Raw genomic sequence first — 56,516 nt, 5'->3', positions numbered from 1 at the left:
GAGAAAGATTCGGGGCAGGTGACAATGGGTGCCGTCCACCGTCTGGCGACGCGCGCGGACGCAAACGGTCTCTACGAGGTTCGACGACGGTCGATCCTCGAGCTTGCGCCCCCAATAATGTCCGTTGCCGAAGCGCACGCGTGGGCTGCGCGGCTCACACGCGCCGGAATGGAGCGAAAGCTTCGCGAACTGGAGGTATGGGTCGCCGAATGCGATGGCATAACGGCCGGGTGGGGCGCCATTCGCGGCGACTATCTGGAGGGGCTCTATACTGCCCCGGAATTTGCCGGCCGCGGCGTGGGTGCTGGCTTACTTGAGATGTTCGAGCGGCTGATGCGCGAGCGAGGCATTCGGGCGGTGCGGGCCGAAGCCAGTTCGAACGCGCGGGAATTCTATCTTCGTCGCGGTTACCGGACGAGCGCTCCTCAAACGCCGAACGGCGCCTGGCCCATTGCGAGAGAGCTTGCGTCGTGTTCCTCCAACGAGGCCCGCGGCGGAAGCTCAGGCTGAAATTTCGGAGGGGCGTTTAAACCGTTTACGGCGCTTGATTTTCGCCGCGCGAGAGGCGACTTTGGCGCCCGCGCGGCGCGGCTGTCTGGAGCCCGGCCGGTTGGTTAGGAGGATATGCGTGGCGGACCATCAGGTGCACGATTTGACGCCGGAAGACGTTTCCAAGGGGATGGCGGAAGGGCGTTATCTTCTGGTCGATGTCCGCGAGCCCAACGAGGTGGCGGTGGAGGCCTATCCGGACGGGGTAGTCGTTCCGCTGCAGAGCTTCGATCCGGCGGCCATTCCGGACCCGCAAGGCAAGCAGGTGGTTTTCGCCTGCCGCTCGGGCAAGCGCTCGGTCACGGCATCGCTGGCGGCCCAGGCGGCGGGGCTGCCTTACGACAAGCATCTGGCAGGAGGCATCATCGGCTGGAAGGCCGCGGGGTTGCCGACCAAAAGCGGCGGCTGATCTGCCAATGACATCCATGAACAAGGTCTTTGCCGACCTTCCCGTCACCGTGTTCGAGGCGATGTCGCAGGCGGCGCGCGACAACAACGCCATCAATCTCGGCCAGGGATTTCCCGACGATCCCGGGCCGGAGGATATCCGCCGCGCGGCGGCCGACGCCACGGTGAACGGCTACAACCAGTACCCGTCGATGATGGGCATTCCGGAGCTGCGGCAGGCGATCGCCGCCCATTACGGCCGCTGGCACAAGCTCTCCCTCGATCCGATGACGGAAGTGATGGTGACCTCCGGCGGTACCGAGGCGCTGACTGCTTCCATCCTCGCCGTGGTCGAACCCGGCGACGAGGTGGTCGTGTTCCAGCCGGTCTATGACAGCTATTTGCCGATCATCCGTCAGGCCGGCGGCATTCCGCGCCTGTTGCGGCTGGAGCCGCCGGGCTGGCGGCTGACGGAGGAGATGCTGGCGAGCGTCTTCAATCCGAAGACCAAAGCGGTGCTGTTCAACAACCCGCTCAATCCGGCGGCCGTTGTCTATCCCCGCGAAGACCTCGAACTGCTGGCGCGGTTCTGCCAGAAGTTCGACACCATCGCGATTTGCGACGAGGTCTGGGAGCACGTGATCTTCGACGGCCGCGAGCATATTCCGCTGATCACGATCCCGGGCATGCGCGACCGCACCATCAAGGTCGGCAGCGCCGGCAAAATTTTTTCGCTGACGGGATGGAAGGTCGGCTTCGTCTGCGCCGCGCCGCCGCTGTTGCGGGTGGCTGCCAAAGTGCACCAGTTCCTGACCTTCACCACCGCGCCGAACCTGCAAGCTGCCGTCGCCTACGGGCTCGGCAAGCCCGATCAATATTTTCACGACATGCGCCAGGAGCTGGCGCGGAGCCGGGACCGTCTGACGAAGGGACTGGAGAGAATCGGTTTTCCCGTGCTGAAATCGCAGGGAACTTATTTTCTCACCGTCGACCTCTCGCCGCTCGGGCTGAACGAAACCGATGTCGAGTTCTGCAAGCGCATTGTGAGCGACTACAAGGTCGCCGCGATCCCGGTGTCGGCTTTCTATGAACAGGATGCGGTGACGTCCGTGGTGCGGTTCTGTTTTTCCAAGAAGGACGAAACGCTGGATACCGCGCTGGAACGCCTGTCGGACGCGGTGCATGGCCGCCGCAAGAGGTAGAGAATGCGCGCTCCAATCCGAAGCCCGCTTCGTCTGATCGGTATGATGACGGTCGCGCTGTCGCTCTCGCCCGCTTGGGCGCAGGAGCGCACCGTGAACTTCTACAACTGGTCGAACTATATGGCGCCGGGGGTACTGGAAGACTTCACCAAGGAAACCGGCATCAAGGTGGTCTACGACACGTTCGACGCCAACGAGACGCTGGAGACGCGGCTGCTCGCGGGAAAGTCCGGCTACGACGTCGTGGTGCCGACCGGCTATTTCCTGCAGCGCCAGATCACCGCAAAAGTCTTTCTCAAGCTCGACAGGTCGAAGCTGCCCAATCTCGCCAATGCCTGGCCGGTCGTGACCAACCAGCTCGCGACCTATGATCCCGGCAACAATTACGCCGCCAATTACATGTGGGGCACCACAGGGATCGGCTACAACATCAAGATGGCGCAGAAAATCCTTGGGCCCGACGCGAAGATCGACAGCTGGGAAATCGTCTTCAAGCCGGAGAACCTCGCCAAGTTTAGGGATTGCGGCATCCACATGCTGGATTCCGCCGATGATATTCTTCCCGCCGCGTTGAGCTATCTCGGCATCGATCCGAACTCGACCAAGCCGGCCGATCTGGAAAAGGCCGCCGATCTCGTCAGCAAGATCAGGCCCAACGTTCGCAAATTTCACTCTTCCGAATATCTGGGCGCCTTGGCGTCGGGCGAAATCTGCTTCGTGGTGGGCTGGTCCGGTGACATCATGCAGGCGCGCAGCCGCGCGGCCGAAGCCAAGAACGGCGTCGAGATCGGCTACTCGATTCCGAAGGAGGGCGCGCAGATGTTCTTCGACAATCTCGCCATCCCGGCGGATGCCAAGAACGTCGCGGAGGCCTATGAGCTGATCAACTATCTCTACCGCCCGGACGTCGCGGCGAAGAATTCCGACTTTTTGTCTTATGCCAACGGCAATCTGGCGAGCCAGAAGCTGATCGATCCGAAGATTCTCAACGACAAGAACATCTATCCGGATGAAGCGACGCAGAAGAAGCTGTTCGTGATCCAGGCCCGCGATCCAGCGACGCAACGCGTGATCAACCGGCTGTGGACGCGGGTGAAGACGGGGAAGTGACGCTCTGAGTCATTCCGGGCTACGCTTCCAACAAACTCCTATTGCCGAAACCCGGGACGGAATCTATAGCTCCCCTCGGGAGCATCACATGACCAATATCCTCACGTTCTTTTCAACGCGCACACTGCTGCAGATTATCTTCGTTCTGGGGGCGACCGTCGCGATGAAGGCGTGGAGCCTCGGTTTGCTGTTCGGCGGGTAAGCCTTCCTGTAGTCCGGATGGAGCGAAGCGCAATCCGGGACTTCAGCGAGAGTGCCCGGGTTGCGCTGCGCTTCACCCGTGCTACGGCCCTACCGCCATCGTCGGTGCAGCCACAGCCACTGGTCCGGATATTCGCGCACCCAGCCTTCGATCACGGATGTCACCGCCTGCATCGTGCCCTGGATGTCGATTTGCCCTGCGGCGTCGCGCACCGGCTTGACCTCTTCGGAAAGCTCGGCGCGGAAGCGGTGGTTGGGCAGGCGGATGATGCGCACGCCATGCACGGGGCATTCGACCTGCCGCAGCAGCCGCGCCAGCGTCGGGTTGGCCTTGGTCTTGCGGCCGAAGAACGTCACCTCGACGCCGTTGCCCATGTACTGATCGACCAGCATCGCGACGTGCTGGCCCCGCTGCAGCGCTTCGGCCAGCTTGAGCGGCGCCTCGCGGCCGGCCGGCACCAGCGTGCCCATCTTAACGGCGCGGATTTTCTGAATGGCGCGGTCGGCGGCTTCGATGTTCGGCCGGCGGAACAGGATCGCGCAATCGAGCCCGTGGGCGACGGCGCCGAGCGCCGGGATCTCCCAATTGCCGAGATGGCTCGCAAAGATGATGGCGGGTTTGCCGTCGTCGCGCAGCGAATCGAAAATCTGCTTGGTCCGCGCGCCGAACTCGATGCGGCTCGGTTTTTCCGGATGATCGAGATCGTAGTCCCAGATGTGATCGAGATGGGCGAACTCGGCGCCGATGCGGCCGAGATTGTCCCACACGCCGGTCAGGATGGTTTCGATCTCTTCCGGCGACTTTTCCGGGAAGGCGGCCGTGAGATTTTCGCGCCCGATCCGGTCCTCGCGCAGCCGTCGCCCGATGAAACGGGTGACGCGGCCAAAAAAATTGGCTGTCTTGTCCGGATCGAAATAGCGGGTGGTGCGCAACAGCGCGATCGTCAGCGCGCCGACGGCTATTTCCGCCACCGGCTTGGCGGCGTCGCGCAGGCGCGCCCTGGTGCGTAGGAGCAGGCGGTTCATTTTCTAGGAAACAGCCAGTTCGCTACACCGGTTCGCGCGTCAGGATCAGCGAGGCATTTTGCCCGCCGAAACCGAACGAGTTCGACATCACGGCGGTAACCTTGGCATCGCGCGCCCTGTTGCCGACCACGTCGAACAGAATGGTCGGATCCGGAATCTCGTAATTGATGGTCGGCGGTATCCGCTGATGCTCCAGCGTCAGCAGCGAAAACACGGCCTCGACCGCGCCGGCCGCGGAAATCGTGTGCCCCACCATCGACTTGTTCGACGACACCGGAATCTTCGGCAGGTGCTCGCCGAACACGACCGCGGTCGTGTTGTACTCCATCTTGTCGTTTTCCGGCGTCGCGGTGCCGTGTGCGTTGATGTGGTCGATCTGTTCCGGCTCGAGACCGGCGTCGGCCAGCGTCTTGCGCATGCAGCCGATGATTGGCTTGCCGTCGGGGCTGGAGCGGGTGCGATGGAACGAGTCGGTCAGTTCACCGCAGCCGGCCACCACGCCGAGAATTTTTGCGCCGCGCGCGATCGCGGACTCATAGCTCTCCAGCACCATCGCGCCGGCGCCTTCCGCCATCACGAAACCGTCGCGGTTCTTTGAAAACGGCTTTGAAGCGGCCTGCGGCGGTTCGTTCTGCGTCGACAGCGCCGACAACAGCGAGAAGCGCACCAAAGCTTCCGGGTTGACCGAGCCATCGGTGCCGACGCACAGCGCGGCATCGGCTTCGCCGCGGCGGATCGCCTCGACGCCAAGCTGGATGGCGGTGGCGCCGGAGGCGCAGGCGGTCGACAGCGAGATCGGCGAGCCCTTGGTGCCGAAGTTTTCGGCCAGGTGGCTCGCGATCGAACCGAACATGAAGCGGTGATGATATTCGGTGAACCGGCCGCCACCGCTGACACGCAGCATGTGCTCATAGCCGAATTCGGTCTTGCCGACGGCGCGTCCAAGCTCGAGCCGCTGCGGCCATTCGACCTCGACCGGCGCAACCGCCAGAAACAGCGGCCCAGGAAAATCGGCCTTGGTGCCGATCGCGGCCTGTTCGAGCGCTTCCGCGGTCGCCATCTCGGCGAGACGTTCGGTGAGGCCGGTCGACGAGAACGGCTCGACGGTGACGAAATCGACGGTGCCGGCCATGGTCGTCTTCAGGCCGTCGATCGGAAAGCGCGTCACGGTGCGGATGCCGGACTCGCCCGCGGTCAGGCGGGCCCAATTGTCCTTCTTGCCGGCGCCGAGCGAGGTCACCACGCCCATGCCGGTGACGACGACGATCGGCCTGCCGAGTTTATCGCGTGGTGCTGACATGGTTCCCCCGTCGATGCTGCGCCGTAACTGAAAGCGCTGTCGCGCTCATTTCATGGTCTGGTCGTGATCCCAGCGGAAAAGCAATGATGCCGTCCCGGATCACGCGCTACTTGATGGCCTCGACCAGGGCCATGCCTTCGCCCTGCCAGTGTCCGGCCCCCACCACCACAATCTGGTCCGGGCTGCCTGCCTTTTCAACCTCGAGGCCGGTCGGGTCGTTGGGCGGGAACAGCGCGCCACGGGAGATCGAGAGCGCGGCCAGCGCCAGCCCCAGCGGAAACTGCGTCTCCAGCGTATGGCCAAACATCGTTCCGGTGGCGCGGATCGCAAAGCCGGGATGCTGGCGCAGGAAGACCTTTTCCTCAGACGTCACCGGCTCGGCGCCCGTTGCCCCCGTGATCAAGGTGCCGCTGTCGCCGACGCCGAGCTTCGGCCACAGCGCCTCCAGCGATTTGGTCACCGCGCCCGGCTGCTTGCGCTGCGCAAGATCGGCGACGACCTTGGTCAGCTTGGCGTAAGGCTTGGCGCCGCGGGCTTCGGCGTGCTCGCGCGCTTCCAGCACCAGGAAGCAGCCGGCGGAGCCGAGCGCGAACCCGCTTCTATCGTCGCGCTGCCACACCGGCGAAAATTTTTCGGTCAGGTTGAAGTCGCCGAATTCATAAAGGACCAGGAGGTCGGACCGTTCGCCATTGTGGGCCGCGCCGACCAGCGCGATATCGCTTTGGCCGGCTTCGATCCGCGCCAGCGCAATCCGCGCCGCATCGATGCTGGCGGCTTCCTCGCCCATGAAGGTGCGCGACGTGCCGCAGACGCCATGGACGATGGCGATGTTGCCGGCGAGCAGGTTGGAGAGCTGGGCCAGAAACAACGTCGGCCGCAGATCGTTCATCAGCCGTTCGTTGAGAAAGCCGGGGCTCGAATTGCCCTTGGCGTCGGCGCTCAGGATTGCCGCATCGACCGCGATGTCGCGCTCGCCGCCGCCGGCGGCGACAATCATGTCCATTCGGCCAAGGATTTCCTTGTTGCCTTTGACGCCCGCTGAATCCAGCGCCAGCCCCGCGGCATAGGTGCCGATGCGCTGCCAGGCTTCCATCTGGCGCTGGTCGCCCTTTTTCGGGATCTGCGCGTCGAAGGTAACAGGCGCCAGCGGATGCACGATGTAGGGCGCGAACCGCTTGTCGTCGACGTTGATCTTTTTGGCATTCAACGCATCCCAATGCGCGTCCAGTCCCTCGCCGAGCGAGGAGACGATGCCGATGCCGGTGATCCAGACTTCCTTGGCGCCTGCGGACTTCTGTTCAGTCATTCGTGATTGCCTGCAGTGGGAAGCCGATCTTGTTGGCCATAGCGTCCATATGCACGCGCAGGTCAGGATGCGGGAAGGGGATATGGCGGAAGGTCAGGTCGGCACTGCACTTCAGTTCCTTGCCGACGCGCACTTTCGCCGAGGTGACCGCAAACCCGGAACCTTCATGCTCGATTTTGGCATCGATCGTCAGCAGATCGCCCGGACTGACGAAGCCGCGCATCTTGGCTTCCTTCACCATGGCGAGGAACGGCATGCGCTCAAATTTCATCACACCGAGCAACAGCCAGCCAGAACTCTGTGCCATCGCTTCGGTCAAGAGCACGCCGGGCATGATGGGATAGCCCGGGAAATGCCCCTCGAAGATGGTATGCGCGGCCGGCACCTGCGCCTCGACCGTGATCTTCTTGTCGTCGAGGTTGAGGTCGACGATGCGGTCGATCAGCTGGAAGTAATCAAGTTGCATGGCGGGCGATTAGGCGCCCGGCGCTGCATTCTTGGCGGCGACCAACTCGTCGATCCGATCGGCGAGATTTTGCAGCACGAAATACTGCTCGGTCGTGGCCTTGCCGTCGTTGACTTCCTGGGTCCATTTTTCGAGCGGCATCTTGATCCCGAACGCCTTGTCGATGGCAAATGCAATGTCCAGGAAGTCCAGGCTGTCGATGCCCAGATCGTCGATGGCGTGGCTCTCCGGCTTGATCGTGTCGCGCGGAATGTCGCAGGTCTCCGCGATAATGTTGGCGATCTGATCGAATGTGGAAGACATCATTAAGCCTTTGATATACTGGAGAAAATCCGGAACGGCTTGGAGGAGGCGGGTGCACGGCCCCGGAAGGCCCATTCCCTCGGCCGGAGTCGAGTGCCCGTATATCGGAGCAGGGCGCTGAGTTCAATGGAGGGAGGCGGTCGGGGCGGAGAGGGATTTGGGGGCAAAGATGCCGGATTTTAGTTCCGGGGGAGTTGCCTAAGAAATCACCGTGTCTTGCTCAGAAGTGCAGGAGCGTACCCCGGGCGAGCGAAGCGACCCCGGGACAGTGTCCCCCAATATCCCTGCACTCATGCGGGCTACGCGCTCACGTTACCCGTCAGCATGAACCCGTCGAAATATGCCGCCAGCTCGTTATGCCCATCGAGCGGGAGCACATGTGCGACGTATTGATCCGGCCGCACTACGACCATGCAGCCCGCGTTCCGATCGATGCCGCGCATCGAAAAGAATTCGTGGCCGGCCTTGAGATCGGGGCAGAACATTTTTTCGTAGTCGATGAGCCCGTAGCGTCCTTTGCGCGGGAGCAGGAGCGGGGGCATTTTCTCGCTGGCGAGTTCGGTGTGGGCCTGCTGGAACGCGGCGCGGATATCGATTACGGAATCGATGTCGGCGCCCGCAGGCGTGTACCTCCTGACGGGAGATTTGGGGCTTTCGCTCAGGAAATCGCACAGCGAGCGAACAGGGGAGTTGGCGGCTGCGGAATCACCCGCGCCTGCAAAGATGAAAATCCGGAAGCGTCCGTCTGCCTTGGCGACGTGGCCGAGATGAACCGGCTTGGCGTCCGCGAGGCGAACGACCGGCGCGGAGTGAAAGCGTGTGCCGATCACAAATCCCCGGGCGAGATGCTGGTGATCGGGTTCGGCGGTGATGACGGACGGGCGGTAGCGCGTCGCCGTTCCCGCGGTATAGCGGCCGTGACGGACGAAATAGTCTTGGGTTTTCGCAGCGTCGGCGCCCTTGTTGTCGCCCTTGGCGGACGCGAGGATCGCGGCCCATTCGCGGTCGAAGTCGATCAACTCCTTCGCAACCGCCTGCCGTTCCGCCGAATAGCTGTGCAAGAGATGCGGCGCGCTGCGCCGGCGCAGCACGGAAGCAAGCTTCCATCCGAGATTGAAGGCGTCCTGCATGGAGACGTTCATGCCCTGGCCCGCTTTCGGGCTGTGGGTGTGACAGGCATCGCCGGCGATGAACACGCGGGGCAGGCGCGAGTTGACCTCTTCCGCCGGCACGTCGTCGAACTTGTCAGTCAGCCGCTGGCCGATCTCATAGACCGACCACCAGGCGATCTCCTTCACGTCCAGCGTATGCGGATTGAGAATCCGCCGCGCCTTCGCTATGAGATCGTCCGACGTGATCTTGCGGCTGGCGACCCGCTCGCCCGCGTCGAGCTGGGTGAGTTCGACATAGAGCCGGACGAGATAGCCGCCTTCGCGCGGGATCACGATAATGCTGCCGTCGCTGGCCGACTGGATCAGCGACTTGAAGCGGATGTCGGGGAAGTCGGTGACGGCAAGGACGTCCATAACGCCCCAGGCATGGTTGGCGGAATCGCCGCGCAGCTCCCGCCCGATCGATTGACGCACCGTGCTGCGCGCGCCGTCGCATCCCACGACATAGCGAGCTTTGACGGTCTCGGCTTCGCCCTCGTGCCCGGCGTTGAGCCGCTCAAGGCGCACGGTTACCGCGTGGTCTTCAAATCGTGCCGCCGGCGCAATCGAAAGATCCAGCAATCGCCGTGAATAGTAGGGCTCGAGCTTTGCTGGCGATTTGCGCATGACATCGAGATAGCAATCATGCACGCGCGCCTGGTTGAGAATGACATGCGGCATTTCCGACAGCCCGTCCTCGACGTCCTGAACCCGGCCGCTGCGGACGATGTTTTCAGGTTTGCCGTCATCCGGCTTCCAGAACGTGGTTTCAGTGATCCAGCACGCCTCCTTCAGCACGCGTTCGCTGAACCCAAAGGCGTGGAACATCTCCATGGTGCGGCAGGCGACGCCGTCGGCCTGGCCGCGCAGCAGCCGACTCGGCTTCTGCTCGACGATGCAGGTTTTGATGTCAGGAAACGCCGCAAGCTGCGCCGCCAGCGTCAATCCGGCCGGTCCGCAGCCGACGATCAGGACGTCGACTTCCGCCGGAACCGATCCAGACCTGCCGGACGGTAAAACCCGCCCGACGGGATCGGCAATTTCGGGGTCGCCCGGCTCGAATCCATTCAGGTGAAACTGCATGAGATTGCTCCTCCCGTCTTCGGCCGCCCCGGATGTTGACCGAAGACGCTGCCTTCATCGAGCCGCCGGGCCGCGGAAAGGGCCCAGGCAGGCGGCAACCGCACGGCCAGAACGCGTCGACGATATTGCTCAGCATGCTGATTATCAGTATGCATGTCAATTCCAGACCTGCTTCCAAATTCATTGGAGGAATCGGTGAGAGACAACAGTGAGATGCCCGGCCATCTGGCGCGCCGGTTCCAGCAGATTGCGGTGGCCGTCTTCCTCGCCGAGGTCGAGGAGGCGGGCTTTGACCTCACGCCGGTGCAATACGCCGCTCTCGCGGCCATCCGGACCAATCCCGGGGTGGATCAGGTGACGTTGGCCGGCCTGATCGCCTATGACCGAACCACGATCACCGGCGTGGTCGATCGTCTGGTGCAGAAAGGTTTGCTGGTGCGTCACGCCAGCAACCGCGACCGCCGCGCCCGCGACTTGCGGGTTACGGAGGCCGGAAAGCGAACGCTGCGGGGGATCACGCCCGCGGTCGAAGCGGCCCAGCGCATCATGCTGCGCGGCCTCACCGAAAAGGAGGGCGCGGAGCTGACGCGGCTGTTGCGCAAGGCGATCGCCGCCGGCAACGAACTGAGCCGCGCCCCGTTGCGGGAGACGGAATTGCGGTGAACGAGAAAAGTAGGCGGATTAGCAAAGCGTAATCCGCCGCGCGCCATCAAATGCGGCGCCAATATCTTGGATTTGCGCCTTCGTCGAGACGGCGGATTACGCTGTCGCTAATCCGTCCTACCCGCCGTAACTCAGCCCTCTTTCTGCGGTGACGAAAAAATTGTCAGCGATGTCGGGACGGGCGGTTTTACCGTGAGCGAACACAGCGCGCAGGACGTACGGCGCTTAAACGCCTCCGCCGGGCGCTTCGGCCGGCAGCACTTGGCTGGTTGAAGTCTTGGGCAGAGGAAGCTGCGTACGGCAAAACCGTGTGGTCCTGGCATCCGTGGCTGGTGTCAAGCCGGCGGAGGTTTGCGAAACCCGACCGGGTTTCGATGAACCGCCAATCCGTCGGTTACGGAGACAAGAGGAATTCGTCTCCGGGGAGAGCTCGAAATAAGCCGTCAACCATCGCGCAGGAAAGGCCGGGCTGCTCCGGCGGCCCCTGTATGCTCGTGTGCGCATCTATTAAGTGCATTTGCACACGAGACCGCGGGCGCTAGCCGGCACCCGGCATTCCCTGCGCCCTCTCGCTTCTGGGGACGATAAGAATATTGCAAAACTCGGGCGCGATGCGCCGCGGGAATGCGAACGTGTATCTCAATGACGGCGGAGCGAGGGAGCTTGAAGCCCCGATGGAGCGCAGCGAAATCCGGGGCGGTGTCAATGCGGGCGAAGAGTCCCGGATTGCGCTGCGCTCCATCCGGGCTACGTGGCTAAGAGCCGGGCCGCTACCCCTGCGGCGCCACCGTAATCCTCGCGCAGTCGCGGCGGCCCATCAGAACGCAGTCCTGGGTCTTGCGGAGATCGGCAATGCTTACCGCAAGCCAGATGCCGATCGCGGTCAAGGCCACGGTGAAGGCGAGCGCTGCGACATTGGCGAGCATGCGGTGGTGGAAGTCGTCGCCCTCGTCGCGCGATTGCTCGTAGCGGGACAGATCCTTCGCCGCTTGATGCAGCCTGGCTTGCTCAGTTTCATCCCGCCGGGCGGGCGGATGGGCCGAGGTGCGCGGCCGGAACTTGAGCACGACGTGCTCATCGTCCGTGATAATGGGCCGCTGGGTTTTCACTGCCGTCGATCCGCGAGAAATCAGGCCATCTTTCTAGCACGGTGGCCGCGCGTCCAACATGAAATCTTGGCGAGCGCGGGACAGCCATCCCGTCCCGCAATGCCTGGAACCAGGCGCAAGCCGGCCGGCTCAGCCCTGTTTCGGCAGCCGCCCCATCATGTAGAACTCGTCGTTCGGGCGCATTGCGGTGACGTTGGCCAGCCGGTTCGACAGCGCGAAGAAGGCCGAAATTGCCGCGATGTCCCAGATATCGTCCTCGGAAAAGCCGTGGCCGGCGACTTCGGCAAAATCGGCTTCCGAAATCTCGTTCGCCGCCCGGCTCACCTTCATGGCGAAGTCGAGCATGGCACGCTGGCGCGGCGTGATGTCGGCCTTGCGGTAGTTGACCGCGATCTGATCGGCGATCACGGGGTTTTTGGCCCGGACGCGCAGGATCGCACCGTGGGCGATCACGCAGTAATGGCACTGGTTGGCGGCTGACGTCGCCACCACGATCATCTCGCGCTCAGCCTTGGTCAGCCTGCTGTCCTTCTCCATCAACGCGTCGTGATAGGCAAAGAAGGCGCGAAATTCGTCCGGGCGGTAGGCCAGCGTCAGGAAGACATTCGGCACGAAACCGGACTTCTCCTGCACCGCGAGAATTCTCGTGCGGATATCCTCCGGCAGCTTGTCGATGGCGGGCGGCTGAAATCGTTTGGCAGCAGGCTTGGTCATGCAAGGGTTCCGGATCAAGGCCGCGGGATGCGGCATTGCCGGAACCATATCGCGTTTTGCGGCGACGTGGATACCGCCCCCCGCGGAGAAATCGCGCGAAGCTGTGGCGCCTCAGCGAAGCGGCTTTTTCAAGAGCGAGAAGCGGTCGGGATCGAGCCCCATCGAGGGCTGCAGCATCGGCGCTTCGACCGGCGTCATGATGCGGACGGCGGGTCGGTCGCTGATCGAGGGATCGTTCGGCACGTCGCGATGCGAGGTGGCGCCGCGCCAGCGATCCAGCACGGCCGAGACGAAATGCATATCGTGGCCGGCCGAAACCGAGGGCACGGTCGCGATGGTGGCTTCGCTGCGCGGCAACTGATGAACGGGAACCTCCTTGAAGCGCAGGCGCGTCGGCAGCGCCACGCCTTCGCCGAAGGCTAGCACCTCACGGGTGCCGAGCGACGGCACGAACGACAACAGGTTGGCGGCCGCGTCCGAGACCGCCGAGCGCAACAGCGCCTGGTCGCGGTCGTTGGCGAGGCGCATCGCAAACAGCGTGTTGCACTGGGAGATGATGGTGGCGTCGAGTTCGGCCGGACGCTGAGTGACGAGGCCGAGATAGACGCCGTATTTGCGGCCCTCCTTGGCGATGCGCGAGACCGCCTTGCGCGTCGGCCCGAAACCGATGTTGCGGTCGGCTGAGGCATAACGGTGCGCCTCTTCGCAGACGAACAAAAGCGGCGAGACGCCGTCGCTCCACAGGCCGAAATCGAACGCCATGCGGCACAAGACCGACACCACGGAATCGACGACTTCGGCGGGGAAGCCGGCGAGTTGCATGATGGTCATCGGCCGGCCATTGGCCGGCAGGCGGAACAGATGGCTGATCACTTCCGCCATGGTGTCGCCGCCGACATTGGCGTTGTCGAACATGAAGGCGTAGCGCGGATCGTTGCGCACGGTTTCGACGCGCGAGATCAGCTTATGATAGATGATGCGCGAGGAGCGGTTCTCCAGCTTGCCCATCCGTTCGTCGATCAGCGAGATCAGATCGACAAGCCGGTAGGGCACCGGCGTATCGACGGTGTAGCCGACCGACTTGGGGTCGATGCGCTTGAGCCCGAGTCGGTCGGAGTTCTGATACTGGGTATAGATGCCCTTCGCCATCGGAATGACTTCGGCGAGGACGTCGAGTTCTTCCGGCACGCCCGGGCGACCGCCGAACAGCACGTCGACGATCTCTTCGAAATTGAACAGCCAGAACGGCAGTTTCAAATTGCGCGGGTTCATTACCAGCGCACGGTCGCCGAAGCAGCGGCCATATTCGTTGTGCACGTCGAGCAGGAAAATCCGCAGGTTCGGCCGTGCCTTCAGAATCTCGTTGAGCAGCAGCGACACGCTGGTCGATTTGCCGACGCCGGTGGAGCCGAGGACCGCGAAATGCTTGGAGAGCATTTCCTCGACATCGACATAGGCGATCACCGAGCGGTCCTGCTGCAGGGTGCCGACATTGATCTGGTCCGAGCCGCTCGGCGCGTAGACGGTGCGAAGGTCCTGGGCGGTAACGAGCTCGACGGCGTCCCCGATGGTCGGATAGTTGGTGACGCCACGCTGGAATTTGGGGCGTTCGCCGCCGGAGATTTCACCGAGCAGGTCGACCGACGCACTCGCGATATAGTTGTCGGAGGTCGGCGTATCCTCGCAGGACACCTCGGTGATCATCGCGATGATGGTGGAGCCGGCACAACGGATGCTGATGAAGCGGCCGACGGTGGCGCGCACTTCGGAGACGGGCATCTGGCCCGTCGCCAGAAGTCCCACCCGGGCAAGCGAGCCGCGCACGGAAATCACACGTCCGAAGGATGTCACGGTGTTGAACCTGGATCTCATGAATTGGGGTCTGGCTTCCATTATGGGCGGTCCCGACTAGCGAAACGGTTAAACCGGCGTGGTTCCGCATCGGGCTAAATCTGCGGCATCTCGGTCAGAATTCGTTCTTGCAGCAGAGTCCGGTCCACTGCTCCGAGTGCGCGTTGGGCTTGGAAAATCAGGGCTTTCCAGCATTTGCTGGCGCGCGGGAGCCGGCTTGAAGCTTAATCTCTCGTTTACCATTCCGAAGGAGAGGACCAGCCGGCAGCCATCTCTCGCTAACTTGTTATGGACGATGGGTGATTGGAATCAGCCCGTGTGTGGCCGTAACCGATTGCTAACCGCAAGTTGTAGCGCGCCTTCCACTTGTCTTTCGTACCAATATCGCTGGGCGGGAAAACTGGATGCGTCTGCATGACCAATCGCCAACCGCCCGCAGATTGGCGATTTCGCGCGGAGAAGCATCTCGGGTGAGCGTCGATAGCGACCAGAAATTGCCTGGCGGTCCCGCCGATAAGGCCGGGCTGTTTACGCTGCTTGCTGTCTGCGTCGTCCTGCTCGCAGCGGCCGTGCTCGCGCAATTTGCGATCTGGACATGGAGCTGCGACGGACGGCGAACCTACCGCTCTTTCGAGGCCGGCATGGACCAGCGCGCCAAAACGCGGCGAAGCCTGGAGCTCGAGCTACGCCAGTCGATCAGCGACGGCAGCCTCGAGGCCCACTACCAGCCGGTGGTCAATATCGAGGACGACAAGATCTCATCCTGCGAGGCGCTGCTGCGGTGGCGGCACCAATCGCTGGCGCTGAACGTGGCGGCGATGCTTGCGGCTTGCGGCCTTCCCGCAAGCAGGCTGGAGTTCGAAATCACCGAGGCCGTGCTCATTCGCCACGACGAGGCTGCGCTCGACATGCTGCATCAGTTGCGCAAGGTCCGGATCGCGCTGGACGATTTCGGCACCGGCTATTCCTCGCTCAGCTACTTGCAGCGTTTCCCGTTCGACAAGATCAAGATCGATCGCTCCTTTATCCGGGATATCGCAGGCCCCGGCGCGTCCTCGTCGATCGTCCAGGCGGTGGTGAACATCGCGCCCGCCAGTGACATGACGACGACGGCGGAGGGTGTCGAAACCGAACAGCAGAGGAACCTGCTGTACATCCTCGGCTGCACCGAGATGCAGGGCCATCTGTTTAGCCCCGCGATATCGGCCGCCGAGGTGAGGCGGCTGTTGCTCTCGCACCACGCCAGGGCCATGTCGGCTGCTTAAGACGTCGGCTGCTTGAAACGCCGGGCCCGGCTTGCTATCCAGTTCTTCATAACAAGAAACAGGGCAGGGTGGACCGCGATGAATCGCGACAACGCATCTTGAGCGACCTCGCGCGGCCTTCCGCGCTCGCACCATTCCGCGTCAGGAACTACCGCTTTCAATGGCCGGCTGATCTGCTCACCTCGTGGGCGTTCGAGATGGAGACGCTGATTCTCGGCTGGTACGTGCTGGTCGAGACCGGATCGGTTCTGCTGCTCACGCTGTTCGCTTCGCTCGGCTATGTCGGGACGCTGGTTGCGCCGATGTTCGGCGTGGTCGGCGACCGCATCGGTCACCGCGATTTGCTGGCGATGATGCGGGCGATCTACGCGGTACTGGCGGCCGTGCTGATGACGCTGGCGCTGTCCGGCCATCTCGCGCCTATTTCTGTTTTCGTCATTGCGGCCGTGATGGGCATCGTCCGCCCATCGGATCTTGGTGTGCGCGGCGCCTTGGTGGCGACCATCATGCCGCATGGCCAATTGATTGGGGCAATCAGCATCTCGCGCACCACGATGGATACGGCGCGCATCGCCGGCGCGCTGAGCGGCGCCGGCTTGTTTGCCTCGCTCGGCATGGGCCCGGCCTATGTGGCGATCGTCAGCCTCTATCTTACCGCAACCGCGCTGACGCTGTGCATCGTGACGCCGGCAAAGCCGCACGCGGCGGACGAAGCTGCCAGCGAGGCGTTGCAGCGCTCGCCGCTGCGGGATCTCAAGGAGGGCGTAGCCTATGTCTGGACCACGCCGCGGATGCAGGCCGCGCTCTGGGTGGCATTCCTGGCCAATCTGACGGCCTATCCACTCTCCAATGGCTTGCTGCCCTACATCGCCAAGACGATCTACGGCACCAACCAGACCGGGCTTGGCTATCTGTCGGCAAGTTTTGCGATCGGCTCGCTGGCCGGCTCGATCGTGCTGAGCCTGATCCGCGACCTGCGGGTGGCGCGGCTGATGATCGGCGCCACCGTCGTCTGGTACGCGACCTTGCTGGTGTTTGCGCAGATGCAGACGGTGCCGACCGCGATCGTGTGCCTGGTGGTGGCAGGCTTTTCGCAAAGCCTCGCCATGATCTCGATCGCCGTCATCCTGATGCGGACCGCGAGCGAGAATTTCCGCGGCCGGGTGATGGGCGTGCGCATGATGGTGATCTATGGCCTGCCGATCGGTCTGTTGGCCGCCGGCAGCCTGATCGACGAGATCGGATTTGCGGCGACCGGCACACTCTATGCGGCGGCCGGCCTCGCGCTGATGCTCGCGATCGTGCTGCACTGGCGCGCCGATCTCTGGCACGTGCACGCGCCGGCGAATGCGCGGTGACATGACCGCGCTAACCGGCGCGACCGTCTCATTGCACCTTGATGTTCGCCTCCTTCAGCACCGGCTCCCACTTCGCGGCTTCGGCGCGCATGAAGGCGTCGAAATCCCTCGGCGAACTGCCAACCGGCGTGGCGCCCATCTTGTCCAGAGCGGTCACGACGACCGGATCTTTCAGCGCGGCGGCAAGGTCAGCATGGATTTTGGCGACCAGGTCAGGCGCCATTCCGGCGGGTCCGAGAAAACCCCACCAAACCGAGGCGTCGTAGCCGGGCAGGCCGGCTTCCGCGACCGTCGGAACATCGGGCAACGCCTTCGAGCGCTGCGCTGTCGTCACGGCAAGGACACGAACCGCGTTGCCTTCGAGCTGGCCGACCACCTCGGGCAGTGGATTGACGCTCATGGGAATCTCGCCGGCGATGACCGCCGTGAGGGCGGGCGCGCCGCCCTTGTAGGGGATCGCCTGGATCTTGACCTTGGCGATGTAGTTGAGAAGCTCGCCGGCCAGATGCGCCGAGGTGCCGTTGCCGGACATGCCGTACGACAATGACTCCGGCTTTGCGCGCGCTGTCGCCAGCAACTCCTGCAAATTCTTCACCGGGCTGGTCTTGGACACCACGATCGCGAGCGGCGAATAGGCGATCTCGCTGATGGCAGTGAAGTCCTTGAAGGTGTCATAGGGCAGTTTTGGATAGAAGAACTGGTTCAGCGGATGGCCGCTTGCGACCAGGATCAGCGTGTAGCCGTCGGGCGCCGATTGCGTGAGCGCCTGCGATGCGATGATCCCGCCGGCGCCAGGACGATTTTCGATGACGGGCTGCTGTCCCCAGGTCTTCGATAATGATTGCCCAAGCGTGCGCGCAAGCACGTCGACGGCGCCGCCGGCTGCGTACGGCACCAGAATGCGCACGGGCCTGGTCGGGAAGGAATCCGCATACACGTTCGTGCCGGTCAGCGAAAACAGGGCGGCGGCGACGATGGTGCGGATGATTGTTCTGCGTGGGATCATGAGAAAAAGTCCTTGTTGCTACGTGTCATTGAGAATTGATGCGCCGCTCCTAATTGGTGCGCGCAGTTGGTTACAAAGTCAGCGTGCATCGCTATTCCGCAGCCGATTCCGCGGCGCCGCGCAATCCTGCGCGCACGATCGCGGCGCGGACCACGCCTTCCGATTTGACCTCATTCGTGAACTGGCGGACGAAATCCATTGCCTGCTCTCGTCCTTTGGGAATGGCGATGGCGTGGCGCTCGATCCCCCAGCGGCCGTCGAGCACTTTCGAGCCGCGCAATTTCTCCGACATCTCGAACAGTGCGGCCTTGTTGGTCGCATAGGCGCTGATCGCGCCGGCCGACAGCATCTCGATCGCAACGTCGAAGGTAGCGGCGCGCACGATCTCGGCGTGTTTGAAGTCGCGCGAAAGCGTGGCATCCGAGGAACTGCCCGCGGTCACGCCGATGCGTCGTCCAGGACAGTCCATCTCCGCCGGCGTTGTCAGCGTGGACCCACGCGGAACGAGATAGCCGAGTTCGATTTCGAGAAAGGGCGGGCCGAAATCCATATCCCGCGCCCGCGCTGCCGTCGCGTTGGTGAAGGCGACATCAACCTCTCCGCTTTTCAGGGCGGCGAGGACTTCGGCGTTTTTGGCAAACACGACCGGCTCATAGGGCACGCCAAGCCGCCGCGCGAGCTCTTTGCCGAGATCGTGGCCGACGCCGCGCGGTTCGCCCGATCCGGTGTCCGGCAGGATCGAGGTCGGCGTGCCCGGATAGAGCCCGGCTCGCAATACGCCTGTTGGTGCCAGTATCAGCCGCGGTTCCGGCTCGGCCGCGATGGCAGGGCTGACGCCGTGCCAAGCCAATGCGCTGGCAACGATCAGAAACGCAACGATGATCCGGCGCATCCGGCGGCTCTCCCTTATTGTCCCGTCCGTCGCAGGGGGCTGCTCACCACCCATATGTTTGTTGACTAGACCTGATATTTTGTACAAACGTACAAAACTCGAGAACGGAAAGCAAATGCCCATGACGCGAAACCCCAACATGCGGGAAGCCATCCTGAGCGCGGCCGAGCTGTTGTTCTCGACGCGTGGCTTCAACGCCGTGTCGATCCGCGACATTGCGCTGGAGGCGGGCGCCAATCCCGGCAGCATCACCTATCACTTCAAGAGCAAGGACGGCTTGCTGCTGGAAATCTACAAGCGCCACTGCGGGCCGATGAACAAACGCCGCATCGAATTGCTGGTCGCGGCACGGCGGGTGCGCGACGTTCAGGACCGGCTGGAAGCGATCGTGCGGGCCTATGTGCAGCCGGCGTTTTCATCGAGCAGCGATCTCGCCGGCGGCGGGGCGCGGTTCACGCGGCTGCGCGCGGTGATGTCGGCCGAAGGCAACGCCGTGGTGGGACGCATCATCGCGGAGATCTTCGACGACACCACCAACGCGTTTATCGAAGCGATCGAGGAAAGCCTGCCGCATCTGCCGCGGACGACGATCGTCTGGCGGTCGCAGTTCCTGCTCGGCGCACTGTATTACACCCTCGTCAATCCGGAGCGGGTCACGCGGCTCTCCCGCGGCGAGGCTGATGGCGCTGACATGGCGGAAGCGATCGAGCAAATCGTATCGGCGACGGTTGCCTCGTTGCAGGCGCCAGACGTCAATCACATCGACGATGCATCACGCCGGATCAAGCCTGTTCAACCGCGCGCCGTGACCGTCGCCCGAAAGCGAAAAGAAAATCCGGCCGACTAGCTGTCGCCGACAATCAAGCGCGAACCAAACGTTACAGAAGCCATTATGAATAAGCCTACGATTCCCGGACCCGATCCCAATACGCGAACGCCGAAATTCAAGCTCCCTGAGCTGGCGTGCGACGCCCATACCCACATCTTCGGCCCCGGCGACAAATATCCTTACGCGCCCGGACGGCCCTACACGCCGCCCGACGCGCCGCTCGAGGATTTCCTGGCGTTGCACAAAAAGCTCGGGATCGGCCGCGCCGTTATCGTCAATGCCAGCGTGCACGGCACCGATAACCGCGTGGCGCTCGATGCCATCGCTGTCAGCAACGGGACCTTTCGCGCTGTCGCCAATATCGACGACACCATCACCGAGCGTGGGCTTCGCGACCTGCACGAGGGAGGCTTCCGCGGCTGCCGCTTCAACTTCGTACGCCATCTCGGCGGAGTGCCCGACATGGCGGCGTTTCACTATATCGTCGCGATGGTCGCGCCGCTCGGCTGGCATATCGACCTGCATTTCGATGCGATCGATCTGCCTGAGTATGCCGAGATGCTGGCGAAATTGCCGGTGCGCTACACCATCGATCATATGGGACGCGTCAAGGCATCTGACGGTCTCGACCAGCTTCCGTTCCGGACGCTGATCGACCTGATGCAGCGGGACGAGAAATGCTGGGTCAAGGTGTGCGGCTGCGAGCGGGTATCGTCCAGCGGGCCACCATTCCACGACGCGGTGCCGTTTGCGCGCCGCATTGTCGAGACGGCGCCGGCGCGCGTGATCTGGGGAACCGACTGGCCGCATCCCAATGTGAGGGTGATGCCCAACGACGGCGATCTGGTCGATCTCATTCCGCTGTTTGCACCGGAACCGGAACTGCAGCAGAAAATTTTGGTCGATAATCCGGCGCGGCTGTTCGAGTTCTGATGGAGTGCGTGCGATGGCTGACAAACGCGAGCGATATACCTCGAGCCGACGCGCTGCGTTGTGCGCCGGCATGGTCGCGCTGGCGGCAGCGCTGTTGCTGCCGCAAATCGCCCACGCGCAAAGCTATCCGAACCGGCCGGTGCGGCTGATCCTGCCGTTTGGCGCCGGCGGCGTCGCCGACGTCACGGCGCGGCTTGTTACCGAAAAACTCGGCGAAAAACTCGGCCAGCGCTTCGTCATCGAGAATATGCCGGGCGCCGGCGGTATCAACGCCGCCCGCGCCGTGCTGTCGTCCCCCGCGGACGGCTATACGCTGGCGCTGTTCAGTAACGGCACCGCGATTTCCGTGTCGCTGTTCAAGAACCAGACGTTCAATCCGGTGACGGACTTCGTCCCGGTCTCAAGCATGGGCTATTTCGACTTTATCTTCGTCACCAAAACCGGCTCGCCTTATGGAACGCTCGCTGACATCATCAAGACGGCCAAGGAAAAGCCCGGCGCGCTCAATATCGGCACCATCAACGTCGGGTCGACGCAGAACCTTGCGGCGCAATTGTTCAAATCGACTTCCGGCGTCGATGTGACTATCGTGCCGTTCCGCAGTTCGCCTGAGGTGCTGATCGCGCTGCTGCGTGGCGACGTCCAGATGGCGATCGAGAATTACAGCGCAGTGCAGTCGCACATTGCCGATAGAGCGGTGACGCCCGTGTCGTCCTCGGGCATCATGCGTACCACGTTCCTGCCTGAGGTGCCGACGGTGAAGGAAGCCGGCGGCGGCAATTTCGAGGCACGGTCCTGGAACGCGATTTTTGCACCGAAGGGTACGCCGCCGGAAGTGGTCGCGACGCTCAATGCCGCGCTGCGCGAGGTGCTCGACATGCCGGATTTGAAGAAGCGCGCGCTCGATCTCGGCATCGAGGCCAGGGCCAGCTCGCCCGAGGAAATTCTCGACCGGCTCAAGGCTGATGTCGATAAGTGGGCCCAGGTGATCGAACGGGCAGGAATTGCCAAACAGTAGGTACGCTGCCTGTGCGCCGGGCACGTGCAATAAGCGAAGGAGGAAATCCCGATCATGAGCAATGCTGGCAAAACGGGGCTGGTGGTTACAGCGCATCCCGGTGATTTCGTCTGGCGCGCAGGCGGCGCGATCGCGTTGCACGTCAAGAAGGGCTATCGCGTCAAGATAGCCTGTCTCTCGTTCGGCGAGCGCGGCGAAAGCCAGTTCGCCTGGAAGGAGGCGGGCGCGACGATGGAAAAGGTCAAGGCCGGAAGGCGCGACGAGGCGCAGCGCGCGGCGGAGATGCTGGGCGCGGAAATCGAATTCTTCGACGCCGGCGATTATCCGCTGCGGCTGACGGAAGCGCATTTCGACCGCATGGTCGATATCTACCGCGAGCTCAATCCGTCCTTCGTGCTGACTCATGCGCTGGAGGATCCCTATAATTTCGATCATCCGAACGCGGCGCACTTTGCTCAGGAAACCCGCGTGGTCGCGCAGGCGATGGGCCACAAGCCCGGCGCCAAATACACCTACGCCGCGCCGCCGGTGTTTTTGTTCGAGCCGCACCAGCCCGAGATGTGCAATTTCAAGCCGCAGGTGATCCTCAATATCGACGAGGTCTGGGATATCAAGCGCCAGACGTTTGAGATACTCGCGGCCCAGAAGCACCTGTGGGCTTATTACGAGCGGGTCGCGCTGCAGCGTGGCGTGCAGGGCGGCCGCAATACGGGCAAGCCGATGACCTATGGCGAGGCCTATCAGCGGCTGTTCCCGATGGCGTTGGAGGAATTGGCATGAAGACGGTCGTCGTTCGCAACATCAAGCGCACCGAGCCTGATATCGTGAAGCGGCTGGGCGCGCTCGGCGTCGCCACCGCGCACGAGGCCTATGGCCGCTTCGGGCTGATGAAGCCCTATCTGCGCCCGGTCTGGAGCGGAGCCGAGACGTCAGGCACTGCCGTGACCGTGCTGGCGCAGCCCGGCGACAACTGGATGATCCATGTGGCGGTCGAGCAGTGCCAGCCCGGCGACATCCTGGTGGTCGGCTGCACAACTGATAATACCGACGGAATGTTCGGCGATCTGCTGGCGACCTCGCTGATGGCGCGCGGAGTCAAGGGCCTGGTCATCGACGCCGGCGTTCGCGACGCCAAGTCGCTTCGCGAGATGGGCTTTCCGGTGTGGTCGAGGGCGATCTCGGCCAAGGGCACGGTCAAGGCGACGCTGGGCGCCGTCAACGTTCCCGTGGTCTGCGCCGGCATCAATGTGGTGCCTGGTGACACGGTCGTGGCTGACGATGACGGCGTCGTGGTGATTGGGCGCAAGGACGCCGCCGATGTCGTCGCCAAGGGCGAGAAGCGTGTCGCCGATGAAGACGGCAAGCGCAAGCAACTCGCCGCGGGCGTACTCGGCCTCGACATGTACAAGATGCGCGAGCCGCTGGCGAAGGCTGGCCTCGTCTATGTCGACGAGCTGGAGGAGGACTGAGGTGGCGATGCGCCTGCGCACCTTGCTCGGCGACCATCCCGGCACGACCGCGCTCAAGAACGGATCGATCAGATCGGATCTGGTCGAATTCGAATTCGCGCAGTATTCGCCAACCAATAAGGGCTTCAAGCCGATGGTCCGCGAAACGGCGTTCGACGTCTCGGAGATGGCGATCGTCACGTATCTGATGGCAAAATCTTTCGGCAAGCCGATGGTGCTGCTGCCCGATGTCGTGCTGGCGCGGTTTCAACACGCGCATGCGCTTTTCAGTGCGAAAGCAGGCAAGCTCACGCCGCGCGACCTCCGGGGCAAGCGCGTCGGTATTCGTTCCTTCACCACCACGACCGGCGCATGGTTACGCGGCATCCTTGCCAATGACTATGGTGTCGATCTCGATTCGATCGAATGGGTGACATTCGAGGACGCCCATGTCGCCGAATTCGTCGATACGACGAAGCGGGCGCCCAAAGGCAAGCAGATCGTGCAGATGCTGATCGACGGCGAACTCGACGCGGTGCTCGGCGAAAAGTCGGATCATCCGGATTTGAAGCCGCTGTTTGCCGATGTTGCTGCGGAAGAAAAGGCTTGGCTTGAAAAACATAAGGTGGTGCCAATCAATCACATCGTGGTGGTGAGCCGGAGATTGTCGGAAGAACATCCGGACGCTGTGCGGGAGGTCCATCGCCTGCTTGCCGAATCCGCTGCCGCCGCGCCGGCGGCGCCGCGTTTCAGCCGAGTCGAAATGCAGCGTTCGCTGCAACTGATTATCGATTATTCCGCGCAGCAGAAGCTCATTCCGCGTGCGTTCACGGTGGACGAGCTGTTCGACGATGTAACGCGGGCACTCTGCTAGCGCGCGCAAGATGTCATCATCCGCGAAAGCGGATGATCCAGTACGCCGCGGCGCTTCGGGTTTGTTCTCGATAGCGCGGCGTACTGGATCCCCGCCTTCGCGGCGGACGACGGACTGAGAGAAATCAACGGTCAGGAGAAGCCAACATGACCCCCGAGCCGATCTTCGATCTCGCGCACCTCGGCCATATGGAACTGCTGACGCCGAAGCCGGACGAGAGCCTGAAATTCTTCGTCGACATCATGGGCATGACCGTCAGCGGCCAGAAGGGCGACTCAGTCTATCTGCGCGGCTGGGACGATTACGAGCGCTATTCGCTGAAGCTGACGGCCTCGAAAACGTCAGGCATGGAGCACATGGCGTTGCGCGCGCGCAGTCCGCAGGCGCTGCAGCGTCGCGTCGCCGCGCTGAAGGGCTCCGGCTTCGACATCGGCTGGGTTGACGGCGACACGGGGCAGGGACCGGCGTTTCGCTGCCGCGACCCCGATGGCCATATCGTCGAGCTCTATTACGAGACCGAATGGTATCAGGCGCCGCCCGAACTCAAGCCCGCCCTGAAGAATCAGGCGCAACGGTTTCCCGCGCGCGGCATCAATGTTCGCCGGCTCGATCACCTCAACTGCCTTGCCATCGACATCAGGGCGAACCGTCTGTTCTTCGAAAATTATCTGGGCTTGCGGACCACCGAACAGATCGTCCTCAACGACGGCACGGAAGCCGCGATGTGGATGACGATGTCGAACAAGAGCTACGATTTCGCCTATACCCGGGACCATTACGGTAAGTCCGGCCGCTTCCACCACGTCACCTACGCCCTCGACAGCCGGGAAGAGATCTTGCGCGCTGCCGATATCTTTCTCGAAAACGGCGTGCACATCGAGACCGGCCCGCACAAGCACGCGATCCAGCAGACCTTCTTCCTCTACGTCTATGAGCCCGGCGGCAACCGCGTGGAAGTCGCCAACGCCGGCGCTCGTCTCATTCTCGCGCCCGACTGGAAGCCGATTGTCTGGACCGAAGAGGAGCGCAAGAAAGGCCAGGCCTGGGGGCTAAAGACGATCGAGTCATTCCACACCCACGGCACGCCGCCGGTGTGAAACCGGCGAGATCCACCTTGCACCCACGATGCCGCGCACCATCTTGATGCGACAGTGCGAACGACATCGTGGAGTTGTCGATGGCAGAGCTTGTTGATTTTGCCAGCGAGGCTTTTCTTCGTGATCCACAGAAGGGCGTGGCGTTGCTGCGTGCCGCCGGTCCCGTCGTCGCGACCAAATTTCCGATCATCGGCCGGGTCTGGGTCACCACGACCTACGAGGCGGCAGCACATGTGCTGAAGGACAGCGCGACGTTCACGCTTCGCAAGGAGGGCGGCTCGGTCGTCGGCTTGCCTTGGTGGATGCCGAAGTTCATCGGGGCACTCGCCAACAACATGCTGACAATGGACGAGCCGGATCACACGCGCCTGCGCGATATCGTCGATGAGGCGTTCCGTCGCCGAGCCGTGATGGACATGGAACCACACATCCGCGCCATCGCCGATCGCCTCGCCGATGATCTGTTTGCACAAGGCAGCCCGGCCGACCTGGTCCAGTGTTACGCGCGGATGCTGCCGCTTGCGGTGATTTGCGAACTGCTGGGCCTGCCGCCGGACGACCGTCCGAAATTCATCGCCTGGGCCAATTCGATGGCGCATCTCACCAATGCATTCGGCTTTCTGCGGCTGATCGGCGGAATGATGAAGATGCGGCGCTATCTCCAAGAGCGCTTGCGGTTGACCCGCAAACAGGGCGGCGAAGGATTGATCGCCGAACTCGTGCGCGTCGAGAAGGAAGGCGGGCGCATCACGCCGGATGAAATGGTCTCGATGGTGTTCCTGCTGCTGAGCGCGGGATCAGAGACCACCACCCATCTGATCAGCGGGTCGGTGTTCGAGTTGTTGAAAGATCCTGCGCGGCGCGATTGGCTGACGGCGGACTGGAGCCGCGCTAGCCTTGCGGTGGAAGAATTTTTGCGCTTCGTCTCGCCGGTGCAATTTTCAAAGCCGCGCTACGTGCGCCATGACGTCGATCTCGAGGGCGTGAAATTGAAGAAGGGCGACCGGGTGATGGCGATGCTGGTCGCCGCCAATCTGGACCCGCAGGCGAACGAGGGTCCCGAACGCCTCGATCTCGAGCGGCGGCCGAACCGGCATCTATCGTTCGGGACCGGAATTCATTTCTGCCTCGGCCACCAGCTCGCGCGGATAGAGGGAATCTGCGCGCTGCAGGCGCTGTTCACGCGCTGGCCCCGGCTTGAGCTCGCGGTCGAGTCGTCACAAATTCACTGGCGCAGAAGGCCCGGCATTCGCATGATCGCGGAGCTGCCGGTTGTATCGGGTTCTTGATGAGGCGCGTGCACGAAGCTCGTCGGCGTGTGTTAGCGCCGCGAGATCGACGTCCTTCGACATCTTGCATCTAGCGCACTGGATCTGCAATCAAGGGAAACCGCCGTTGATCGCCTGATCGATGGTGGGAAAGGATCGATCGGCTCGCCATCGCTGTACATCCGCTCGTTCCAACTTTCGAGAGCAGCCTGGCCGCCTGTTGAATCAAAGCTTCGCCCTTGGTCCGTATCTCGGCCGATTGCGCGGCAAGGATGCGGGCCATCGCGCGCGCCTTGCGTGCGCCAGGGCGTTGTGGTCGCCACCGTCTGTCGCTCGTCACCTGCCCAGTCGCGCTTTATCCGGCAACCTCCGAGAGCGAGAAGAATCTCGTTCGATCAGCTCAATCGGCCACCGCATTAAGTACCTGAAGGTCGACGCTGACACGATCACTCCGAAGGAGCGGCCCCCAGCGAGCAACGTCGTCGACTTGATGGAGGCACCGCGCCGAAGCGTTGGTCAGGAGCAGGCCTCGAAGCCCGCGAAGCAGCCGAAGAGGGCGACCTCCGGCCAGAAGGAAATGCTGAGGCCGATCGCTGGCAAGAAGCAGGCGAAGGAAACGGCGGCGAATAAGCCCTCTGCCAAGCAGCGCAAGTCGGCATAGAGCGGCTGCCGCAGCAATGACGCGATCCGCGCCGTCAGCCGAGAGGTCGGGTTTGTCTGAAATGAAACCCGCTGGGACTGAACCTCCTGGCCACGGCGCGCACCTCGCCCTCGGATGTTTCCAGCGCGATCTTCTGGGCGAGCATGACGTCTCCGATCGGCAAAGCCCCGATTGGCATGAAACACCACCCCTCCTGCAACCGACCTCTTTCGTCGATCTCGCACACGTTCACCGACGCTCCGGCATGGATCCTGTACCGCTTTCGGCTGTCGCTTCCGACGACTTCGAAATAGCCCTTCCTGGCGAACTGCTCCCGCTGCACCGGCGACAGCCATGCTCGCAAGAGCCGCAGCGATCGGCCCTCCGGCGTGCCCTCGGCGCCATGCATGACGAAGAGCGCCCGCGTCGCTCTCATCAGGGAGCGGCCGCCCGGCGGCAACGATCGAAAGCTAATCATGGCAGTAAGACGATTACCCGCCGACCAGCCTGGGGAAGAAGACGGTTTCTTCCGCAGTGGGGTCGAATGATCGGATCCGCGAGGTTTGACCGGGACCTGTCCGCACAGCGGCGGTGAAGCCGGCCTTCGTCAGCTCATAGAACCGCTGTTCCGCCTTCAACAGCTCTTGTACGTGATCTGGATTGAATGAGTGTCGGCTGTCGCCGGTGCGGTCCATCACGATCTGGATCGCCATGACCGTCCTCCTCTGATTGATGATAGCCAAGGACCCTAGTATCCGACCACCCTGATGGACTTTCAAGGGAAGAACATTCCAATCGCAAGACGCCGCTCGTTTGCCCGACCGGGGCCGTGGTTGGCAGGCACTCCGGGCAGGTGTCGACCGAACCCAGGACGTCTCGAACCTCGGCAACGGCCTCGTCCGAAGAGACGCCGACGGGCGGATCCTGACGCGCGATGACTAGGGCGCGCTCGCGGGCATGCAGGTCGGCACGATCCTGCATCCAGCCGCGCTCCTCGCACTCGCGAATCGCGCCGGCCTCCTGCAACACGCAGATGGCCCAGCCGCGGAGGGTGCGGATCGCGGGGCCTTTGTCCTTGAATGTCAGCATCGAAGGTCGGTCCTGCTCAAGACGAATCCGTGCGAGCCGTCCCCAGTTCCGTCGCCTACCACATGGTTGGGATTCCGAATTACCATGCCCGAGGCTTTCCACCGGGTTCCTCCGTCAACATCCCGCTGTCATTCATGAGCTAGGCGAATAAGATTGTATGCCGTGCTAATCTTTGGGGCTCGACAGGCGAGAGTCCTGCGGGAAGTAGCCTCGTGGTGGCAGGATCGCTATCGTGGTCTGGCATGGACCTCAATGACCGCGTCGTTTCGCCAACGGAGCGCTAGCATTCGGTAACGAGCTGGCATCGCATGGCCGGCAAATGCGCCCGGCAGGCGCGTCGCCCGCGAGATCAGACGATGAAAGAGGCTATCGGTACATTGCCTTCGCGTCGCCAAGTGTTGCGTCTGGCAGCCATGGTGACGGCATGTGCCCTGGCTGCGAAGGCCCCGGGCGCTGCGGAGCCTCTGAGGGGAGAGACCAGCAACTCCTACGTTCCCGGTGATGGCGTCTCGACGTTCGAGAGCGTTTGGCAGACTGTACGTGATCGCTTTTACGATCCGCGTCACAACGGGCTGGACTGGCTCGCAGTCCGGGAGCGATATCTTCCAAACGTTCAGCGGGCAACTTCCCAGAACTCGCTGGCGCGCATCATCAATGTCATGCTTTCTGAGTTGCACGCTTCGCACACGCGTTTCTATACGCCAGATGAGCCGGAATACTATCAGCTTGCAGACATCTTTGTCGGCGCACTGCGACGCCGGGGACTGCAGCGTGCGTTTCCAGACGGTCGCATTTCGTACCCTGGCATAGGTATTATTTCAGGTTTTGAGTCGACTGGTCGTAACACGATCACCGGTGTCATAGATGGATCGCCGGCTCAGCAGGTGGGCCTGCTTGCCGGTGATGAAATAATCGCGGCTGACGGGACCGCATTTGAGCCGATCGGGTCGTTCCGTGGGAAGATAGGCAAATCGGTTGTCTTGGAGATCCGTCGGGGCGCCTCGATGGTGCAAATCCCGGTCATACCGGTCGATCTCAGCCCACGAAAATGTTCCTTCGTGGGTTGGAGTCGAGTGCGCGCATCATTGAATCCAACGGACGACGCATCGGCTATGTCCATGTTTGGTGCTATGCCGGCTCCATCTACCAACGCGCTCTTGAATCCCTGTTGTCGCAAGGGGCGTTAAAGGACGCGGACGCGCTGATCTGGGATTTGCGGGACGGCTGGGGCGGCGCGCAACCCGAATATCTCGATCTCTTCAATGCACGCGCGCCCACAATGCAGGTTACCGACCGAAGCGGCACTAGCGAATTCGTGAACGTGAAGTGGCGCAAGCCCGTTGCGATGCTCGTAAACGGCCGTACGCGCAGCGGCAAGGAGGTCCTTGCCTATGGGTTCAAAAAGTACCGCTTGGGCGAGCTCATCGGCACCCGGACAGAGGGCGCGGTCCTTGCCGCGACCGCATTCCTCATGGCAAGCGGTTTGCTGCTGCTTGCAGTCGAAGATGTCCGGGTCGATGGCGAGCGCCTGGAGGGCGTGGGCGTGACGCCGACGATCGAGGTCCAGGCAGGCGCGGCCTACGCCGGGTCAGACGACCCCCAGCTGAGCCGTGCTGTCGCGGTTCTGTCCGGGAGCTGATCCGGGCCATACGCATTTGCAAAGCAGAGGCAACGCGAAAACGGCAATTAACGGCAATTAGAAGTGCGTCTTGGCTCGCAGGCGCAGGCTTTTGTCCTTCAGATCGCCCTTAGTTCGTGATCTCAGGACGATCCAGCCTCTTGATGCAGCTCGCCACCCCGCATCAAGCGGCGGGCGATGTCGGCTGTCTGCAGTGACGCGCGTTCGGTCGGTGAATGGGCCGCCAGATAGCGGGCAACCGCGATGAGGATGTGCCGGCCCTCGTCCGTGTCGCCCCACGCGCCGAACTGCCGGAGTCCCGCCTCCAGTATCTGATACGCATGGAAGCCTGCATCTTCGCGCAGCACCGCATGGGCGAGCGTAGCGATCAGCGCGTGCGGCGAATGGCCACGCGTGAGATGCCGCGCCACCAGGCTCGCGGCGAGATTGACCTGTCTCTGCCGGTCGAAGGCGTCGAGCAAGGCGCCGCCGATCGTCTCTAAATCCGCGGGCAGATGATCGAGCTGCTCGCCGCCGTCGCCCGGGATTTGCGCCGGCGGCACATTGAGATAGCGAGCAAGGTAGAGCGCCATCACTCCGTGCAATACGCCGCGGACGGCCGTGCCGTGGGTAGCGGCGTTGGCAGTCCCGATGCGCCTCAGCATCTGGTGGACTGCATTGGCATAGGTGAAGACGTGATGCGCCGTCTCCCAGTCGGCGTGCTCGTTGGCATTGCCGAAGCGCGCCATTCTAAGCGCTGCCGCGTACGCGAGCGATTGGCCAAGGTCAGCAGGTGCGGCACCGGCGCGGATCGCCTCCTTGAGCGCGTCAACGATCCCGGACGGATCGTCACCGAGCAGCCCTTGAGCAAGTGCGGCGTGGCCCGACCAGTCGCGCGAGCCGCGTCCGGCAGCGAACAGATCCGCGAGTTCGCTGGCTGATTGCTGACACAAGGCAACAAGGTCAACGGGCTGACGCCAAGCCGTCGATTCTTCGGCGCCACGGGCCGCTACCATCTGAGCGACGACAGTCGGCAGCAGAGCCGCCGCGTGTTGCCAGCCGATCAGGTCGAGGCACTCGAAGGCCTTGTTGATGAAGTCGAGCGAGTGCCCGGAGTCCGCGAAAGCCCGCTCGGTTTCGGCGGCGAACAGGGCATCAGCGAGTTCAGCCGGGGAGGCGCCGGCCGCAATCGCCGTGAGCAGGGTGCGCTCGGCCGCCTCGCGATGGCGTACGTTTGTCCAACGCCGCAGCCAGCGTTTTAGCGTGACCGGATCCGGCCGGCTTCCAAGCGGCGCGCGTTCCCGCCGCGGCGCCTCGCCGTCGCAGTCCGCCGCCACGCGGCGCGCGCCGTGGAATAGAGCGAGATAGGCTTCCTCCTCCGGCAGCACAGGCAGAATATTGGCGAGTGCCGTGAGGATCGTAAGACCCACGCCCCAGCCGTCGCGATTTTGCGCCCCGAATAGTGCGACCTCCCGCACGATTTCGGCCTGCGGTACGCCGGCCGCGAGCTGACCATACAAGGCCTTGGCAATGACGAGTCCGAGGTCATGGGCGAGGCCGTTGGCAAACCGCTGATGCCAGTGCGCGGCGAGATCGGGATAAGTGAACGTGGTTTTCACCCAGACCTCACCATTGCGCACCTCGACCGGGCAGATCGGCACGTCGTCCGCCCACAAGTCGAAGGTGCAGCCGCTCTCGAGATCGAAGCGAGCGTGGTGCCAATGACAGGTCAAGATGCCGTCGTCGAGGCTGCCGCGCTCGAGCGGAAAGCCCAAGTGCGGGCACCGATTGTCGAGAGCGAAGACACGCCCGCGGTCGTAGATGACGAGGATCGGACGATGGCCACCGTGCACAACGAGCCGCCCCTTGATCTTCAGCTCCTCAAGGCTGCCCGCCAGCGCAAATTCCTTGCTATGCGCATCCATGAGTATACCTCCCGCTCTCGCTTTGGGGGCGCTGCGGGTACTCCGCAACATAGGCATTCTCTCGCGCAAAGGCGAGAGGATACCGTGGGTCAGGGGCTGCGAGAAAGGAACCGTACTGGATCATCACGCGATACGGACTGAGGTGGAGTTCGATTTCGTTCGGCGGTTTCGACCAAGTGTGTGGATGACAAGCTGCAAACGCCGGGAATGAGTACTGCGTGGCAGGTCAAGCACCGCAGCGAGTTGCCGCCCATAGCGCCTGCGAGCCGCATTCGCCGATCCGCAGCAGTGCCGAATGTTTTCTTTGGAACGACCAACCGCAAGACGCGTTTCGCGGGAAGGTCGGTGCTGTTCCCATATAGACAACCTCCATCCCCATGTAGATGAAATCGGGGAGGAACTGCCGATGATACCATCGTCCCAAACCGACGCGGAGAGGTTTCGTAAGGAAGCTGAGGAGTGCCGTGAGCTGGCGGAGAAGGCCATGAGCCCTCTGGATAAGGAGGCTTGGCTGCGCCTTGCCGAGGATTGGCTGAAGCTTGCGCAAGAGGCGGAACGGGGCAAGGTTTGAGCGGGGATGATCCGGCTTCCCTCGCGGAAATTTACAAGCCAAACTTTGCACCCTAACATTTGATTTGATGGATGACGGTCTCTTCTCGATAAGATGGAGATCGAGGCGACGATTTCTTTCGACCGGCCTGCAAGGTCTGTCGTCAGGGGAAATCGCGATGACCGTCAAGGAGCTCATAGCTCGACTGCAGGCGCTTCCCAACCAGGATGCGCTTGTAATTGTTGCAAGCGGCAATGCAAACGAGTGGCTGATAGCCACTGGCATCGTTGAGCGCGGTATTTCACCGTCACCTGCAAACCCGGATTTTGTCGTATCAGGCAGCGATCCTGGCGTGGAAATCATCTAGCGCCTTCTGCTACCAAATGAAGTGGCGGAGGAAAACACCGTCGGGAATCGTGGTAGTTGCGGCCCTGGCGGCGAGCGCCGAGGCGCCATCGATCGTTGTGATTTTCGGCCCAGCGATCAATCGGGCTGTTACGGCCTCCTCAAGGCCCTCGCGAAACGCTGCCATTGATGAGCGGTCGCGCCGGGGGATAGTTGTTGAGGAATCCGATGACCGGGGTGGCTGGCTCGTGCGCATGCGTCGAGATGGGCGGCGACGAAGACCGCTCCCATGCCCTCTCCGTTCTGCAACATAGAGACCACCTGTCGGACCAGCCGACTGCGCGAGCAGTCTACAGTCGGCTCTGTGCCTCGAAGCGGACGTTTGGACGTCTCAAGCAATCATGTCGGCTTTGGGCCGATTGGGTTGAAGAAGTACGCGCCAGCGCCAAAGGCGCACAACGCGGATCACCGGCTCTTGCCCTGAATGCGGCATTGGTGCACACTTCCTAAATCCTGGTCATGTCGAGGCGCCCGCTGCGGTGCCGTCGCACCGAAGCGAATAGGCCAACCCTGGAAATGTCCAGCGGGACGGACGGGCCATGGTTCGATCTCTTGATCACGCGGTGGTATTCGACAGGTGGCCATACCGGCGTGCCCTGGTGGCGATCGCTGCGCTCAGCTTGATCGCTGCAGTCGGTAGCAGTTGCTTTTTTACCGTTGACAGCGCTGACTACGCGATCGTCACGGATTTCGGCAAGCCGACGCAGGTGATCACTGCGCCGGGGCTGGGGTTCAAGCATCCCTTGCAGAGCGTCCGGACGTTCGACCATCGCCTGTTCGTCTACGCTGCGCCGCCGAGCGAATTCCTGACCCTTGAGAAAACGCCAGTCGTGGCATCCGGCACGATCTTGTGGCGGGTGGCCGATCCGAAGCGGTATTTTGAAACAGTCGTCGACAGAAGGAGCGCCGAATCGAGACTCGGCGACATCCTGTCCGCAGAGTTGGGCGCCGCTATCGGGAGCAATCGCTTGGTCGCGTTTGTCTCGATGGATGCCGCAGCCTACCGAGCGGACACCATCGTCGCCGAGATTGCTCGTCGGTGTGACGCCGTGGCGTTGCGAGACTACGGCATCGGAGTCCTCGATGTTCAGTTGCGCGGCTTCGATTTTCCCAAGCAGAACCGGCCCCGCCTCTACGCGAGAATGAAATCCGAACGCGGTCGCATCAGCATGCTGTATCGCTCCGAGGGCGAGGAGGAGGGACTGAAGGTGCGAGCCGCGGCGGAGGAGGAGAAGGCGCGGATACTCGCGAAGGCGATCGAGTTTTCGCAACAGCGCCGCGGCGAGGGGGACGGGGAGGCGGCGCGCATCTATGCGAACGCGCTCAGCCGGGCGCCCGAATTCTACGCGTTCCTACGTGCCCTGGAGGCGTCGCGGAACTCCGCGCGGAAGAGCACGATCATGGTGCTGCCGGCGGATTCCCCGCTGTTCGGCGTGCTTTTGCACAGCAACTATTTCAACGGCGGCGCTTCGGGGAGCGATGGCATCCGCGGGGATTTGCCGAGAAAGTAGATGGCGTTCCAAGAGGAGGCAACCAAGCATGAGATAGCCGGACAGGATGCAAAGGATCGAGCGAGAATGCACACGATATATGCTGCCAAATGATCCGAGGGAGGTAACGAACATGCCTGCCAATTATGGAGCACCGAGAGAGACGTTGCGGCTGCTGCCCGCCGCGTTGCTGTTGTCGATCGCCGGACTTTCGCTCGCCCGGCCGGCCGTGGCGGCCGAAGTGAGGTACGATCCAGGCGACAAGGTTTATTTCACCTACTGCCATTCCCACCCGCCGGCCATGCGCATCAGGTCCGGGGACTCGGTTATCACCAGCACGCGTGACGCTTCCAACGATGCGTTCTCCGTCTCCGACAAGACGGTGATGCCAAAGTTGGACCTCACCAAGGTCAATCCGCAGACCGGTCCGTTTTACGTCGAAGGCGCCGAGCCCGGTGACACGCTGGAGGTCCATATCGACAGCATCGAGCCCAACCGCGATTGGGGATGGGGTGCTTCAATTCCGTTCTTCGGGCTGCTCGCGCCGGAATACAAGACTGCGATGGTGACGCCGGCTGCCCCCGACCGTCTGTTCATCTGGCGTCTCGACAAAAGCCGCAAGGTCGCCATTCTGGATATGCCGAACAGCAAGATCGGCAAAGCCGAGGTACCGCTCAGGCCGTTCTTCGGCACTATCGGCACGGCTCCGGCAGGGAAGGAGTGCATCAGCTCGCTGATTCCCGGGCCGCATGGCGCGAATATGGACTTCAACGAGGTCGTCGCAGGAGTCACCATGCAATTCCCGGTTTTCGAACCGGGCGCGCTGTTCATGCTGGGCGATGGGCACTCCGCCCAGGGCGATGGGGAGATCCACGGTGCTGCGATCGAGACACCGTTCAATGTCAGGTTCACGGTCAACCTGATCAAGGGCAAGAAAATCAACTGGCCGCGCCTGATCAATGACAATGAGATCATGTCGATCGGCAGCACGCGGCCTCTGATCGACGCCCTGCGGCTCGCCTGCGTGGACATGGTCGACTGGCTTATGAGCGACTACGGCTTTGAGCGGTACGATGCCGTTCAAATGCTTGGTCAGGCGGCTCATCTTTATATCGCGAACGTCGTCGACCCGCAGTACTCCGTGGCCTGCGCATTGAACAAGAAGTATCTGCCGCGCTAACGCGACGCGCGTCGCCGGCGGCATCTGCCAAGGCGTCGCGGCGGCGCTAGAGGGTTTTAGAGCGGAGTGTGTACCGGTTCGCGTCTCTACGCGGTCGGGACCCGAGCATTGGCTCCAGGCAGCCCCGAACGGGGGACCACGATGATCGACTTTCTATTCGGCGTCCTTCGGCAGACCTGGGAAATCCTTGAGGAGGCTTCGGTCTTTCTCCTCTTCGGCTTCCTGCTTGCCGGGACGCTCGGGATCCTCGTGCCGGGTCGGCTGCTGACCCGGCTGGTCGGGACTGGGAAGATCACGTCCGTGCTCTGGGGATCGGTGGTCGGCGCGCCGATTCCCTTGTGCTCCTGCGGCGTCCTGCCAACAGCGCTCGGGCTGCACAAGCAGGGAGCGACTCCCGGCGCCACCGTCGCGTTCCTCGTCGCGACGCCCGAAACCGGGGTCGACAGCATCAGCCTGACCTACGCGCTGACCGACCCGGTCATGACCGTGTTCCGCCCCATCGCCGGCGTGGCAACAGCGATTGCCGCCGGGCTCGCCACGAATCTGTTCGGCGCCCCGCGCGTGACCGAGCCGCCGCTGGAGGTAGCAAAGACTCCGGCCGCAGGCGACGAGCGATGTCGGCACGCATGCGACTCCGCAGAACATGATCACGCGCATAGGCACGATCACTACGACCATCATGTCCAGCAGGCGAATTCGTTGCCGGACCGCGGCGCCGGCAGGACCATCTTTGACACGACAAGGCGGATCATCCGTTACGGTTTCGTCGAGCTGCTCGATGACGTGAGCTGGTGGCTCGCTCTGGGTATCGTTCTGTCCGCCGTCGTCGTCTTTGCAATTCCAGCGCAGCTGTTTGAGGGAATGTGGGGCGGCGGAATCGCCTCGATGGTGCTGATGCTCGTCCTGAGCATTCCTCTTTACACTTGCGCTTCCTGCTCGACGCCTATGGCGGCGGCGCTGGCTCTCAAAGGCTTGAGTTCTGGCGCCGTTCTCGTTTTCCTTCTAGCCGGGCCGGCCACGAATATCGGCAGCCTCGTCGTGCTGTTGAAGGTCCTGGGCCGCTATGCGGTGGCTGCCTATCTGGTCGCGGTCGCGATCATGACGCTCGCTGCGGGTTTCGCCCTCAATGCGATTTACCACGCCTGGGGACTCGATCCACGCCTGACATTCGGGACGGCCGCCGGATTCGTGCCGGACCTCGTCAAGGAAGCTGGCGCCGTGCTGCTCACCGGCTTGGTGGTCCTCAGCATGTTCCGGACGCACGTTCCAAACGAATGGATCTGGCTCCGCGATCGAGCCGCGCAGCTGACTGGAATCGCTGTTACCGCACGCGGTCTGGGGTTCGCAGCCGCAGCCGGTGCGGCGGTCCTCTGGCTCGGGAGCGGCCTCTTCACAGTCGGGCCCGGCGAGGTTGGCATGAGACTGCGGTTCGGCCGGATCCTGGCATCTGATCTTGAACCTGGACTGCACTTCAGATTGCCCTGGCCGTTCGAGAAGCACCAGCTGATTGCGCAGAACCTGGCGCGGCGACTCGAGTTCGGACTTCCACGGGAGCTATCCCGGGAGGAGGCGACGCGCGCGCAGATTCGCAGCCGGCCTGCTTTTGGATCGTTCACATTGCCGCAGCAGGCGGCGAGCGGGGTCTGGTTCCAGAAGGAGACGGCGCCCGGCGACTCCTTCCTGCTCACCGGTGATGCCAACCTCATAGACCTGAGGTCCACGGCCCAGTACAGGATCAAGGATACGCTGGCGTTCGCCTACAATCTCGCCGAGCCGGAGGCACTCGTGCGCAGCACGGTCCTGGCAACGCTGCGAAGCGCGATCGCGACCCGCCCCATCGATGCGGTCTACACCACAGCGCGCGCGGAGATCGAACGCGAGACACGCGAGGCCGCCCAGTCGATGCTGGACCGCTACCAGGCTGGAATCGAGGTGATTGCCGTCAGTCTGCTCTATGACCACCCGCCGGAGGAGGTCCACAACGCCTTCAGGGACGTCGCCAGTGCCCTGGAAGACAAGCTGCGCACGATCAACCTGGCGAACGTCTTCGCAGTGGAGAAGATCAACCAGGCAAAGGGCGAAGCCGCGGCGATGACCGAGGGGGCACTGGCCTTCAAGGAGCAGCGGATCGCTGGCGCGCAGGCCGGCGCGGACGCCTTCGCGCTCCGGCTCGAAGCTTACAACCGCGCCCCTGCGCTTACTAAATTCCGGTTGCAGCTTGAAACGCTCGAAGACGTTCTGCCGGGTATGCGGAAGTTTGTGCGGCCCGGTGCCGGCGACGTGAAAGACATGGACATCTGGCTTCTGCAGCCCATCGGTCCGAGCCAAAGCAAGTAGCGAGGCGAGCTTGGCGAGGATCAAGAAAATTAGCAAATAGCCGGGGATCAAGTGGGGGCGAGATGACGAAGCCCATTAAACGGATTGGATCTGAACGCGTGGACAGGTGAGAATGGCGGAACAATCCATCACGGCGAATAAACGATCGAACGTCGTGCTCCGGCGCACCCTGCCGGCGCTGGCGGCGGTGCTCACGGTCTGGGCTCTTGTTGCTTCGTTCATCGCCCTGGACGTCACCGAATATGGACTTGTCACCCGCTTTGGACGTGTGGTCCGTGTTCTTGCCGACCCCGGCCTCCACGTCGTTGCGCCATTTGACCGTGTCGTGCGGCTGGACAAACGGACCCTGTTCTTTCGCCCGGCGCCTTCCGAATTTCTGACGATTGACAAGAAGAATCTCGGCGTCGACAGCCTCGTGACCTGGCGGATCGCCGACCCGGAACGCTTTCTCGCCGCGCTCGCGACCCCGGCTGCGGCCGAGCAGCGTCTCTCCGACGTCATCCTGGCGGAGATCGGCGCCGTCATGGGCCAGTATCCGGCACCCGTTCTCATCTCCACCGACCGGGCAAAACGAAACTATCTGGCCGTGGCGTCGGAAGTCGTTCGCCGCGTCACCGATTTCGCGCGAACGACTTACGGCATCGACGTCGTCAGCGTCGATGTTCGCCGCCTCTACCCTCCAGAGCTAAACCGGGAGCACGTCTTCGAACGCATGAAGGCCGAGCGGGCCAAGATAGCCAAGGAGAACCGCTCGGCGGGCGAGGTGGAGGCGAAGAGGATCATCGCCGAGGCCGACCACGAGAAGAGCCGGATCGATTCCGACGCTGCCGGACAGGCCGAGCGCATCAAGGCCGATGCCGATGCCGAGGCTTCGCGGACCTACGCTGCAGTCTTCGAGCAGGATCTGAGATTCTACCAATTCCTCCGGACCTTGCGGGCCTACGACAAATTGCTGGATGACAAGACGACTATCTTCCTTCCCGCAGATACCGACGCTCTGCAGATGCTGCACTTCGACAAGCAAGCGGGCCAGGTCGGACCATCGCCTCCGGCGCCCAGAGAACTTTCAACCGGCGCCGATCTTCTCCAGAACAAAAAACACGAGGAGGAGGAGGTCCGATGACGCTCGCTTCCGATCACGCCCTAGGCGACACCCGGCGAGAAGCAGACCACGCAGCAGAAGATCTGACGCGCGGAGTCGAACCGCGGTCGCGTCGCCGACTATCGCGCCTCGTTTGGCGTCGCCATCGCTATTGGATCCTCGCCATCCTTGCCCTTTTTTTGGGAGCCCATCTGGTCTCGGGCTTCTATGCCGTCGGGGCAGATGAGCGCGCGGTGGTGCGTCGGTTCGGTGCCGTCGCGGCAGAGGTCGGCCCCGGCATGCACTACCGCTTCCCCTGGCCCGTTGATCGCCTGGACGTCGTCAAGACGACCAGCGTGAAGAAAGTCGGCGTGGGATTTGCGATACCCGCCGGTGAATCGGCCGCGCCGTCCGGCATGGAGTTGGTGACTGGGGACACCAATATCGTCAATGCTGCCCTCGTTCTGCAATACGTTATCCGCGATCCGGCGGAATTCCTTTTTCAGATCGAGGACATACCGGCCTACATTGAGGCCGTCGCCGAGGGGGTGCTGACGGAGACGGTCATCGGCATGCCCATCGACGAGGTACTGACCAAGGGGCGGATCGCCGTGCAGGAACGCGTCAAAGCCGAGACGCAGGAAGTCTTGGACCGTCGGCACAGCGGCATTCGCATCGTGTCTGCGAATATTATGACAATAACTCTCGACAGATCGGTTGTAGAGGCGTTCCAGGACGTCGCGAACGCCATGGCCGACCGTGAGAAAGTGATCAACGAAGCCCGCGTTTACGCGAGCAACCTCATTCCCAAAGCACGGGGCGAGGCTCGAATACGGCTGAGCGAGGCGGAGGCCTACAAGCAACAGCGCGTCGCCGACGCCGTCGGCGAGACAAGCCGTTTTTTGGCGTTGCAGAAGGAATATGAAAAGGCACCGGACGTCACCAGGACGCGACTGTACCTGGAAGCCATGGAGAAGATTTTGCCCAAGCTGCAGCTCTATATTGTCGACTCGGATAAGGGACGCGTGCCCCTGCGTCTGAGGGTGACCGGCCCGTAAATGCTGCCTCAGGAGATTTGCGCGCTGCTAAGCCGAGCGTTGTCCATGCGATCAGGTTAGCAGTTTGCAACAGGAGGCGAGGGAAGATCTTGCATCGAACCGGCCCTCATAGAGTGATCGGGCCCAATGTCGTCTTAGGGTCTTGGTTGTGTGGAAACGGATAGCTCGGAAGCGGCCGTGGTCGACAATCGTTGCAGGCCGCCGATGTTTTCGCGTCGGATCGTCCGATAGCCGGTTATAGCTACGCGATGTCGTGCATTTGGACGCATTTTCCAGCCTCAGGTGGCGCGGATGGCTGCAATCGGGCTCGGTTTGCCGACGATGTTCATCACCCCTGTGAGGTTATAGGCGAGGACATGCAACGCCATCTCGGCGGCGACGTTCGGTAGGCTCTTCATCAGGAAGTGGGTCGCACCCATTCGGGCCTTGATCGTGCCGAAGGGATGCTCGACCGTCTCGCGTCGCGTCCGCATGGCGTCGGGATTGGAATCGAGCCGTCTCTGGACCTCCTCGACTACATGCTCATGCTCCCAGCGCGTGATGCGGCGCTCTTTGGACGGCGTACATTGGCTCTTGATCGCGCAGCCTTGGCAAGCCGCCGTCGACCAGTACCGGCGCAGCGTCATCCCATGCTCCACGTTGGTGTAGTGATAGGGCAGCAGCTGGCCGGATGGGCAGCGGTAGGCGTCCTCATCAGGCAGGTAGGCGAAGTCCTGTTTGCCGAACCGGCCCTCCGCCTTCGCGCCCGACGTCATGGGCTTGGGCAAGGTGACTGCAACGCCAGCCTCTTCGCAGGCTAATATCTCTCCGTCGAAGTAGCCACGGTCGGCGACCGCCTCGAGTTTGTCCACTTCGAGCACTTCTTTGGCTTGCTTCGACATCCGAGCAAGCTGCCCACGGTCGTTGCCGACGTTTATGACCTCGTAGGTAACAATCAGGTGGTGTTCGGTGTCCACCGCGACCTGGACATTGTAGCCGACAACACCCGATCCGCGTCCGCTGGTGGCCATCGAACGGGCATCCGGATCGGTGAGCGATATCTGTTGATTCAGAATGCGCTCGATCTCGGCCTGTTGTTCTGGCGCGAACATGTCGGAGGCGAGGCGGAAGAGACCGTCCAGCTCGGCGGCCTCTTGGCGCCCCATCTGTTGGATCTCGTCGCGCTCGAAGAAATCCAGCCCGCCGGTGTCCGCGCGCCGGACCTCTCGGCGCCAGATGCAATCATCAATCCACGTACGGACCGCATTCTGCAGTTCGGCTCGGCCCGGGTTGCTCGTTGAAGTCATTAGCAGTTCGAGTTTGAGGACAAGCAGCATCGCCCGGCGGCGAGCGATGCGGACGTCGCTCGTCTTCAGGCTGCAAATAAGCTCACCTGGGAAACCGCAACCTGCAAGGCGCTTGGGCCATTTCCACCGGAAAAACCATGTATGACCTCGGCGGCGTAGGTAGGAAGGTACAATCCGGCTCCCGTGGACCAGGGCCTTGGACCATTGTCTGCCGGATTTCAGATCGGCCGACCTAACGCGTTAGAGCTGTTGGGCAATTTCGGAGTCTGGCTGGGGAACCTGGATACTACCCCGCACTTTGAAAACACTGGTGTATTTTGAAAAATGCAGCATAATCATGCCTGTGTTAGGGTACAAGCGTTGGGGGCACCGTTGGGGGCAGCATCCGCTAGAGGCGACTACCGATACCTGATCCAGCCGCGCGGCAATGGGACCACGTGGTACGCAGTCGCTGAGGTGCCCCGGACGCTGCGAGCCGTACTCGGCAAGAAGCGCTTGGTGCGTTCGCTTAAGACGGAAGACGTCCGCGTCGCGCGAATTGCTCGCTGGGCCGCACTCGAAGAGATCAAGAAAGAGATCGCCAACGCGGGAGGTCACGAGACTAGAGAGCATCAGGGGCTAGCGGCGGAAGCTCTCGCCTATCGGGAAGAACTCGCCAAGGCCAGCGCACAAAGGCGCGACGACATCATGTACGCTATCGTTGAGCGTGCCGAGCAAATCGACCGGCAGGAGGGTGTACCGAGTAGTCAGGCCGAAGAAGAGGCGGAAGAGGGGACAAGTAGCAGAGGTGCCGAGTTCGCCAAGATCGCTTCTGGCCGCGCAACTCCCGTGGACTTCTACGTTGAGCGGTGGCTCGCCGCGTCTGGATACAGTGAGCGCACAAAGGCAGACGCCCGCACGGCATTGGCGCAGTTCAAGGCTTGGTGTTCGGACACAGGCGGCACCTCGACCACCTTCATTGAAACAGTGACCGACCGCATTGCATCTGACTTCCGTGATGAGGCCTTTGTCTCCGCCGGCATGCATGCGCACACCGCCAACAAGAAGCTCTCAGCATTACGCCAGTATTGGCAGTGGCTGAACAAGAGCTTCAGCATACGACCGAACCCATGGGCCGGCAAGTCGCTCGCGAAGCCTAGGGCTCACCGGATAGCTCAGGATGGACCTCAAGGCAGCGAGAGGCCGTTTACCGATGATGAGGTGCTGACGCTCCTCAACAGCGACGCAGATGATGACCTCAAGGACTTCATGCGTATCGCTGCGTTGTCGGCGATGAGGCTGGAGGAGATTGGTCAACTGCGAGTACGCGACTGTATGGACGGCATGTTTTCGGTGACGCGCGGGAAGACACCGGCCGCCATCCGCACCATCCCCATCCATTCAGCCTTGAAGAAGCTTGTGAAGGGTCGCATCGGCAAGCGTGACCCGAATGAGTACCTGTTTGCGGACCTCCAAGACACCGGCTGGGACAACAACCGGACCATGGCCCTCTCAAAGCGCTTTGGTTACCTCCGCAAGCGCATCGGTGTGGATGACAAGAGAGAGGGAGCGAGGAGGTCCAAGGTCAACTTTCATAGCTTTAGGCGATGGTTTGCCACAAAGGCGGAGGAGGCTGGTCAGCGGGAGAACGTGGTGGCCGCCGTTATGGGACACAGCAAGAATGTCGGGCTCACCTTCGGCCATTACTCCAAGGCACAATTGACCGAGCTGAAGCGGGAATGCGTGGAGGCGGTCAAGTTGCCAAGGGCGAGGGCCGGCAAAGCCAATGGCGCTCCCTAGCGGAAACTGAGCGTGGAGCTGCACGGCATTGAAAAGGCTGAGATTTTTACCGCCCGATGGCTGCGCTGTGTAGCACGGAGGGGCAGTCTAGAAAAGTGGAACTAGTTGACAGCAGCATACCAGTTCGCGTCATCTGAGCCGCCGTATCCAAGCGTTTGTGGGTGAGGACGACGATGGCTAACGAATCAGAATACGAACTGAGCCCGGACCAGTTGAACACCGATTCCTCGACAGGCTACCTGATCTTCAACGGTCGTCCTGACAATGATACTGCCGCGCCTCTCACTTCGCCAGACTTTGAGACGGACCTCAAGGCCTCGACAGAGGCGGAGGCCGTTCAGGCGCTGAAATCAGCAGGATTCGATTATCCGTCCGCCGAGCTGGAGCGCTGGAAGTTTCGCATATCGGGGGTGAATGACGGTGCTTTTGTCCAAGTGTGGGTGCCACAAGTCGAGTAGCGTCTTCGGGCTGGTGCTTGCCTTCGTTGCTGCCATTGGTCCCGGTCGGGCCGACCCCATCACCTCTGCCGAGATACAGGTCGTTGATGGAGACACAATAAATGTACGCGGCGCCAAGTACCGGATGGTCGGCTATGACACGCCTGAGTTGGCAAGTAGAGGCCGGCGTGTGGTGGGGCCAGATGAAAGGGCGGTGGCGAACCTCGCTACCGAACGCTTTCAGGAACTGATCAATAGCGGGACACTTGACCTCAACGAGGTGCGCTGCGCGTGCCCGACCGGTACGCAAAGGCGTGCAACAACGCAAATGCGCCATCCTATTGCTCAATGGCAAGAACATAGGTGACACCCTTATTGCGGAAGAGCTTGCGGTGGTGTTCGTATGCGGCCCGACACGATGCCCGAGGATGCCGGACTGGCGGAGGATCATCGAGAGCCAGCCACAATCAATAGACTTTGCGGTGGACAACAACCGGACCATGGCCCTTTCGAACGTTCGTCTACCTCCGCAAGCGCATCGGCGTGGATGATACGAGGGACGGGGTGAGCCTGTCTAGGATCACTTCCACAGTTTAAGACGTTGGTTCGCGACGAAGGCTGAGGATGCAGGTCACCGGGAGAATGTCGTGGCGGACATCATGGGACATGAAAGCGAAGTCGGGATTACGTTTGGACTCTACTCGAAGGCTCAGTTGAAGCAATTGAAGAAGAGGTGCATCGAATCGGTCAAGCTTCCCGGCTAACAGAACCGGCACTCAGACGGCGCTGCTAGACCTTCAGTGACTTAGCTGTAGCAGTATACAGGGGGCCGACAGTGTGCGGCGATCCCTCCCAAACCGGATCAGGCATCGATGTGGTGAAGATTATCTGATGCTCGACCTCAGTATTCTCGCTCATATCAAGGATCAGGCGCTGGAATTTGTGACTGCGTGCAGGAGTCATGCCTTTATCCTCAATGTTGTCGATCAACAAAAACTTGGGATACTTCATTCTCACATCAGCACAGGAGGCAAAGAGCATCGCGAGATGAAAGGCGTTCTTAATAATCGTACGTGAACTCGCGGAGTATCCGCGTTTCTCGTTAACAACGATCTCGTTATCGCGAAAATCGAACCTAACTCCATCGGGTTGCACCGGCTCGATATCGCTAGAAATATCTCCTTCAAGAATTGCCGCCGTTATGCGGGATATCAAGCTATAGATGGAAGACTGCCGCTGCTCCTTGGCTTCGATCCAAGAAGCGATGTTACGCCTGAGTTCCGACAGCTCCTTGTTGAGGCGCTCTTTCTGAGCAGCGAGGTCAACTACCTCCGCAGCAAGCCTCCGATCCCTATCGAGATCAATCAATTCCCGATCAAAGTAACCGACGGAGCGAGTGAGGACTTCAATCCTCGCATCCGCCTCGGTCAGGTAATGCCTAGATCGGTCCAGCAGCTCATCCGATAACGCGCTTCTGATACGCTGCAGCCCGTCCAGTCTGCGTTGAAGAGCGTCTCGATCTGTCGCGCGCACTTTCTGAAGTTCACGCGATTCCTTCAGCTGCATCTCAAGTTCATTACGAAGTCGCGCATATCGAGAGAGGTCATGCGCCTCTTCGAGTTCGCTTTTGCATAGGTGGCAGTGGTGCCCGTCCGATGCTCTCGCAATTGGGGAGAAACAGCTCGGGCAGAATGAGAACGTAAGTGGCCCGAGCGCTTGCCCGGTTGCCTGCGACTGTCTGATCTGAATCAAGTTCCGTTCTAGATCGGAAATCAACAAATCGGCGTCTTCAATCGCAAGGACCAGGCGATCAACGTCTCGCTGTATAGCAACTATGTCCCGACTCACCTTGTCGAGATCTCGCCGCAATGCGTCTAGGGCCGCCGACCCGCCAGATTCCTTTTGGTCGGATAAGTATCTTGCCCCTCTCAGCTGCTCGATTTCGTCCAGTGCCTTCCGGCGCGACTCCTCCGTCTGAGTGGTTCTACTAAGAAGATCAGAGAAATCCAGACTTTCGTCAACGCGGCGCAAAACCCGCATCAAGCCAGAAAATTGGCCCGTGACCTCGCCATACTCTCTATCCAGCTGCCGCACTCTGATCTGGCTTGGGTAGATGCGCTCGTCTAACACACCGCAAAGCACATCGCCTACGGCCTGCCGTCGATACGGCGAATCCCGCTCTTCCATTCTGAAGATCGCGCTCACAGGAGTCATCTGATCGACATACATCAGCCGCAACAGCTGATGCATCGTGATGTTGGCTTCTTCCGCAGGGACTTCAGGAACTCCCATCGCTCTAAACAGAAGTTGGCTGAAGCTCTCCTTGTCGCCGGATCGTGCGTAAGGCAGCCTTAGCCACCCCTGGGCCGCGCTTTCGATCCCATCAACGAACGTGCCAAAGTAAACCCACATTGGGATTTGCCTTGACCCAACAGATATCTCGCGACGCAACGTCAGTACTGCACCATTCAGCGCAACCTCGGCGAACGTTTGATCACAGCTACCTGCCTCAGCCTTCCATTCTGTTAGATCGCCTCCCAACGCGAAGAATATCAGATCGGCAATTGTCGACTTGCCGCGGCTATTTCCTTCGCTTCTGATAACGTTTACCCCCGGATGAAACGCTTCGTCATATGCGCTCTTTCCGGATTTTGTGACGACTAAGCGCAGCAAACGTAGCGATGGATCACGTCGGATCATACCGAAACTCCATCAACCTAGAACGCGCTTTCAGCCCGTCTTTGCCTAGCAATGGTATCGTTGCAAGAGTCGAACCTAGGTATGCAGCCAAGACGGTGTCTTCGGAAGTCGCTTGACGGAGCAACTCTTCTGGAAACGCATTATCTGTTCTTTCCACATTCCCGTCCTTCAACGCGTCCGCCTGAATCAGGCCACGCCCCGCAAGCGCTGCAGAGATGAGCTTATGGAGCCCCTGCATTTGCGACACAAAGGTCTTTGGAGAAGGCAGAGTATTGAAGCGTGACCTAGTCCCTGCCAGCTGTCGGCCGCGTCGGCCAGCTCCTCTTGGAAACTCAAAATCAGCCAAGAGGTAGGGAAAAAGAAAATAGAGATCGACAATTCGCAACGCATCAAATGGCATCGACTTGTTCGGAGCATTCTCCAGTAACAAGAGCGCTCGGAAGACGCCGTGATAAACGTCGAATGCGGGGTGGTAAACTAGCATCTAATCCCACCTAATGTGACAATTGCCGGTGAGGAAGAATGCCATGCCTCGCACATAGTCGACGGCCACATCTTTGAACTGAGGGCAGTCATCGAGTTCTTGGGAAATTGGAATTGTAATCTGCTCGGAGAAGACTTTGTCTATATGAGACCTGTCCAAGCCAGCTTCGATAAGCGGACGTATCTGAGTTTCAAACCGCTCGTGGATCTTTGACATAAGTGTCGCGACGATGAGTTGATATGTCGAAGAGAACACGTTCATCTTAATGTCGGCGTAGACGTTCTCCTTCAGAGCCACAGCCATCGTAACCTGGCGCTCCCGACCTGCCATCTTTAGCTTCTGCTCCAGTCCAATGACCTTCTCGTCTTCGACACGCCGAGTGTAAATTTCCAACTGCCTTATGTATGTTGTCAGAGTCTTGTCCGTAGCCGCCTCGTTCTCCAATTTTTCGAACAACTTACGGAACACGCTCTGGGGATTAGCACTTGGCAACTGCTGCGTGATATGAAGGTCACCCCCGGGGGCGAATACGTTTACGTCCCGGCCGCCCATGTGACCATGAACGGTATTGCCATTTTGACTCGTGGTGAGCGCCGTGTTGGTTGGCTGGTGAATCGTAAGCGCGGTACCCGAAGCTGGCGGGGGCTCCGCAGTACCATTAGCGTTCCCGGTCAATCTCGCACATTCACGTCACGACCAGACATGTGCCCTCTAACGGTGTTGCCGCTTTGCTCGACCTTGCCTTGACTATCGCCGGAGACGGTGTTGGCAGACACGGAACGCCGACTTGCATCAAACCTAATTTTGACCACAACGCCCGCGGCAAGGCCGGCAATAAAAGTCAGTACGTGAGAAAGCACATCGCCCATTCTTTCCTCCCCCAAACACCTAACCGCTACCATCAGTTGCATTTGGCGGCAATAGCTGGAAGAAAGATTTCAATGTACAAATCAACATCTTAGTCCTTCGTAGGGATCCTGCCGCGCTCTTCCGGCAGCGCCAAACAGACTTACCGGCGCCTAAATCTCCTCGAAACGATCTGCGCGATACCCTATCTCCCAAGCGCCAGCACCGCCGACAGCAGGCGTGATTCGAAACCGCTCGGGTGCTTCGGCTGTTCGATCAGCACGCTTGACTTCGGTAACCGTAACGCCCGCAGGCATTCTCACTTGGAGAAGGTGCGCGACCAAATCTTCGACGAAGCACATCACGCGATCAGCGTAATCGTTTGTAAATCGCGTTGCGCCGAGCCCCAAGATTGTAGGTTCAGCTGCGGACACCGCCCCGCTGTTGTTTGTATAAGCGATCCGCGGGACGATCCATAAATGGTGTTCCAGATCGTTTCGGACGCCAATCAAAGGCTCCGTCCACTTCCGAACCTCTTCTAAATATCTCGCAAGAAGAGGATCTGAGTTCTGCAAACGCTCCAATCCGCTATCGAACGCCGCCTTCTTTTTGAACAGGAAACCGATATCTGCGCCGAGGAAGTTTCCGAGGTTCTGCAAGCCAGTCTTAATTGAGCGGACGGATGTATTTACAAACGTCTCGACCTCAGTCGCTATCTCCTTATCAATCGATTCAAGGATGTGAACCGTTCCGTGCTCTATCCTTACTATCTCTCCCGACGCAATCCTAGCGGAATGCGCCTGCCACTTTGCCTCGACGTTCTTTGCCGCGGTACGGGCGGCCATAACGGACGAAAGAACTGCCTGGAAGATCTTATCGAAAGCATCACGATCGTCCTTGTTCGGGTAGACATTCTCGCGCAATCGCAACAGCCCCAGCCAACAGCGAGCAACAAAGGGAGTGCCGACGCCCTCGTCCATAAGTTTCTGCACGACAAAACCGGGGCCATTTTTGTTGATCACGAAACTGGACCTCTGCTGCAAGTTGTTTAGCAATGCGTTGAATTGATTCTGTGAAACCGGAAGCACGTACGAGATTTGGAAGCCGCTTCGACGAACTATGCGAAGATGCGCGGGATTCACATTCGGCAAGAATATCAGCAATCCTTCAAGAGGAAGCTTTCCAATAAGGATAATTATCGCGCCATCTTGCCATTTCCGGTAAGCGATCGTCGCCAATACGTTCCCCGCCTGATCTTCAATGCCAATTGGCCGGGCCGGCAAGATACGATCGTTGTATTCGTCGCGCGGCACAGGAAGGATCTGCCCCTTCAAGTTTGGCTGAAAGCCAAGCAGAGTTACCGCGCTTGTAGGCACACCTTCCAATATGTCTATCCAGTTGGGCACTTTGCCTTTTGCGTCCGGCTGAAACACAGCAAGATACGCAACTAGGAAGGCGACCATCTTGTTGAACGAATAGTGTTGCGTCGACCGCATCACGATCACAACGTAGACCGGCGGCACCCCATTTCTAAACGCGAAGGGGTGCGGCGGCAGAAAGTCACCACTTACCGGCTCGCCCGGAAACTGCACTGCGTAATTTACAACACCGACCGACGCGACTACGACCATGTCCGGCCAGAACTGGTGATCGTTATTACAGTTGAGTCGATACAGCTCCTCAGCGATTTCTTCTAGTGAGGCACTCGAACTCCGGGCGTAGAGTATGCCAAGCGTAGCTGTCGATCGCTCGGTGCCACGGGGCGATGGCGACTTTTCTATTCGCTTAGCATTTGAGATGCGTGAATATCCTATACGAAAGGTGGCGAGATCAAGCTCGTCGATAACGTCGATAATAGCAGCTGCTTCATCCGCCTTGATTGCGTTGTTTTCATCACGAGAGCCGTGCACGATCGTGGCGAATTGAGCGCTGCAGGCGTTGTTTGCGTCGACTATGAATCCTGCGTTCGATTTGAAGGTTGAGTTCAGCAAACTGTTGAGAGCACCATTGAGCTTGTCGGTCGTTGTTTCTTTATTTGGCGCAACAACAGTCTGACCGAGCGCAAACACCCTCTGCGAAAGATTCACCGGCGCGGCTCCAATCCAGGCCGAAGGAAGCCGAACCGCGTCCCGGGCGACGCCGAGTCAATGATGACCTTGCTCGTGCTGAGGCAGCGAAAGGAGGAATTCTTGAATATCAGCAGCAGGTATCGCGGCGTTGGCTTTACTGGTACCACCATCGTATTGTCCTTCCAGAGCTTGAACGACTATGCCTATGCACAATCCAGATTCGTCTAAGACAGGGCCGCCACTATTGCCCGGGGCGACCGTATTCGAGATGAGCAAATACTTCTGTTTGTCCAAATATGAAGAGACTATGGCGTTGAGTTCGCCGTTGTGCGCTAGCAAGTAGGCTCGATCTGTTTGAGAGATCGTTGGATATCCGAGCGATATTGTTCGCGAGAGGACAGATGCTTGCCCCATCGCGTGAATTGGAACAGCACGCCCGGTTACGCGAACAGGCATTGCCGCGAGATCGCGCGTAGAATGACAAATCCAGTTGGATTGCCTCGCTTCGTAGGTAACACCGTCGGTATCGCCGAATTTGACGAAATCAATCCCGTCGGCGGGGTCGACGTTGTGTTTGGCGGTCACAATAATGCCTTCGCCCAGGAAGGGTGCGATGCGCCCACCTCGTACCGTAAGAAAGCCTGTCCCAATGCGCTCGTGACCATTCTTGCGAACGATTATCGCCGGGATGCTGCGCGAATATTTTTCAACAACATGCGAACGCCCGAGTAGGACATTATCTATGAGGTCGAGGCCTCCAAAGAGAGCTATCGCAGCCCTTGACCATTGGAAGCGATGCTCTTGATTGAATCCAAAATCACTGTCGATAACGAGTGACCATTCTATCAACCGCCGCAAGAGCTCGTTCGCGCTGCGAATGTTTGTTCCTTTGGCATCCCCTGCAGAATGAAGAAGCTGAATGAAGTCCATTCGTGAAAAATGGCCGTGCAGTAGGAGCACCTTGCGTCGCTCGTATTCAGGGGTCATGGAAAACGTCTTTGTTACCAGACTTTGGTAGTCGGTCTCGGACGCTGCGATCTGTAGCAGCTTGACTAAGTGCCCGTACTCAACGGGCGGATCGGGCGCAAATTGCTCAGAAAGTCGTTTTAGCATGCGGGTTTCCAATGTTGGCAGGCGGGAGGTCCGCGCGGTCAGACTGGATGAAGGCATCGTTGGTAGTATCGGCGTGTTTCTACTACCATGAAGCATCAGCTGGTTCCTATTCAAGGGGTAAATCGGGGTGCAAGGATCTACACCGCGTGGCTGGGTCGGACTCCGGACGGAAACGAAAAGGGGTCCCAAATCTAAAGGGTCACCTGGTAGCGGCGGCATGATCGTGTCCCCCGTGCCCGTCCGCTAGAATTCGCCTCTTCTGAGGTGCCGCGGTGGCTGCACACTCCCTGCGGCTGGGCTCCTGATCCCTTCAACATGAGAGGCTCCGGTGAGTCGTTTTGACTCATGGCCAGTCGCCAAACGTTCGTTTGGTGATCCATCGCACCGGCCAGCATTGTTGAGCGTCCGTGATCGGCTCAGGCAGCGGCCGCTTGCCGAAGAAGTCGGCCAAGATTGCAGGGATATTTTTAGGGGTCACACACGAGAAGGGTAGGGCGTGGAGGCTTGCCGCGCGTTTTCCCCCGTATGCCATATCGGAATCATCCGCCCTCAATGCAGGAAACCACCAGGACCAACCCTTTGGGATTCCGGTGAGCCGGCTTCCGCGTTGCCTCAGCGTGCCAGCCTATCTCAGCACTGGCGGGCCGCTTTACGCGGCAACCGGGATCAGGGCTGCGAATGGAATCGAGGGGGCCTCGGGCTCGGCCAGCACTGGTCACGGTGTTTGCGGCTCAATCCCGACTTGCGGTAAGGATGTCGCCGGCTGAGTGTTCCGAAATCCCTCACATCATCACCATTGCTAGGTCATTGATTTCGTTTACTCGGGGTGAGTCGATTTGACTCGTCCAAAAGCAGTGCATTTCGGAACACGTTGAATCAGAATCGTCTCCATCGCCGTCCTCACTGGAGATGACTTTCCATGCCGACCACCGCCAAGCGAGTTGCCCTGTACATCCGCGTCAGCACCACCGAGCAGACCACTGACAACCAGCGTCGCGAGCTTGATGCCGTTGCCCAACGCCATGGATGGGAGGTGGCCGCTGTCTTTGAGGATGCGGGCATCTCGGGTGCCAAAGGTCGTGACCGCAGGCCCGGGCTTGATGCCCTCATGAAAGCGGTAGCCCGGCGTGAGGTGGACATGGTGGCTGCATGGTCAGTGGACAGGCTGGGAAGGTCACTGACGGACCTCTTGGATGTCTTGAGGGACCTCCATGCCAAGGGTGTTGACCTCTTCTTACACCAACAAGGGCTCGACACTTCTACACCCTCTGGGCGCGCCATGTATCAGATGCTTGGTGTATTCGCTGAGTTTGAACGCGCCATGATCCGCGAAAGGGTAATGGCTGGACTCGCGAGGGCCAAGGCTGAGGGGATCAAACTAGGACGTAGGACACTGGAGGACGCCGACGCTAAGAAGGTCCGCGTAATCCGCGCTATGTTGAGCGAGGGCACGGGCGTGAGACGAATTGCACGGGACCTCAGCGTGGGCGTTGGGACTGTGCTTCGCATTCGTGAGGCAGCACGTAGTGACGTGGCGTGAGGTGACTTGAGGCGGCGCGGGGTGAGTGATGCGGCGCCCGGCAGGATGGTTCATCGAAGGGCAAGCGCCCGTGGGGAATGCTGGCTTGCAGGCTAGAGCCAACGAGCTACGTCCAGTTGAGATGAAGCATCAGGGCGGTGGCGATGTGATGCAATTACTTGCGCCAAGTGGGTCATGGTCAGCATGAAGCGCGGACAACTGGCCAAATGCCAGAACGAATTGCCGGCTACCCCAACGATCTGCACTGTCATTCGCGTCCTAGGATCGATCCCTCACTCTGGTGAGCATGTCTGTTTGTGGGCGATTGCCCAGGGTCACCTATTTCCCACGCATTGAGCGATTTCCTGATGTGGCAATACCGCAACACGACGCACTTCTAGACCGGGCGCTTCTTGAAATCGAACGCGCGGCATGCAGCCTATTCAGTCAAAGCGTTTTGTCTAATAACGAGGAGACTTCGGTGAAAAGAGTTGGGTCAGAGATTGAGTTGGAGAAAGGGAAACTTCATATCGCGACCATTGCCGGTACTGATCAAAGAACGGTTCTACCGCGCACCAACGTCCCGGCCGGTTATGGCTGGATCATTCAGTGGGGGCGGGGCGGCGAGATCACCAGGCAAGGCTCAGGGCCGGTGGACTCGAAAAAAAGCGATCACAACGAGGCGCTGGTACATGCCGTCCGTGATCTCTGCTCGAAATTGCCGAAGCCAAGTACGATTTTGCTTCAAACAACGAGCATGTACATAGTCGATGCACTTAGAAAGGATCTATGGAATTGGAAAAGCGAGGGATGGAAGAATAGCTCCAAGAGGACTCCGGCCTACGTCGATGTCTGGATGGAGATAGCCGAGTCGATTGAAGTCAAAGATTTGAAGCTCGTCCCCGTGCATTTCACGACGGAAGAAGCGGAGTCGATGGCCGAATTCCAAGTCGCACGCCAGCTTGCAGAAACGGCGCGTGATCAACAGGGCCGAAATATTGGTGCCCCCCTTGCGGGATTTGGTCCAACATTGTGATGCCTACGCGGTCAGTAAGATCAAGGCCGAGCGAAGATCAGCGATGCGTTATTCCAGGTTGCCGTCAGCGAACCATGAGGTCCGCGGCACAAGGTTTTGCATCGTTTCACTGCAAGCGTCATGTCGAGCATCGGGCTCGGCACGGAAGTCATTGGCATGGCAGCTATCGAGGCGCGGAGCTGAAGCCATATCTTGCTGCAGCGACTTCGTACGTCAAACCCCGCCTAGAAACAGACCCGCAGATCAAGGATGCTGTTGCTCGGCTTGCGCTGCTCCTGGAGCAATCGCCATACGAGATCGCCACGCGACTCCGCGGACTGTCAGCGAAGACACGCGCCGCCATCGCGTTCGGACGTCTGCGCAAGAAAGCCATAAAGCCGGAGCGGCTTCTTGCCATCCACCTCGCCATCACCGTCCTTATCGAGGAAGACCCCGGCTCCCATCGCGTGAAGGAGTTTCGTCTGGTCCAAGTCGCAAAGGCTGCCCATCGGCTTGCTAGCGGCTATCATCGCGTTTGGCCCCAGCAGGATAAGAATGGCCGGGCATTCAGAATCGAGCTGCACACCTATGCCAGGAGCACGGGAAGGGTGTTGAGGCTGATCGGGCAGGCCATCGAGGAGCGGTGCGAATGGGCTACGGAGAAACATCTCGACGGCGTGTTGGCGCTTAAGGTCAAGCGGTACGGCGGGCATCCGTCGCTGTCAAAAGGAAGGTGATGACCATGACCAGTAGAGGCAAGCTGGAATACGAAGGGACTGAAACTGATCTTTTCCTCAAATTTAATGGTGTAGTGATCGCGAAGCGTGGTCAGCCGGGCAGTCAGCAGGCGGGAAAATGGATTGTGCTGGAGCCCGGCTACGAAGTGATTGATGGTGGCGACGGGAACAGCATTCTAATCCGGCAGCAGGGTGCCAGGGTACACTAAGCCGTCGTACGCGTCCAACGTACGAGCTGAATAGCCTGGGTCAACGCTCCCAACTTTCGCGAAAAGGTCGCTTACAGCAGAGATCGGGTGACGGGGATCACATCCGTCAATGTTGGTGATTTATCCCGCTCACTTCGCGCACGATAGCCATGTTAAAGCCGGTCACCTTGGAAAATCGTTGGCGTGCCTCGGATGATCGCCTGCGAGAGATCATTGACGCTTTAGCTGCGGAGCTTCGTGCGCTTGAGCAATCCCGTAAGCAGCGTGTCCGTGCTCGCAAAGCCGCGGACGCTCGGAAGTTCGAACTGGCCATCGAGGTCATCCTCTGCAACTTCGTGGCAATCTCGTTCGTCGATCGCGACAGATGGTTGATGGTGCGGCTAGCCAATCATGCCTCATCCGTGTCGCCTATCTACGGCAACCTCGCATGATATGCTATTCTATCATCAGTGATATTCGTTATAAGATGTAGGAGGTTTATATGAGCACCGATTTGAACGAGGCTATCAAGCTCGCACACGCAGCGCTTTCGCGCAGATACGGCAAGTTGGAGATCATTTCATCCAAGGGAGTTCCTCGAGGCCAGCGCGTTCGGTTCGTTTACGAAGGCAAACCGGTCCGCTGCGTTATCAAATACAGCTCAGCCAAATCCGAGGGTCGTATTTCGTTTGCCTATTCTCCATCCAATGACACGTTTAGTGGGCTGTCCGACAGTGATGTGGTTGCTGTTGTGGGCCCGAGCAGCTCTGACGGCCAGGACCTTTTGCTCAGTTTTTATAAGCAACCTTCCATTTTGAAAGCATTCAAAGCCAACCGCGAAGCACTCAAGCAATCGGGAAACTCTGAGGGTGGACAGAGTTGGCTCACTCCATTCCATGTAGAAGGTCGTGGGTTCAGAGGCACAGGTGACGGTTTTCTAAAGGAGGCACTCTGGACCGAAATCTTGGACCCAACCACGGCACAATTCGAAAATGCGAGCGCGCAGCTCGCCCCTCCCACTCCCGGCCAACTAGTCCTTACCATCAAGGAAGCCAAAGAAGCATTGGCCCGAAAATACGATGTGTCGCCGGACGCGATTGACATCACAATCCGCGGCTAAAAAAAGCGTTCGCCAGTGCATCTTCTCAATGAATTAGCCCTGTCGGGGTGAAGAATCGAAATAATGGAGCAAGTTGATGTTGAAAGCTCTCAAAGATTTCGTTTGGACATCAGAAAAGCTCTCCACGAAAAGCATCCAAGACTTAGAACTTATTCGCAAGCGGGCACTTGAAAAAAGTAAGGATGAACTCGTTGCGCTCTGCGACGCGGAAATCGCGCGGCAGAAACCACCTAAGAAAATTTCCTCAGCGTCTGATAATCGTGGCCGACCAATCAAGGGCATTCACCTTGTATGTCAATCCGCGGGCGGCGTTGTTCGAAACTCCGACGGTACTTTTTGGAGTGGCACTTGGGTAGTGGCGAAAGAGCACGCCGAGGCAGGTGTGGTAAACGGCATCTATGTCGCACTGCATGAGAAACACTCAGAGCCTTCCTACCTTCAAGGCCTTGTTAAGGCTTGGGAGCCCGCCGTCCGAGAGGCCATCGACCCCGATGAAGAGATACAAACAGAGTGGGGCATTAGGTTTCTATTAGAGCCAATCTTAACGCCATTACCCTGGCGCGGAGATGGCGTTATCGAAAGAAGCTATTGGTATGGGGACGATGAGCGAGGACACTTTAGCGTCGGAGAGGCGATAACCGGCCCTGAACTCTTCGCCAAAATTCAAGAGCTGGCTCCGAACTCCGCAGATGGCTTTGTTTCTTATGGCGATGTCTGGACTTCTCTCAGACCAGAAATTCCATGGGGGTTAATAGCCAAGAACGAGATGGGACATGCGATGGGCAGGTTAACTGATTACTGCGCTGTAAACAATTTCCCCATCATGTCTGTGCTTCTTGTCAATGCGAAGGATAGAGCGATCACCGATAAGGCGGCAGAAAATATTTTTCAGGCCTGCAAAGCCTTAGGGGTAGACGTAGGCTCTGATCCGAAGGAGTTCATCAAAGCTCAAATTGCTAACGCCAGATCATTTCTTGATCGCTTGCCTAAAGTGGCGGCTTAATGCTCGGATTGGGCGGCTCATCGGGAGGAGGTTGGCTTTGCGTACTCTGACGATCTTGCTCTTCGCCACGTTCGTTCATCTTTTCGCGCAGGAAAGCCACGGACAAGATCGCGTAGTGGCGGAATGCTGGGCAAGATGGGTCGAGTTTCGAATGAAGGAAGTGCCGAAGGGCTCTGACCTTGTAAGCCCGGCGACCGGCAGAGAGATGTCCCAGACCGACGGCGCTAAGCGAACGCGCGATCTGAAGTATCAGGCAAAACGAGATGAATTGGAGCTTCGGGGGAAGGATGATCCAATGTGGAAGACCTTCCTTGCCGGATGCGCAAAGGCTAAATAGTGGATTCTAGAGGGGCAGTTTCGGTCCCGCGGATCGCGGACGTCGATTACCAGCAGCTTTATCCGAGGCTAGCCTACGTGATCGCGCGAGCCGAACTGCCA

At 60.5% G+C, this 56,516-nt stretch carries 53 protein-coding genes and 6 pseudogenes (2 of these 59 cut by a window edge); 34 read left to right on the top strand and 25 right to left on the bottom strand.

Annotated elements, in window-relative coordinates:
* The 4 genes from HCN58_RS15320 to HCN58_RS15305 form a co-directional block, all read left to right on the top strand.
* Positions 1–510, top strand: partial view of a GNAT family N-acetyltransferase gene (locus HCN58_RS15320; RefSeq protein ID WP_210265998.1) — the 3' portion only. It extends 21 nt beyond the left edge of the window; only the last 510 of its 531 coding nucleotides appear in the window; the start codon falls outside the window, past its left edge; its stop codon occupies positions 508–510.
* Positions 511–628: 118 nt separating this feature from the next.
* On the top strand, positions 629–958 hold the full coding sequence (locus HCN58_RS15315; RefSeq protein WP_171580181.1) for a rhodanese-like domain-containing protein: 330 nt from the start codon (positions 629–631) through the stop codon (positions 956–958).
* 7 nt (positions 959–965) lie between these two features.
* Positions 966–2,138: an aminotransferase gene (locus HCN58_RS15310; RefSeq protein WP_171580180.1), complete on the top strand. Its 1,173-nt coding sequence runs from the start codon at positions 966–968 to the stop codon at positions 2,136–2,138.
* Positions 2,139–2,180: 42 nt separating this feature from the next.
* Positions 2,181–3,248, top strand: coding sequence for a polyamine ABC transporter substrate-binding protein (locus HCN58_RS15305; RefSeq protein WP_235983661.1), 1,068 nt, complete (start codon positions 2,181–2,183; stop codon positions 3,246–3,248).
* 291 nt (positions 3,249–3,539) lie between these two features.
* Here HCN58_RS15305 and HCN58_RS15300 read toward each other — a convergent pair whose 3' ends face one another.
* The 6 genes from HCN58_RS15300 to HCN58_RS15275 form a co-directional block, all read right to left on the bottom strand.
* Positions 3,540–4,475 carry a lipid A biosynthesis lauroyl acyltransferase gene (locus HCN58_RS15300; protein WP_171580178.1) on the bottom strand — a complete coding sequence of 312 codons (936 nt, stop codon included), beginning with the start codon at positions 4,473–4,475 and terminating at the stop codon, positions 3,540–3,542.
* A 22-nt stretch (positions 4,476–4,497) separates the two neighbouring features.
* On the bottom strand, positions 4,498–5,775 hold the full coding sequence (locus HCN58_RS15295; protein WP_171580177.1) for a beta-ketoacyl-ACP synthase: 1,278 nt from the start codon (positions 5,773–5,775) through the stop codon (positions 4,498–4,500).
* Between the two features lie 106 nt (positions 5,776–5,881).
* The gene (locus tag HCN58_RS15290) at positions 5,882–7,081 is read right to left on the bottom strand and encodes a beta-ketoacyl-ACP synthase (RefSeq protein WP_171580176.1); all 1,200 of its coding nucleotides are present in this window, start codon (positions 7,079–7,081) and stop codon (positions 5,882–5,884) included.
* On the bottom strand, positions 7,074–7,547 hold the full coding sequence (locus tag HCN58_RS15285) for a 3-hydroxyacyl-ACP dehydratase FabZ family protein (RefSeq protein ID WP_171580175.1): 474 nt from the start codon (positions 7,545–7,547) through the stop codon (positions 7,074–7,076). The genes HCN58_RS15290 and HCN58_RS15285 overlap by 8 nt, the downstream gene beginning before the upstream one ends.
* A gap of 9 nt (positions 7,548–7,556) precedes the next feature.
* A complete protein-coding gene (locus tag HCN58_RS15280; protein WP_028346689.1) occupies positions 7,557–7,850 on the bottom strand; it encodes an acyl carrier protein in 294 nt (97 codons plus the stop codon).
* A 299-nt stretch (positions 7,851–8,149) separates the two neighbouring features.
* Complete coding sequence (locus HCN58_RS15275; RefSeq protein ID WP_171580174.1) at positions 8,150–10,084, bottom strand: FAD-binding monooxygenase; 1,935 nt, start codon at positions 10,082–10,084, stop codon at positions 8,150–8,152.
* Between the two features lie 195 nt (positions 10,085–10,279).
* Here HCN58_RS15275 and HCN58_RS15270 point away from each other — a divergent pair, with 195 nt between their 5' ends.
* Positions 10,280–10,747, top strand: a complete 468-nt coding sequence (locus HCN58_RS15270; RefSeq protein ID WP_171580173.1) for a MarR family winged helix-turn-helix transcriptional regulator — start codon at positions 10,280–10,282, stop codon at positions 10,745–10,747.
* Between the two features lie 770 nt (positions 10,748–11,517).
* Here HCN58_RS15270 and HCN58_RS15265 read toward each other — a convergent pair.
* From HCN58_RS15265 to HCN58_RS15255, 3 genes are all read right to left on the bottom strand, one after another.
* Positions 11,518–11,856 carry a hypothetical protein gene (locus HCN58_RS15265; protein WP_171580172.1) on the bottom strand — a complete coding sequence of 113 codons (339 nt, stop codon included), beginning with the start codon at positions 11,854–11,856 and terminating at the stop codon, positions 11,518–11,520.
* Positions 11,857–11,985: 129 nt separating this feature from the next.
* Entirely contained in the window at positions 11,986–12,570 is a 585-nt protein-coding gene (locus HCN58_RS15260; RefSeq protein WP_171580171.1) for a peroxidase-related enzyme, read from the bottom strand.
* A 111-nt stretch (positions 12,571–12,681) separates the two neighbouring features.
* Complete coding sequence (locus HCN58_RS15255) at positions 12,682–14,442, bottom strand: ATP-binding protein (RefSeq protein WP_171580170.1); 1,761 nt, start codon at positions 14,440–14,442, stop codon at positions 12,682–12,684.
* A 554-nt stretch (positions 14,443–14,996) separates the two neighbouring features.
* Here HCN58_RS15255 and HCN58_RS15250 point away from each other — a divergent pair.
* Together HCN58_RS15250 and HCN58_RS15245 are read left to right on the top strand one after the other, a co-directional pair.
* Positions 14,997–15,686, top strand: a pseudogene (locus HCN58_RS15250) (EAL domain-containing protein); the annotation flags it as partial.
* A 98-nt stretch (positions 15,687–15,784) separates the two neighbouring features.
* Positions 15,785–17,044 (top strand): MFS transporter, encoded by a 1,260-nt coding sequence (locus HCN58_RS15245; protein WP_171580168.1) that lies wholly within the window; start codon positions 15,785–15,787, stop codon positions 17,042–17,044.
* Between the two features lie 28 nt (positions 17,045–17,072).
* Here HCN58_RS15245 and HCN58_RS15240 read toward each other — a convergent pair whose 3' ends face one another.
* Both HCN58_RS15240 and HCN58_RS15235 read right to left on the bottom strand, forming a co-directional pair.
* Positions 17,073–18,050 carry a tripartite tricarboxylate transporter substrate binding protein gene (locus HCN58_RS15240; RefSeq protein ID WP_171580167.1) on the bottom strand — a complete coding sequence of 326 codons (978 nt, stop codon included), beginning with the start codon at positions 18,048–18,050 and terminating at the stop codon, positions 17,073–17,075.
* Between the two features lie 91 nt (positions 18,051–18,141).
* On the bottom strand, positions 18,142–18,942 hold the full coding sequence (locus HCN58_RS15235; protein WP_171580166.1) for an ABC transporter substrate-binding protein: 801 nt from the start codon (positions 18,940–18,942) through the stop codon (positions 18,142–18,144).
* Positions 18,943–19,057: 115 nt separating this feature from the next.
* Between HCN58_RS15235 and HCN58_RS15230 the strand changes: the two genes are divergently transcribed.
* The 8 genes from HCN58_RS15230 to HCN58_RS15195 all read left to right on the top strand — a co-directional run bounded on the left by HCN58_RS15230 (position 19,058) and on the right by HCN58_RS15195 (position 26,430).
* Positions 19,058–19,789, top strand: a complete 732-nt coding sequence (locus tag HCN58_RS15230; protein ID WP_171580165.1) for a TetR/AcrR family transcriptional regulator — start codon at positions 19,058–19,060, stop codon at positions 19,787–19,789.
* Between the two features lie 45 nt (positions 19,790–19,834).
* Entirely contained in the window at positions 19,835–20,704 is an 870-nt protein-coding gene (locus HCN58_RS15225; RefSeq protein WP_171580164.1) for an amidohydrolase family protein, read from the top strand.
* 13 nt (positions 20,705–20,717) lie between these two features.
* Positions 20,718–21,722 (top strand): Bug family tripartite tricarboxylate transporter substrate binding protein, encoded by a 1,005-nt coding sequence (locus tag HCN58_RS15220; RefSeq protein ID WP_235983620.1) that lies wholly within the window; start codon positions 20,718–20,720, stop codon positions 21,720–21,722.
* 54 nt (positions 21,723–21,776) lie between these two features.
* A complete protein-coding gene (locus HCN58_RS15215; RefSeq protein ID WP_171580163.1) occupies positions 21,777–22,502 on the top strand; it encodes a PIG-L deacetylase family protein in 726 nt (241 codons plus the stop codon).
* Complete coding sequence (locus HCN58_RS15210) at positions 22,499–23,191, top strand: 4-carboxy-4-hydroxy-2-oxoadipate aldolase/oxaloacetate decarboxylase (protein ID WP_171580162.1); 693 nt, start codon at positions 22,499–22,501, stop codon at positions 23,189–23,191. The genes HCN58_RS15215 and HCN58_RS15210 overlap by 4 nt, the downstream gene beginning before the upstream one ends.
* A 7-nt stretch (positions 23,192–23,198) precedes the next feature.
* Positions 23,199–24,044: a substrate-binding domain-containing protein gene (locus HCN58_RS15205; protein ID WP_171580390.1), complete on the top strand. Its 846-nt coding sequence runs from the start codon at positions 23,199–23,201 to the stop codon at positions 24,042–24,044.
* A gap of 146 nt (positions 24,045–24,190) precedes the next feature.
* Positions 24,191–25,141, top strand: a complete 951-nt coding sequence (locus HCN58_RS15200) for a catechol 2,3-dioxygenase (RefSeq protein ID WP_171580161.1) — start codon at positions 24,191–24,193, stop codon at positions 25,139–25,141.
* Between the two features lie 80 nt (positions 25,142–25,221).
* Positions 25,222–26,430 (top strand): cytochrome P450, encoded by a 1,209-nt coding sequence (locus HCN58_RS15195; RefSeq protein ID WP_171580160.1) that lies wholly within the window; start codon positions 25,222–25,224, stop codon positions 26,428–26,430.
* A gap of 8 nt (positions 26,431–26,438) precedes the next feature.
* Here HCN58_RS15195 and HCN58_RS37075 read toward each other — a convergent pair.
* Positions 26,439–26,692, bottom strand: a pseudogene (locus tag HCN58_RS37075) (hypothetical protein); the annotation flags it as partial.
* Here HCN58_RS37075 and HCN58_RS37880 point away from each other — a divergent pair.
* Positions 26,682–26,854, top strand: a pseudogene (locus tag HCN58_RS37880) (Ku protein); the annotation flags it as partial. The pseudogenes HCN58_RS37075 and HCN58_RS37880 overlap by 11 nt on opposite strands.
* A gap of 250 nt (positions 26,855–27,104) precedes the next feature.
* Here the strand turns inward: HCN58_RS37880 and HCN58_RS15180 are convergent.
* The 3 genes and pseudogenes from HCN58_RS15180 to HCN58_RS35785 all read right to left on the bottom strand — a co-directional run.
* On the bottom strand, positions 27,105–27,458 hold the full coding sequence (locus HCN58_RS15180; RefSeq protein WP_376701176.1) for a hypothetical protein: 354 nt from the start codon (positions 27,456–27,458) through the stop codon (positions 27,105–27,107).
* An 82-nt stretch (positions 27,459–27,540) separates the two neighbouring features.
* On the bottom strand, positions 27,541–27,762 hold the full coding sequence (locus HCN58_RS15175) for a hypothetical protein (RefSeq protein WP_171580158.1): 222 nt from the start codon (positions 27,760–27,762) through the stop codon (positions 27,541–27,543).
* A 121-nt stretch (positions 27,763–27,883) separates the two neighbouring features.
* Positions 27,884–28,138, bottom strand: a pseudogene (locus HCN58_RS35785) (hypothetical protein); the annotation flags it as partial.
* A gap of 356 nt (positions 28,139–28,494) precedes the next feature.
* Between HCN58_RS35785 and HCN58_RS35780 the strand changes: the two are divergent.
* Both HCN58_RS35780 and HCN58_RS15165 read left to right on the top strand, forming a co-directional pair.
* A complete protein-coding gene (locus HCN58_RS35780) occupies positions 28,495–29,325 on the top strand; it encodes a PDZ domain-containing protein (RefSeq protein ID WP_171580157.1) in 831 nt (276 codons plus the stop codon).
* Positions 29,220–29,777 (top strand): S41 family peptidase, encoded by a 558-nt coding sequence (locus HCN58_RS15165; RefSeq protein WP_311966822.1) that lies wholly within the window; start codon positions 29,220–29,222, stop codon positions 29,775–29,777. The genes HCN58_RS35780 and HCN58_RS15165 overlap by 106 nt, the downstream gene beginning before the upstream one ends.
* A 122-nt stretch (positions 29,778–29,899) precedes the next feature.
* On the opposite strand, the gene HCN58_RS15160 is transcribed toward HCN58_RS15165, so the two are convergent.
* Complete coding sequence (locus HCN58_RS15160; protein ID WP_171580156.1) at positions 29,900–31,681, bottom strand: Rieske (2Fe-2S) protein; 1,782 nt, start codon at positions 31,679–31,681, stop codon at positions 29,900–29,902.
* Between the two features lie 728 nt (positions 31,682–32,409).
* Here HCN58_RS15160 and HCN58_RS15155 point away from each other — a divergent pair.
* The 6 genes from HCN58_RS15155 (at position 32,410) to hflK (ending at position 39,782) form a co-directional block, all read left to right on the top strand.
* Entirely contained in the window at positions 32,410–32,598 is a 189-nt protein-coding gene (locus HCN58_RS15155; protein WP_171580155.1) for a hypothetical protein, read from the top strand.
* A gap of 637 nt (positions 32,599–33,235) precedes the next feature.
* Positions 33,236–34,147: a protease modulator HflC gene (hflC, locus tag HCN58_RS15150; RefSeq protein ID WP_171580154.1), complete on the top strand. Its 912-nt coding sequence runs from the start codon at positions 33,236–33,238 to the stop codon at positions 34,145–34,147.
* Positions 34,148–34,259: 112 nt separating this feature from the next.
* Positions 34,260–35,306: an acetamidase/formamidase family protein gene (locus HCN58_RS15145; protein ID WP_171580153.1), complete on the top strand. Its 1,047-nt coding sequence runs from the start codon at positions 34,260–34,262 to the stop codon at positions 35,304–35,306.
* A 141-nt stretch (positions 35,307–35,447) separates the two neighbouring features.
* Entirely contained in the window at positions 35,448–37,643 is a 2,196-nt protein-coding gene (locus HCN58_RS15140) for an SO_0444 family Cu/Zn efflux transporter (RefSeq protein WP_171580152.1), read from the top strand.
* A gap of 112 nt (positions 37,644–37,755) precedes the next feature.
* Positions 37,756–38,766: a protease modulator HflC gene (gene hflC / locus HCN58_RS15135; protein ID WP_171580151.1), complete on the top strand. Its 1,011-nt coding sequence runs from the start codon at positions 37,756–37,758 to the stop codon at positions 38,764–38,766.
* Complete coding sequence (gene hflK / locus HCN58_RS15130; protein WP_171580150.1) at positions 38,763–39,782, top strand: FtsH protease activity modulator HflK; 1,020 nt, start codon at positions 38,763–38,765, stop codon at positions 39,780–39,782. Before hflC (HCN58_RS15135) ends, hflK begins: the two co-directional genes overlap by 4 nt.
* Before the next feature lie 278 nt (positions 39,783–40,060).
* On the opposite strand, the pseudogene HCN58_RS15125 reads toward hflK, so the two are convergent.
* Both HCN58_RS15125 and HCN58_RS37070 read right to left on the bottom strand, forming a co-directional pair.
* A pseudogene (locus HCN58_RS15125) lies at positions 40,061–40,948 on the bottom strand (transposase); the annotation flags it as partial.
* A gap of 138 nt (positions 40,949–41,086) precedes the next feature.
* Positions 41,087–41,242 (bottom strand): annotated as a pseudogene (locus tag HCN58_RS37070) (DUF6538 domain-containing protein); the annotation flags it as partial.
* Between the two features lie 150 nt (positions 41,243–41,392).
* On the opposite strand from HCN58_RS37070, the gene HCN58_RS15120 reads away from it, so the two are divergent.
* Positions 41,393–42,847 (top strand): site-specific integrase, encoded by a 1,455-nt coding sequence (locus HCN58_RS15120; RefSeq protein ID WP_171580149.1) that lies wholly within the window; start codon positions 41,393–41,395, stop codon positions 42,845–42,847.
* 173 nt (positions 42,848–43,020) lie between these two features.
* Positions 43,021–43,305, top strand: coding sequence for a hypothetical protein (locus HCN58_RS15115; protein ID WP_171580148.1), 285 nt, complete (start codon positions 43,021–43,023; stop codon positions 43,303–43,305).
* Positions 43,306–44,073: 768 nt separating this feature from the next.
* Here the strand turns inward: HCN58_RS15115 and HCN58_RS15110 are convergent.
* The 6 genes from HCN58_RS15110 to HCN58_RS15085 form a co-directional block, all read right to left on the bottom strand.
* The gene (locus HCN58_RS15110) at positions 44,074–45,984 is read right to left on the bottom strand and encodes a coiled-coil domain-containing protein (RefSeq protein WP_171580147.1); all 1,911 of its coding nucleotides are present in this window, start codon (positions 45,982–45,984) and stop codon (positions 44,074–44,076) included.
* Complete coding sequence (locus HCN58_RS15105; RefSeq protein WP_171580146.1) at positions 45,971–46,468, bottom strand: ABC-three component system middle component 5; 498 nt, start codon at positions 46,466–46,468, stop codon at positions 45,971–45,973. The genes HCN58_RS15110 and HCN58_RS15105 overlap by 14 nt, the downstream gene beginning before the upstream one ends.
* Positions 46,469–47,020, bottom strand: a complete 552-nt coding sequence (locus HCN58_RS15100) for an ABC-three component system protein (RefSeq protein WP_171580145.1) — start codon at positions 47,018–47,020, stop codon at positions 46,469–46,471.
* A gap of 119 nt (positions 47,021–47,139) precedes the next feature.
* Complete coding sequence (locus HCN58_RS15095; RefSeq protein WP_171580144.1) at positions 47,140–47,337, bottom strand: hypothetical protein; 198 nt, start codon at positions 47,335–47,337, stop codon at positions 47,140–47,142.
* Between the two features lie 150 nt (positions 47,338–47,487).
* Complete coding sequence (locus HCN58_RS15090) at positions 47,488–49,401, bottom strand: hypothetical protein (protein WP_171580143.1); 1,914 nt, start codon at positions 49,399–49,401, stop codon at positions 47,488–47,490.
* 57 nt (positions 49,402–49,458) lie between these two features.
* Positions 49,459–50,496 carry a S1 family peptidase gene (locus tag HCN58_RS15085; RefSeq protein ID WP_171580142.1) on the bottom strand — a complete coding sequence of 346 codons (1,038 nt, stop codon included), beginning with the start codon at positions 50,494–50,496 and terminating at the stop codon, positions 49,459–49,461.
* Positions 50,497–51,415: 919 nt separating this feature from the next.
* On the opposite strand from HCN58_RS15085, the gene HCN58_RS15080 reads away from it, so the two are divergent.
* Together HCN58_RS15080 and HCN58_RS15075 are read left to right on the top strand one after the other, a co-directional pair.
* Positions 51,416–52,036 (top strand): recombinase family protein, encoded by a 621-nt coding sequence (locus tag HCN58_RS15080; protein ID WP_171580141.1) that lies wholly within the window; start codon positions 51,416–51,418, stop codon positions 52,034–52,036.
* A 286-nt stretch (positions 52,037–52,322) separates the two neighbouring features.
* On the top strand, positions 52,323–53,051 hold the full coding sequence (locus HCN58_RS15075) for an RNase H family protein (RefSeq protein ID WP_235983659.1): 729 nt from the start codon (positions 52,323–52,325) through the stop codon (positions 53,049–53,051).
* Between the two features lie 320 nt (positions 53,052–53,371).
* Here HCN58_RS15075 and HCN58_RS15070 read toward each other — a convergent pair whose 3' ends face one another.
* Positions 53,372–53,614 carry a hypothetical protein gene (locus HCN58_RS15070; RefSeq protein WP_171580139.1) on the bottom strand — a complete coding sequence of 81 codons (243 nt, stop codon included), beginning with the start codon at positions 53,612–53,614 and terminating at the stop codon, positions 53,372–53,374.
* Positions 53,615–53,766: 152 nt separating this feature from the next.
* Here HCN58_RS15070 and HCN58_RS15065 point away from each other — a divergent pair, with 152 nt between their 5' ends.
* The 6 genes from HCN58_RS15065 to HCN58_RS15040 form a co-directional block, all read left to right on the top strand.
* Positions 53,767–53,976: a hypothetical protein gene (locus HCN58_RS15065; RefSeq protein ID WP_210265995.1), complete on the top strand. Its 210-nt coding sequence runs from the start codon at positions 53,767–53,769 to the stop codon at positions 53,974–53,976.
* Positions 53,977–54,125: 149 nt separating this feature from the next.
* On the top strand, positions 54,126–54,407 hold the full coding sequence (locus tag HCN58_RS15060) for a hypothetical protein (protein ID WP_171580137.1): 282 nt from the start codon (positions 54,126–54,128) through the stop codon (positions 54,405–54,407).
* A gap of 50 nt (positions 54,408–54,457) precedes the next feature.
* Positions 54,458–55,075: a hypothetical protein gene (locus HCN58_RS15055; RefSeq protein ID WP_171580136.1), complete on the top strand. Its 618-nt coding sequence runs from the start codon at positions 54,458–54,460 to the stop codon at positions 55,073–55,075.
* A gap of 76 nt (positions 55,076–55,151) precedes the next feature.
* Positions 55,152–56,078 (top strand): hypothetical protein, encoded by a 927-nt coding sequence (locus HCN58_RS15050; RefSeq protein WP_171580135.1) that lies wholly within the window; start codon positions 55,152–55,154, stop codon positions 56,076–56,078.
* Positions 56,079–56,115: 37 nt separating this feature from the next.
* Positions 56,116–56,415 carry a hypothetical protein gene (locus HCN58_RS15045; protein ID WP_171580134.1) on the top strand — a complete coding sequence of 100 codons (300 nt, stop codon included), beginning with the start codon at positions 56,116–56,118 and terminating at the stop codon, positions 56,413–56,415.
* Positions 56,416–56,492: 77 nt separating this feature from the next.
* Positions 56,493–56,516: the 5' end (the start) of a hypothetical protein gene (locus HCN58_RS15040; protein WP_171580133.1), read on the top strand. The gene runs 405 nt beyond the window's last position; the window shows 24 of its 429 coding nt (coding positions 1–24); its start codon is at positions 56,493–56,495; its stop codon lies beyond the right edge, outside the window.

The organism is Bradyrhizobium australiense (assembly GCF_013114825.1).
GTDB classification, from domain to species: domain Bacteria; phylum Pseudomonadota; class Alphaproteobacteria; order Rhizobiales; family Xanthobacteraceae; genus Bradyrhizobium; species Bradyrhizobium australiense.
This window is presented reverse-complemented; position numbering and strand designations above follow the sequence as displayed.

Coding starts and splice junctions, on each gene's coding strand:
- HCN58_RS15065 (WP_210265995.1), top strand. CDS start 53,767: ATGACCATGACCAGTAGAGGCAAGCTGGAATACGAAGGGACTGAAACT.
- HCN58_RS35780 (WP_171580157.1), top strand. CDS start 28,495: ATGAAAGAGGCTATCGGTACATTGCCTTCGCGTCGCCAAGTGTTGCGT.
- HCN58_RS15235 (WP_171580166.1), bottom strand. CDS start 18,942: ATGCGCCGGATCATCGTTGCGTTTCTGATCGTTGCCAGCGCATTGGCT.
- HCN58_RS15205 (WP_171580390.1), top strand. CDS start 23,199: ATGCGCCTGCGCACCTTGCTCGGCGACCATCCCGGCACGACCGCGCTC.
- HCN58_RS15305 (WP_235983661.1), top strand. CDS start 2,181: ATGATGACGGTCGCGCTGTCGCTCTCGCCCGCTTGGGCGCAGGAGCGC.
- HCN58_RS15080 (WP_171580141.1), top strand. CDS start 51,416: ATGCCGACCACCGCCAAGCGAGTTGCCCTGTACATCCGCGTCAGCACC.
- HCN58_RS15085 (WP_171580142.1), bottom strand. CDS start 50,496: ATGCTAAAACGACTTTCTGAGCAATTTGCGCCCGATCCGCCCGTTGAG.
- HCN58_RS15280 (WP_028346689.1), bottom strand. CDS start 7,850: ATGTCTTCCACATTCGATCAGATCGCCAACATTATCGCGGAGACCTGC.
- HCN58_RS15175 (WP_171580158.1), bottom strand. CDS start 27,762: ATGGCGATCCAGATCGTGATGGACCGCACCGGCGACAGCCGACACTCA.
- hflC (WP_171580151.1), top strand. CDS start 37,756: ATGGCGGAACAATCCATCACGGCGAATAAACGATCGAACGTCGTGCTC.
- HCN58_RS15155 (WP_171580155.1), top strand. CDS start 32,410: ATGACCGTCAAGGAGCTCATAGCTCGACTGCAGGCGCTTCCCAACCAG.
- HCN58_RS15140 (WP_171580152.1), top strand. CDS start 35,448: ATGATCGACTTTCTATTCGGCGTCCTTCGGCAGACCTGGGAAATCCTT.
- HCN58_RS15055 (WP_171580136.1), top strand. CDS start 54,458: ATGAGCACCGATTTGAACGAGGCTATCAAGCTCGCACACGCAGCGCTT.
- HCN58_RS15050 (WP_171580135.1), top strand. CDS start 55,152: ATGTTGAAAGCTCTCAAAGATTTCGTTTGGACATCAGAAAAGCTCTCC.
- HCN58_RS15285 (WP_171580175.1), bottom strand. CDS start 7,547: ATGCAACTTGATTACTTCCAGCTGATCGACCGCATCGTCGACCTCAAC.
- HCN58_RS15075 (WP_235983659.1), top strand. CDS start 52,323: ATGTCTGTTTGTGGGCGATTGCCCAGGGTCACCTATTTCCCACGCATT.
- HCN58_RS15105 (WP_171580146.1), bottom strand. CDS start 46,468: ATGCTAGTTTACCACCCCGCATTCGACGTTTATCACGGCGTCTTCCGA.
- HCN58_RS15160 (WP_171580156.1), bottom strand. CDS start 31,681: ATGGATGCGCATAGCAAGGAATTTGCGCTGGCGGGCAGCCTTGAGGAG.
- HCN58_RS15240 (WP_171580167.1), bottom strand. CDS start 18,050: ATGATCCCACGCAGAACAATCATCCGCACCATCGTCGCCGCCGCCCTG.
- hflK (WP_171580150.1), top strand. CDS start 38,763: ATGACGCTCGCTTCCGATCACGCCCTAGGCGACACCCGGCGAGAAGCA.
- HCN58_RS15200 (WP_171580161.1), top strand. CDS start 24,191: ATGACCCCCGAGCCGATCTTCGATCTCGCGCACCTCGGCCATATGGAA.
- HCN58_RS15145 (WP_171580153.1), top strand. CDS start 34,260: ATGCCTGCCAATTATGGAGCACCGAGAGAGACGTTGCGGCTGCTGCCC.
- HCN58_RS15310 (WP_171580180.1), top strand. CDS start 966: ATGACATCCATGAACAAGGTCTTTGCCGACCTTCCCGTCACCGTGTTC.
- HCN58_RS15220 (WP_235983620.1), top strand. CDS start 20,718: ATGGCTGACAAACGCGAGCGATATACCTCGAGCCGACGCGCTGCGTTG.
- HCN58_RS15100 (WP_171580145.1), bottom strand. CDS start 47,020: ATGGGCGGCCGGGACGTAAACGTATTCGCCCCCGGGGGTGACCTTCAT.
- HCN58_RS15060 (WP_171580137.1), top strand. CDS start 54,126: ATGTTAAAGCCGGTCACCTTGGAAAATCGTTGGCGTGCCTCGGATGAT.
- HCN58_RS15195 (WP_171580160.1), top strand. CDS start 25,222: ATGGCAGAGCTTGTTGATTTTGCCAGCGAGGCTTTTCTTCGTGATCCA.
- HCN58_RS15295 (WP_171580177.1), bottom strand. CDS start 5,775: ATGTCAGCACCACGCGATAAACTCGGCAGGCCGATCGTCGTCGTCACC.
- HCN58_RS15210 (WP_171580162.1), top strand. CDS start 22,499: ATGAAGACGGTCGTCGTTCGCAACATCAAGCGCACCGAGCCTGATATC.
- HCN58_RS15255 (WP_171580170.1), bottom strand. CDS start 14,442: ATGAGATCCAGGTTCAACACCGTGACATCCTTCGGACGTGTGATTTCC.
- HCN58_RS15095 (WP_171580144.1), bottom strand. CDS start 47,337: ATGGGCGATGTGCTTTCTCACGTACTGACTTTTATTGCCGGCCTTGCC.
- HCN58_RS15300 (WP_171580178.1), bottom strand. CDS start 4,475: ATGAACCGCCTGCTCCTACGCACCAGGGCGCGCCTGCGCGACGCCGCC.
- HCN58_RS15215 (WP_171580163.1), top strand. CDS start 21,777: ATGAGCAATGCTGGCAAAACGGGGCTGGTGGTTACAGCGCATCCCGGT.
- HCN58_RS15260 (WP_171580171.1), bottom strand. CDS start 12,570: ATGACCAAGCCTGCTGCCAAACGATTTCAGCCGCCCGCCATCGACAAG.
- HCN58_RS15110 (WP_171580147.1), bottom strand. CDS start 45,984: ATGATCCGACGTGATCCATCGCTACGTTTGCTGCGCTTAGTCGTCACA.
- HCN58_RS15120 (WP_171580149.1), top strand. CDS start 41,393: ATGCAGCATAATCATGCCTGTGTTAGGGTACAAGCGTTGGGGGCACCG.
- HCN58_RS15290 (WP_171580176.1), bottom strand. CDS start 7,081: ATGACTGAACAGAAGTCCGCAGGCGCCAAGGAAGTCTGGATCACCGGC.
- HCN58_RS15180 (WP_376701176.1), bottom strand. CDS start 27,458: ATGCATGGCGCCGAGGGCACGCCGGAGGGCCGATCGCTGCGGCTCTTG.
- HCN58_RS15275 (WP_171580174.1), bottom strand. CDS start 10,084: ATGCAGTTTCACCTGAATGGATTCGAGCCGGGCGACCCCGAAATTGCC.
- HCN58_RS15115 (WP_171580148.1), top strand. CDS start 43,021: ATGGCTAACGAATCAGAATACGAACTGAGCCCGGACCAGTTGAACACC.
- HCN58_RS15230 (WP_171580165.1), top strand. CDS start 19,058: ATGCCCATGACGCGAAACCCCAACATGCGGGAAGCCATCCTGAGCGCG.
- HCN58_RS15225 (WP_171580164.1), top strand. CDS start 19,835: ATGAATAAGCCTACGATTCCCGGACCCGATCCCAATACGCGAACGCCG.